57 protein-coding genes, 1 tRNA gene and 5 pseudogenes (1 of these 63 running past the window's edge) are annotated in these 54,374 nt (G+C 69.4%); 38 read left to right on the forward strand and 25 right to left on the reverse strand.

Going from position 1 to position 54,374, the window contains the following annotated elements:
• Nucleotides 1-135: 135 nt before the first annotated feature.
• From RB628_RS21395 to RB628_RS21425, 8 genes and pseudogenes are all read left to right on the forward strand, one after another.
• Nucleotides 136-879: a DUF2993 domain-containing protein gene (locus RB628_RS21395; RefSeq protein ID WP_318322117.1), complete on the forward strand. Its 744-nt coding sequence runs from the start codon at nt 136-138 to the stop codon at nt 877-879.
• Between the two features lie 230 nt (nt 880-1,109).
• A complete protein-coding gene (locus RB628_RS42670) occupies nt 1,110-1,190 on the forward strand; it encodes an Ms5788A family Cys-rich leader peptide (RefSeq protein ID WP_351335063.1) in 81 nt (26 codons plus the stop codon).
• A 190-nt stretch (nt 1,191-1,380) separates the two neighbouring features.
• The gene (locus RB628_RS21400; RefSeq protein ID WP_055524958.1) at nt 1,381-2,220 is read left to right on the forward strand and encodes a sulfurtransferase; all 840 of its coding nucleotides are present in this window, start codon (nt 1,381-1,383) and stop codon (nt 2,218-2,220) included.
• Nucleotides 2,221-2,315: 95 nt separating this feature from the next.
• The gene (locus tag RB628_RS21405) at nt 2,316-2,603 is read left to right on the forward strand and encodes a DUF1416 domain-containing protein (protein ID WP_055524959.1); all 288 of its coding nucleotides are present in this window, start codon (nt 2,316-2,318) and stop codon (nt 2,601-2,603) included.
• A gap of 120 nt (nt 2,604-2,723) precedes the next feature.
• Nucleotides 2,724-2,984, forward strand: coding sequence for a DUF3099 domain-containing protein (locus RB628_RS21410; RefSeq protein WP_318322118.1), 261 nt, complete (start codon nt 2,724-2,726; stop codon nt 2,982-2,984).
• A 49-nt stretch (nt 2,985-3,033) separates the two neighbouring features.
• Nucleotides 3,034-3,360, forward strand: a pseudogene (locus RB628_RS21415) (VOC family protein); the annotation flags it as partial.
• A 16-nt stretch (nt 3,361-3,376) separates the two neighbouring features.
• A pseudogene (locus RB628_RS21420) lies at nt 3,377-4,057 on the forward strand (DUF5753 domain-containing protein); the annotation flags it as partial.
• Nucleotides 4,039-4,398, forward strand: coding sequence for a DUF397 domain-containing protein (locus RB628_RS21425; protein WP_412180700.1), 360 nt, complete (start codon nt 4,039-4,041; stop codon nt 4,396-4,398). The pseudogene RB628_RS21420 and the gene RB628_RS21425, both read left to right, overlap by 19 nt.
• Here the strand turns inward: RB628_RS21425 and RB628_RS21430 are convergent.
• Complete coding sequence (locus RB628_RS21430; protein WP_235477124.1) at nt 4,395-4,757, reverse strand: DsrE family protein; 363 nt, start codon at nt 4,755-4,757, stop codon at nt 4,395-4,397. The genes RB628_RS21425 and RB628_RS21430 overlap by 4 nt on opposite strands.
• A 390-nt stretch (nt 4,758-5,147) precedes the next feature.
• Between RB628_RS21430 and RB628_RS21435 the strand changes: the two genes are divergently transcribed.
• The 3 genes from RB628_RS21435 to RB628_RS21445 are packed head-to-tail and all read left to right on the forward strand — an operon-like array spanning nt 5,148 to nt 7,192.
• Nucleotides 5,148-5,723 (forward strand): FABP family protein, encoded by a 576-nt coding sequence (locus tag RB628_RS21435; protein ID WP_318322119.1) that lies wholly within the window; start codon nt 5,148-5,150, stop codon nt 5,721-5,723.
• A 41-nt stretch (nt 5,724-5,764) separates the two neighbouring features.
• Nucleotides 5,765-6,217: a Fur family transcriptional regulator gene (locus RB628_RS21440; protein ID WP_318322120.1), complete on the forward strand. Its 453-nt coding sequence runs from the start codon at nt 5,765-5,767 to the stop codon at nt 6,215-6,217.
• Nucleotides 6,218-6,226: 9 nt separating this feature from the next.
• Nucleotides 6,227-7,192 (forward strand): folate-binding protein, encoded by a 966-nt coding sequence (locus RB628_RS21445; protein WP_318322121.1) that lies wholly within the window; start codon nt 6,227-6,229, stop codon nt 7,190-7,192.
• A gap of 27 nt (nt 7,193-7,219) precedes the next feature.
• Here the strand turns inward: RB628_RS21445 and dtd are convergent, their stop codons facing one another.
• The gene (dtd, locus tag RB628_RS21450) at nt 7,220-7,645 is read right to left on the reverse strand and encodes a D-aminoacyl-tRNA deacylase (protein WP_318322122.1); all 426 of its coding nucleotides are present in this window, start codon (nt 7,643-7,645) and stop codon (nt 7,220-7,222) included.
• A 202-nt stretch (nt 7,646-7,847) separates the two neighbouring features.
• Here dtd and RB628_RS21455 point away from each other — a divergent pair, with 202 nt between their 5' ends.
• From RB628_RS21455 to RB628_RS21465, 3 genes and pseudogenes are all read left to right on the forward strand, one after another.
• Complete coding sequence (locus tag RB628_RS21455; protein ID WP_318322123.1) at nt 7,848-8,480, forward strand: aerial mycelium formation protein; 633 nt, start codon at nt 7,848-7,850, stop codon at nt 8,478-8,480.
• Nucleotides 8,481-8,688: 208 nt separating this feature from the next.
• Nucleotides 8,689-8,937, forward strand: a pseudogene (locus RB628_RS21460) (sterol carrier protein domain-containing protein); the annotation flags it as partial.
• 228 nt (nt 8,938-9,165) lie between these two features.
• Nucleotides 9,166-10,023: a winged helix-turn-helix domain-containing protein gene (locus RB628_RS21465; RefSeq protein WP_318322172.1), complete on the forward strand. Its 858-nt coding sequence runs from the start codon at nt 9,166-9,168 to the stop codon at nt 10,021-10,023.
• 24 nt (nt 10,024-10,047) lie between these two features.
• Here the strand turns inward: RB628_RS21465 and RB628_RS21470 are convergent, their stop codons facing one another.
• Entirely contained in the window at nt 10,048-10,236 is a 189-nt protein-coding gene (locus RB628_RS21470; protein WP_318322124.1) for a hypothetical protein, read from the reverse strand.
• 212 nt (nt 10,237-10,448) lie between these two features.
• On the opposite strand from RB628_RS21470, the gene RB628_RS21475 reads away from it, so the two are divergent.
• Together RB628_RS21475 and RB628_RS21480 are read left to right on the forward strand one after the other, a co-directional pair.
• On the forward strand, nt 10,449-11,339 hold the full coding sequence (locus RB628_RS21475; protein WP_318322125.1) for a FadR/GntR family transcriptional regulator: 891 nt from the start codon (nt 10,449-10,451) through the stop codon (nt 11,337-11,339).
• A 74-nt stretch (nt 11,340-11,413) separates the two neighbouring features.
• Complete coding sequence (locus tag RB628_RS21480) at nt 11,414-12,100, forward strand: HAD family hydrolase (protein WP_412180703.1); 687 nt, start codon at nt 11,414-11,416, stop codon at nt 12,098-12,100.
• An 8-nt stretch (nt 12,101-12,108) separates the two neighbouring features.
• Here RB628_RS21480 and RB628_RS21485 read toward each other — a convergent pair whose 3' ends face one another.
• Nucleotides 12,109-12,291: a hypothetical protein gene (locus RB628_RS21485; protein WP_318322127.1), complete on the reverse strand. Its 183-nt coding sequence runs from the start codon at nt 12,289-12,291 to the stop codon at nt 12,109-12,111.
• Between the two features lie 173 nt (nt 12,292-12,464).
• Between RB628_RS21485 and RB628_RS21490 the strand changes: the two genes are divergently transcribed.
• Nucleotides 12,465-13,439, forward strand: a complete 975-nt coding sequence (locus RB628_RS21490; protein ID WP_318322128.1) for a winged helix-turn-helix domain-containing protein — start codon at nt 12,465-12,467, stop codon at nt 13,437-13,439.
• 80 nt (nt 13,440-13,519) lie between these two features.
• Here RB628_RS21490 and RB628_RS21495 read toward each other — a convergent pair.
• Nucleotides 13,520-14,191 (reverse strand): annotated as a pseudogene (locus RB628_RS21495) (HAD family hydrolase); the annotation flags it as partial.
• 292 nt (nt 14,192-14,483) lie between these two features.
• On the opposite strand from RB628_RS21495, the gene RB628_RS21500 reads away from it, so the two are divergent.
• Together RB628_RS21500 and RB628_RS21505 are read left to right on the forward strand one after the other, a co-directional pair.
• Entirely contained in the window at nt 14,484-15,617 is a 1,134-nt protein-coding gene (locus RB628_RS21500) for an aminoglycoside phosphotransferase family protein (protein WP_318322129.1), read from the forward strand.
• An 89-nt stretch (nt 15,618-15,706) separates the two neighbouring features.
• A complete protein-coding gene (locus RB628_RS21505) occupies nt 15,707-17,884 on the forward strand; it encodes an aminoglycoside phosphotransferase family protein (protein WP_318322130.1) in 2,178 nt (725 codons plus the stop codon).
• Between the two features lie 360 nt (nt 17,885-18,244).
• Here the strand turns inward: RB628_RS21505 and RB628_RS21510 are convergent.
• The 6 genes and pseudogenes from RB628_RS21510 to RB628_RS21535 form a co-directional block, all read right to left on the reverse strand.
• Nucleotides 18,245-18,580: pseudogene (locus RB628_RS21510) on the reverse strand (hemerythrin domain-containing protein); the annotation flags it as partial.
• A gap of 139 nt (nt 18,581-18,719) precedes the next feature.
• Nucleotides 18,720-21,119, reverse strand: a complete 2,400-nt coding sequence (locus RB628_RS21515; protein WP_318322131.1) for an excinuclease ABC subunit UvrA — start codon at nt 21,117-21,119, stop codon at nt 18,720-18,722.
• A 61-nt stretch (nt 21,120-21,180) separates the two neighbouring features.
• Nucleotides 21,181-21,591: a VOC family protein gene (locus tag RB628_RS21520; protein ID WP_318322132.1), complete on the reverse strand. Its 411-nt coding sequence runs from the start codon at nt 21,589-21,591 to the stop codon at nt 21,181-21,183.
• Nucleotides 21,592-21,601: 10 nt separating this feature from the next.
• A complete protein-coding gene (locus tag RB628_RS21525) occupies nt 21,602-22,132 on the reverse strand; it encodes a helix-turn-helix transcriptional regulator (protein WP_318322133.1) in 531 nt (176 codons plus the stop codon).
• A 273-nt stretch (nt 22,133-22,405) separates the two neighbouring features.
• Nucleotides 22,406-22,873, reverse strand: coding sequence for a GNAT family N-acetyltransferase (locus RB628_RS21530; protein ID WP_318322134.1), 468 nt, complete (start codon nt 22,871-22,873; stop codon nt 22,406-22,408).
• The gene (locus RB628_RS21535) at nt 22,870-23,388 is read right to left on the reverse strand and encodes a hypothetical protein (protein ID WP_318322135.1); all 519 of its coding nucleotides are present in this window, start codon (nt 23,386-23,388) and stop codon (nt 22,870-22,872) included. The genes RB628_RS21530 and RB628_RS21535 overlap by 4 nt, the downstream gene beginning before the upstream one ends.
• A 218-nt stretch (nt 23,389-23,606) precedes the next feature.
• On the opposite strand from RB628_RS21535, the gene RB628_RS21540 reads away from it, so the two are divergent.
• The 3 genes from RB628_RS21540 to RB628_RS21550 all read left to right on the forward strand — a co-directional run bounded on the left by RB628_RS21540 (nt 23,607) and on the right by RB628_RS21550 (nt 25,385).
• Entirely contained in the window at nt 23,607-24,098 is a 492-nt protein-coding gene (locus tag RB628_RS21540; RefSeq protein ID WP_318322136.1) for a helix-turn-helix transcriptional regulator, read from the forward strand.
• 86 nt (nt 24,099-24,184) lie between these two features.
• Nucleotides 24,185-24,883: a hypothetical protein gene (locus tag RB628_RS21545; RefSeq protein ID WP_318322137.1), complete on the forward strand. Its 699-nt coding sequence runs from the start codon at nt 24,185-24,187 to the stop codon at nt 24,881-24,883.
• Between the two features lie 163 nt (nt 24,884-25,046).
• Nucleotides 25,047-25,385, forward strand: a complete 339-nt coding sequence (locus RB628_RS21550) for a DUF2516 family protein (protein WP_318322138.1) — start codon at nt 25,047-25,049, stop codon at nt 25,383-25,385.
• 23 nt (nt 25,386-25,408) lie between these two features.
• On the opposite strand, the gene RB628_RS21555 is transcribed toward RB628_RS21550, so the two are convergent.
• The 3 genes from RB628_RS21555 to RB628_RS21565 all read right to left on the reverse strand — a co-directional run bounded on the left by RB628_RS21555 (nt 25,409) and on the right by RB628_RS21565 (nt 29,571).
• Nucleotides 25,409-26,779, reverse strand: a complete 1,371-nt coding sequence (locus RB628_RS21555; protein ID WP_318322139.1) for a fused response regulator/phosphatase — start codon at nt 26,777-26,779, stop codon at nt 25,409-25,411.
• A 311-nt stretch (nt 26,780-27,090) separates the two neighbouring features.
• Complete coding sequence (locus tag RB628_RS21560; protein WP_318322140.1) at nt 27,091-28,170, reverse strand: NlpC/P60 family protein; 1,080 nt, start codon at nt 28,168-28,170, stop codon at nt 27,091-27,093.
• Nucleotides 28,171-28,722: 552 nt separating this feature from the next.
• Nucleotides 28,723-29,571, reverse strand: a complete 849-nt coding sequence (locus RB628_RS21565; protein WP_412180701.1) for a class I SAM-dependent methyltransferase — start codon at nt 29,569-29,571, stop codon at nt 28,723-28,725.
• 222 nt (nt 29,572-29,793) lie between these two features.
• Between RB628_RS21565 and mshA the strand changes: the two genes are divergently transcribed.
• Complete coding sequence (mshA, locus tag RB628_RS21570) at nt 29,794-31,098, forward strand: D-inositol-3-phosphate glycosyltransferase (RefSeq protein ID WP_412180702.1); 1,305 nt, start codon at nt 29,794-29,796, stop codon at nt 31,096-31,098.
• Entirely contained in the window at nt 31,091-31,588 is a 498-nt protein-coding gene (locus RB628_RS21575) for a YbjN domain-containing protein (protein ID WP_318322141.1), read from the forward strand. The genes mshA and RB628_RS21575 overlap by 8 nt, the downstream gene beginning before the upstream one ends.
• A 37-nt stretch (nt 31,589-31,625) precedes the next feature.
• On the opposite strand, the gene RB628_RS21580 is transcribed toward RB628_RS21575, so the two are convergent.
• Nucleotides 31,626-32,495, reverse strand: a complete 870-nt coding sequence (locus RB628_RS21580; RefSeq protein ID WP_318322142.1) for an AraC family transcriptional regulator — start codon at nt 32,493-32,495, stop codon at nt 31,626-31,628.
• On the opposite strand from RB628_RS21580, the gene RB628_RS21585 reads away from it, so the two are divergent.
• Nucleotides 32,494-32,940 carry a DUF2000 domain-containing protein gene (locus RB628_RS21585; RefSeq protein WP_318322143.1) on the forward strand — a complete coding sequence of 149 codons (447 nt, stop codon included), beginning with the start codon at nt 32,494-32,496 and terminating at the stop codon, nt 32,938-32,940. The two genes, RB628_RS21580 and RB628_RS21585, sit on opposite strands and share 2 nt — an antisense overlap.
• On the opposite strand, the gene RB628_RS21590 is transcribed toward RB628_RS21585, so the two are convergent.
• Nucleotides 32,915-34,219 (reverse strand): MFS transporter, encoded by a 1,305-nt coding sequence (locus tag RB628_RS21590; protein WP_318322144.1) that lies wholly within the window; start codon nt 34,217-34,219, stop codon nt 32,915-32,917. The two genes, RB628_RS21585 and RB628_RS21590, sit on opposite strands and share 26 nt — an antisense overlap.
• Nucleotides 34,220-34,370: 151 nt before the next feature.
• Between RB628_RS21590 and RB628_RS21595 the strand changes: the two genes are divergently transcribed.
• Nucleotides 34,371-35,132: a phosphoglyceromutase gene (locus RB628_RS21595; RefSeq protein WP_318322145.1), complete on the forward strand. Its 762-nt coding sequence runs from the start codon at nt 34,371-34,373 to the stop codon at nt 35,130-35,132.
• Nucleotides 35,133-35,298: 166 nt separating this feature from the next.
• Nucleotides 35,299-36,096, forward strand: a complete 798-nt coding sequence (locus RB628_RS21600) for a hypothetical protein (protein ID WP_318322146.1) — start codon at nt 35,299-35,301, stop codon at nt 36,094-36,096.
• A gap of 81 nt (nt 36,097-36,177) precedes the next feature.
• On the opposite strand, the gene RB628_RS21605 is transcribed toward RB628_RS21600, so the two are convergent.
• From RB628_RS21605 to phoU, 4 genes are all read right to left on the reverse strand, one after another.
• Nucleotides 36,178-36,426, reverse strand: a complete 249-nt coding sequence (locus RB628_RS21605) for an SCO4226 family nickel-binding protein (RefSeq protein ID WP_318322147.1) — start codon at nt 36,424-36,426, stop codon at nt 36,178-36,180.
• 250 nt (nt 36,427-36,676) lie between these two features.
• Nucleotides 36,677-37,813: a sugar ABC transporter substrate-binding protein gene (locus tag RB628_RS21610; RefSeq protein ID WP_318322148.1), complete on the reverse strand. Its 1,137-nt coding sequence runs from the start codon at nt 37,811-37,813 to the stop codon at nt 36,677-36,679.
• A 297-nt stretch (nt 37,814-38,110) separates the two neighbouring features.
• A complete protein-coding gene (locus RB628_RS21615) occupies nt 38,111-38,263 on the reverse strand; it encodes a hypothetical protein (RefSeq protein ID WP_318322149.1) in 153 nt (50 codons plus the stop codon).
• 98 nt (nt 38,264-38,361) lie between these two features.
• The gene (gene phoU / locus RB628_RS21620; RefSeq protein ID WP_318322150.1) at nt 38,362-39,051 is read right to left on the reverse strand and encodes a phosphate signaling complex protein PhoU; all 690 of its coding nucleotides are present in this window, start codon (nt 39,049-39,051) and stop codon (nt 38,362-38,364) included.
• 202 nt (nt 39,052-39,253) lie between these two features.
• Here phoU and RB628_RS21625 point away from each other — a divergent pair, with 202 nt between their 5' ends.
• Together RB628_RS21625 and RB628_RS21630 are read left to right on the forward strand one after the other, a co-directional pair.
• On the forward strand, nt 39,254-40,567 hold the full coding sequence (locus tag RB628_RS21625; RefSeq protein WP_318322151.1) for a sensor histidine kinase: 1,314 nt from the start codon (nt 39,254-39,256) through the stop codon (nt 40,565-40,567).
• Nucleotides 40,564-41,244 carry a response regulator transcription factor gene (locus RB628_RS21630; RefSeq protein WP_105974768.1) on the forward strand — a complete coding sequence of 227 codons (681 nt, stop codon included), beginning with the start codon at nt 40,564-40,566 and terminating at the stop codon, nt 41,242-41,244. The genes RB628_RS21625 and RB628_RS21630 overlap by 4 nt, the downstream gene beginning before the upstream one ends.
• Nucleotides 41,245-41,319: 75 nt before the next feature.
• On the opposite strand, the gene RB628_RS21635 is transcribed toward RB628_RS21630, so the two are convergent.
• A complete protein-coding gene (locus RB628_RS21635) occupies nt 41,320-42,006 on the reverse strand; it encodes a DUF461 domain-containing protein (RefSeq protein WP_318322152.1) in 687 nt (228 codons plus the stop codon).
• A 652-nt stretch (nt 42,007-42,658) separates the two neighbouring features.
• Here RB628_RS21635 and RB628_RS21640 point away from each other — a divergent pair.
• From RB628_RS21640 to RB628_RS21665, 6 genes are all read left to right on the forward strand, one after another.
• Nucleotides 42,659-43,141 carry a CarD family transcriptional regulator gene (locus RB628_RS21640; protein WP_003953493.1) on the forward strand — a complete coding sequence of 161 codons (483 nt, stop codon included), beginning with the start codon at nt 42,659-42,661 and terminating at the stop codon, nt 43,139-43,141.
• Nucleotides 43,142-43,515: 374 nt separating this feature from the next.
• Nucleotides 43,516-44,268, forward strand: coding sequence for a 2-C-methyl-D-erythritol 4-phosphate cytidylyltransferase (ispD, locus tag RB628_RS21645; RefSeq protein ID WP_318322153.1), 753 nt, complete (start codon nt 43,516-43,518; stop codon nt 44,266-44,268).
• Nucleotides 44,258-44,773 (forward strand): 2-C-methyl-D-erythritol 2,4-cyclodiphosphate synthase, encoded by a 516-nt coding sequence (gene ispF / locus RB628_RS21650; RefSeq protein WP_318322154.1) that lies wholly within the window; start codon nt 44,258-44,260, stop codon nt 44,771-44,773. The genes ispD and ispF overlap by 11 nt, the downstream gene beginning before the upstream one ends.
• Nucleotides 44,774-44,950: 177 nt before the next feature.
• Entirely contained in the window at nt 44,951-46,354 is a 1,404-nt protein-coding gene (gene cysS, locus RB628_RS21655; RefSeq protein WP_318322155.1) for a cysteine--tRNA ligase, read from the forward strand.
• A 109-nt stretch (nt 46,355-46,463) separates the two neighbouring features.
• The gene (gene rlmB / locus RB628_RS21660; protein WP_318322156.1) at nt 46,464-47,405 is read left to right on the forward strand and encodes a 23S rRNA (guanosine(2251)-2'-O)-methyltransferase RlmB; all 942 of its coding nucleotides are present in this window, start codon (nt 46,464-46,466) and stop codon (nt 47,403-47,405) included.
• A gap of 117 nt (nt 47,406-47,522) precedes the next feature.
• Nucleotides 47,523-49,241: a DoxX family membrane protein gene (locus tag RB628_RS21665; protein WP_318322157.1), complete on the forward strand. Its 1,719-nt coding sequence runs from the start codon at nt 47,523-47,525 to the stop codon at nt 49,239-49,241.
• A gap of 103 nt (nt 49,242-49,344) precedes the next feature.
• Here the strand turns inward: RB628_RS21665 and RB628_RS21670 are convergent, their stop codons facing one another.
• The 3 genes from RB628_RS21670 to RB628_RS21680 all read right to left on the reverse strand — a co-directional run bounded on the left by RB628_RS21670 (nt 49,345) and on the right by RB628_RS21680 (nt 52,019).
• The gene (locus tag RB628_RS21670) at nt 49,345-50,076 is read right to left on the reverse strand and encodes a nucleotidyltransferase family protein (protein ID WP_318322158.1); all 732 of its coding nucleotides are present in this window, start codon (nt 50,074-50,076) and stop codon (nt 49,345-49,347) included.
• A gap of 156 nt (nt 50,077-50,232) precedes the next feature.
• Nucleotides 50,233-50,682 carry a hypothetical protein gene (locus tag RB628_RS21675; RefSeq protein ID WP_318322159.1) on the reverse strand — a complete coding sequence of 150 codons (450 nt, stop codon included), beginning with the start codon at nt 50,680-50,682 and terminating at the stop codon, nt 50,233-50,235.
• 200 nt (nt 50,683-50,882) lie between these two features.
• Nucleotides 50,883-52,019, reverse strand: a complete 1,137-nt coding sequence (locus RB628_RS21680; protein ID WP_318322160.1) for a sn-glycerol-3-phosphate ABC transporter ATP-binding protein UgpC — start codon at nt 52,017-52,019, stop codon at nt 50,883-50,885.
• Nucleotides 52,020-52,329: 310 nt separating this feature from the next.
• Between RB628_RS21680 and RB628_RS21685 the strand changes: the two genes are divergently transcribed.
• Both RB628_RS21685 and RB628_RS21690 read left to right on the forward strand, forming a co-directional pair.
• Nucleotides 52,330-52,403, forward strand: a tRNA-Thr gene (locus RB628_RS21685).
• Nucleotides 52,404-52,471: 68 nt separating this feature from the next.
• Nucleotides 52,472-52,972 carry a GNAT family N-acetyltransferase gene (locus RB628_RS21690; RefSeq protein ID WP_318322161.1) on the forward strand — a complete coding sequence of 167 codons (501 nt, stop codon included), beginning with the start codon at nt 52,472-52,474 and terminating at the stop codon, nt 52,970-52,972.
• Between the two features lie 23 nt (nt 52,973-52,995).
• Here RB628_RS21690 and RB628_RS21695 read toward each other — a convergent pair whose 3' ends face one another.
• Nucleotides 52,996-53,883 (reverse strand): aminoglycoside phosphotransferase family protein, encoded by an 888-nt coding sequence (locus tag RB628_RS21695; RefSeq protein WP_318322162.1) that lies wholly within the window; start codon nt 53,881-53,883, stop codon nt 52,996-52,998.
• A 33-nt stretch (nt 53,884-53,916) separates the two neighbouring features.
• Between RB628_RS21695 and RB628_RS21700 the strand changes: the two genes are divergently transcribed.
• Nucleotides 53,917-54,374: the 5' portion of a rhomboid-like protein gene (locus RB628_RS21700; protein WP_318322163.1), read on the forward strand. 163 nt of this gene lie beyond the right edge of the window; only the first 458 of its 621 coding nucleotides appear in the window; it begins with the start codon at nt 53,917-53,919; the stop codon falls past the right edge of the window.

The raw sequence follows: 54,374 nt of genomic DNA on the forward strand, positions 1-54,374 counted from the left end.
TCTGGGGGCGCAGCCCCCAGGTACGGGATGGGACGGGTAGGGGCGGCGGGGGCGAGAACCGGCCCTGTCACAAGCGATCAACAACCACCCCCACCCCACCCCCGGCGGAGCCAACCCCCAGGTACCGTCGCCAGCATGCGTGCACTCCGAATACTCCTCATCGTCGCCGTGATTCTCGGCGGCCTCTTCGTGATCGCCGACCGCGTCGCCGTCGGATTCGCGGAGGACGAGGTCGCGGACCGCCTCAGGACCAGCGAGGGTCTGGCCACCACCCCGGACGTGTCGATCAAGGGCTTCCCCTTCCTCACCCAGGTCGCCGGCGGCGAACTCGACGACGTGGAGATCGGCATCGAGGACTACGAGGCCGCCACCGGGGTCTCCGGCCAGAACATCCGTATCGACGACCTGAACGCCCAGATGCGCGGCGTCGCGTTCACCGGCGACTACAGCTCCGCCACCGCGGCCACCGCCACCGGCAGCGCGACCATCACGTACGCCGAGCTGCTGAAGGCGGCCAAATCCGTCGAGTCGGGGCCCGTGGAGGTGGTCCCCGGAGTGACCGCCACGATCGTGGGCCTGTCGGACGGCGGCAACGGCAAGATCAAGGTCGAGATCGAGGCGACGGTGGCCGGCACGAAGCTGCCGCAGCCGGTGTCCGTGCTCAGCACGGTCACGGTCGAGGGCGACACGGTCAAGGTGAAGGCGGACTCCCTGCCCAACCTGGGCATCGACCTCGCCGACAACAAGATGCGCACGGTGACGGACTTCGAGCAGAAGATCGAGGGCCTGCCCGGCGGCATCAAGCTGGACGCCGTCGAGGCGGCGAAGACCGGTGTGGAAATCACGGTGAAGGGTTCGAACGTCAGCCTGGCGGGGTAGGACGCGTCAGGCCGGCCTCACACCGGGTGGGCGTTCAGGGTCCATCGTCCAACTGGCGAGACGGCACCGTCCGTACCGCAGATGTGACGACGGACGCACACCCCACCTCCTCGCCCGCACCCCCGCAATCACCGCCCGCCACTCTCGCGTATCTCACATCGCGGACGATCGCGTCTCATCATGCGACACGCCGGTGACATCCCCGGCAATCCGTCCCTACGATCGACGCTATGCAGCGACAGGCGGATCTCACGAAGCGGCGGGCAGTAGACCTGTGCCGCGTCGCCGCCATGCTCTGTCGCCCTTTCTGAGCGGGAGCGCGCGGCAATAGCGGCGCACCCCTCCCGCATCCCCGGCGCCCTTCACCAAGGGCCCTCGTGCGCGAGTCGCGACAGGCCTGACCGCACACGAGCGGATACGACCGGATACGACCGCATCCGTACCCCCTCTGCTCACGCACCACGCACCACCCCGCCGCAACTGCCCCGGAGGAGAAACAGCATGAGCCGCAGCGACGTCCTGGTCGATGCAGACTGGGTCGAGGCCAACCTCGACAACGCCGACATCGCCATCGTCGAGGTGGACGAGGACACGTCCGCCTACGAGAAGAACCACATCCGCAACGCCATCCGGATCGACTGGACCAAGGACCTCCAGGACCCGGTCCGCCGCGACTTCATCGACCAGGAGGGCTTCGAGAAGCTCCTCTCGGCCAAGGGCATCGGCAACGACACCCTCGTGGTGCTCTACGGCGGCAACAACAACTGGTTCGCCTCGTACGCCTACTGGTACTTCAAGCTGTACGGCCACGACAGCGTCAAGCTGCTCGACGGCGGCCGCAAGAAGTGGGAGCTGGACGCCCGCGAGCTGGTGGAAGAGGTCCCCTCGCGCCCCGCCACCGACTACAAGGCCAAGCCCCAGAACAAGTCGATCCGCGCCTTCCGCGACGACGTCGTGGCGGCCATCGGCTCGCAGAACCTGGTCGACGTGCGCTCGCCCGACGAGTTCAGCGGCAAGCTGCTCGCCCCCGCGCACCTCCCGCAGGAGCAGTCGCAGCGCCCGGGCCACGTCCCGTCCGCCCGCAACATCCCGTGGTCGAAGAACGCCAACGACGACGGCACCTTCAAGTCGGACGACGAGCTCAAGGAGCTCTACGCCGACGAGCAGGTCGACCTCGCCAAGGACACCATCGCGTACTGCCGTATCGGTGAGCGTTCCGCGCTCACCTGGTTCGTCCTGCACGAGCTGCTGGGCGTGGAGAACGTCAAGAACTACGACGGCTCCTGGACCGAGTACGGCTCCCTGGTCGGCGTTCCGATCGAGCTCGGCGCCAACAAGTAGGACCGGTGGCAGGTCGGTAGCAGACCCGTAGTCAGCGAGTACCCCGTACACCCCGACCGGCCTACCCTCCGGTCAGACCCCTGATGGAGAAAGACATGTGTGGAGCGAAGGCCGGCGGCCCGGACGCCTCGACGATCAAGCCCGGTGAGACCACGATCCAGGGTCAGGTGACCCGCGACGGCGAGCCGGTGGTCGGATACGTCCGCCTCCTGGACTCGACCGGCGAGTTCACCGCCGAGGTCCCCACCTCGGCGACCGGACAGTTCCGCTTCTACGCGGCCGAGGGCACGTGGACCGTTCGCGCCCTCGTCCCGGGCGGCACGGCGGACCGTACGGTCGTCGCCCAGACGGGCGGCCTCTCGGAGGTCGCGATCGCCGTCTGACGGCACGGCACGGCACGGCACGGCACGGCACGGCACGGCGCCGCACCGCAGCGTGAAGGGCCGCTCTCCTGGTGCACCAGGGGGCGGCCCTTCCGCCATGTACGGAACTACCCTGGATGTATGTACGCGCGGCGCCGCCACACCTACTTCGCCATGATGGGGACGTGCATCGGACTCTTCGTCCTGGCCTGGGCGGTCGTGCGCCTGTGGTCGATGCCGGTGGCCGTCGGTATGTGTCTGGTGGCGATGGTGATCCCGCCCCTGGCGGCGGTCGTCGCCAACCGCCGCGGCCCGGACGACCGCTGGTGGGACGACCCGTCCGGCGACACCAGGTCCGACGAGTGGTGGGACGAGCTGGACGGCAAGAAGCGCCGCCAGTAGCCGGCAGGGCCAAGGGGGACCCGTGGGACGTACGAGAGTGTCCACCGTGGTGCTGGACGCGCCTGACGCGCACGAACTGGCCGGCTTCTACCGCCGCCTCCTCGGCTACGAGATCCGCAGCGAGGAGCCCGACTGGGTCCTCATCGGCCCCCCGCCCGGCACCGAGGGCGTCTCCCTCGCCTTCGAGACGGAACGCGCGTACATCCCGCCCGTCTGGCCCGCCCGCGCCCCCGGCGACCAGCAGATGATGCTCCACCTGGACATCGAGGTCGACGACCTGGAGGGGGAGACCTCACGGGCCGTGGCCGAGGGCGCCATACTCCACGAGCATCAGCCGCAGGACGACGTACGAGTCCTGCTGGACCCGGCGGGCCACCCCTTCTGCCTGCGCGACGCTGGGGAGCCCGGAGGTGGCCCAGGCGCTGGATCAGCATTACGGGACGGGTGGGCTCGTACTCACCTTGTGGGAACTGGCGGTGGGGGATCCGACTCAGTTCAAGGAGCAGTATCGGCGGTACATGATGCTGGAAGCCGAGGCCATCAGTCTCTGGCATTACGGGGGCAGCACCATCCATGGGCTGCTTCAAACCTCGCACTACGCACGCGAGTTGCTCGCAGAGGGCAGCCTCAAGAGCGAGGAGGTGGAGCAGCAGGTTGAAGCGCGCATCGGGAGGCGGAAGCTGCTGGAGGGGGAGGATGCACCGCCGTTCCGCGTCATTCTGTCCGAGGCGGTGCTGCGGAATTCGCTGCGCGCCCTTCAGAGCTGGCGAGAGCAGCTCCAGTACTTGCTGGAAGTGGCGGAGCGGCCGAACATCACTCTCTATGTGCTGCCGCACGGCACCGGACTGCACGGGCTGATGGACACCCCCGTGACGTTCCTGCGGTTGCCGGACGGTCGCACGGTGGCTTACACGGAGAACATTGTGCGGGGCGAACTCGTTGAAGAAACAAGCGGGGTTGAGGGATTGCAGCGCAGATATGATGCGGTTCGTGACCTGGCCTTGAGCCCTGCCGAGTCGCGGATGTTCATCTTGCGTACCCTGGAGGACGTGCCGTGCGAGCCATCGATCTGACCGGCGTGACGTGGCGCAAGAGCAGCTACAGCAACACGGGCGGCGGCGACTGCGTAGAGGTCTCCGCCGACCTCCTCAGCTCCGCCTCCTGGCGCACGAGTAGCTACAGCAACTCGGATGGCGGCAACTGCATCGAGGTCTCCGACGACTTCCTGTGCTCCGCCGCTTGGCGTAAGAGCAGCTACAGCAACTCAGAAGGCGGGGCCTGCGTCGAAGTCGCCCCCAACCTCCCCGCCGTCGTCCCCGTCCGGGACAGCAAGGACCCCGGTCGAGGCGCCCTCGTCCTCGCGGCCGGTGCCTGGGCTGTCTTTGTCGGTGCTGTCAGGGACGCCTCGCTCTAGTAGACGAGCGCCTGCGTCCCGTCCGCCATCGCCTCCTGGACGAAGACCTGCGCGCCCGCGATCCGTACGCCCTCGATGACGTCCTTCTCGGTGATGTCACGCCGGGCCGCGCACTGGGTGCAGAGGGTGAGCCGCCCGGCCGCGAGGACCGAGTCGATCAGGTCAGGCAGCGGCGCGGCGTGCGGCAGCTCGAACTCGGCGGCCCGTCCCGGCAGAGCGAACCAGGCCGACTCCCCGGTCAGCCACAGGGACACCTCGACCCCGCTGGCCACGGCCACCGCCGCCACCGTGAACGCCTGCGAGCAGCGCTCGGGGGCATCGGCCCCTGCCGTCACCTTGATCACGAGCTTCTTTGCCATGTCCGAATCGTAGTCATCTTCCAGGCGACCCAGGCCGTGGGCCGTGAGTCTCCTGTGCGCGCGGTGACGCGATCCGCGCTTCAGACGCTGTGGGGGAAGGGCGAGGCACCGGCCGTGCCCTTCCAGCAGACGGTTACCCTGCAGAGCCAGCTGCTGGGCTGGTTCTGAACCACCTGGCCGAGAGAGCCTGGCCCCGGCCGCGTAAGCTTGGGCCCGGCTCTTGTGCACACAACCGATCGTCCGAGGAGCACCCCGTGCTTGAGGCATTCTTCGAAGCCCTGCTGGTTCTGGTCGCCGTCGGCGTTCTCGCCTTCGCCGGTCTCACGGTCAAGAAGCTGTACCAGGGTCAGCGCTGACCCCCGCCACCAGGAATCGCAGGAAACGCAGCTCATGATCGAGATCCCGTCCGACCTCCACAAGGACCTTCTGCCTCTCGTCTTCCTGGTCGGCGAGTGGGCCGGCGCGGGGGTCTACGACTTCCCCGGCGACGAGAAGTGCAACTTCGGGCAGGAGGTCACCTTCACGCACGACGGACGTGACTTCCTGGAGTACCACTCCCGCTCGTGGGTGCTGGACGCCGACGGGAACAAGGTCAGGCCCCTGGAGTCCGAGTCCGGCTACTGGCGGGTCGACGCCGACCGCAAGGTCGAGGTCGTCATGGTCCGCCAGGACGGTGTCGTCGAGGTCTGGTACGGCGAGCTGGCCGCGAAGAAGCCGCAGATCGACATCGTGACCGACGCCGTGGCGCGGACGGCGGCCTCGGGCCCGTACAGCGGCGGCAAGCGGCTCTACGGGTACGTGAACAGCGACCTCATGTGGGTCGGCGAGAAGCAGACCCCGGAGGTCGAGCTGCGCCCGTACATGTCGGCGCACCTGAAGAAGGTCGTCACTCCGGAGGACGTCGAACGCTGGGCGAAGGCCCTGCCGGACGACATGCCGGACGACGGGATCGCGTTCTTCAAGTAGGGCCAGCGAGTAGACCCGGCAAGTAGTCCTAGACTCGTGGTGTGGTGAGCACCGACTGGAAAAGTGATCTGCGGCAGCGCGGTTACCGGCTGACCCCGCAACGCCAGCTTGTCCTCGAAGCCGTGGACACCCTTGAGCACGCGACCCCCGACGACATCCTCGTGGAAGTGCGGAAGACGGCGTCGGGGGTCAACATTTCCACCGTCTACCGGACCCTGGAGCTGCTGGAGGAGCTGGATCTGGTCAGCCATGCCCATCTGGGGCACGGGGCGCCGACATACCACCTCGCGGACCGGCACCACCACATCCACCTGGTCTGCCGCGACTGCGAGAACGTGATCGAGACGGATGTCGCCGTCGCCGGGGACTTCACCGCCAAGCTGCGCGAGGACTTCGGGTTCGAGACCGACATGAAGCACTTCGCGATCTTCGGCCGTTGCGAGGACTGTGCCCTCAAGGCTTCGGCTGCCAAGGTTTCAACTACCGAGTCGTAGGCTTGTCCCATGAAGAGCCCTCTGCTGTCCCTGCCCGGCGCCGTCCCCGCCGAGGGCGTGGACGAAGGCGTCGCCGCCCACTACGGTGAGCTGTTCCGCGAACAGCGTGCCCTCGCCGAGGGCATCGGATTCGTCGACCTCTCCCACCGCGGCGTCGTCACCGTCACCGGCGACGACCGGCTGAGCTGGCTGCACCTGCTGCTCACCCAGCACGTCAGCGACCTGCCCGTGGGCGAGGCCACCGAGGCGCTGGTGCTGTCCGCGAACGGTCACATCGAGCACGCGCTGTATCTGGTCGACGACGGCACGACCACCTGGGCGCATGTGGAGCCGGGGACCCAGGAGGCGCTGATCGCCTACCTGGAGTCGATGAGGTTCTTCTACCGCGTCGAAGTCGCCGACCGGACGGGCGAGTTCGCGGTCGTTCACCTCCCGGCGGGGGCCATCGCCGAGGTCCCTGACGGTGTCGTCGTACGCGAGACCGCGTACGGGCGTGACCTCTTCCTTCCTCGGGCCGAGCTGGAGTCGTACGCGGAGAAGGCCGGGCCGGCGGCGGGGCTGCTGGCGTACGAGGCGCTGCGGGTCGAGCAGCACCGGCCGCGGCTCGGGTTCGAGACCGACCACCGGACCATCCCGCACGAGCTGGGCTGGATCGGCACGGCGGTGCATCTGCAGAAGGGCTGCTACCGGGGGCAGGAGACGGTCGCCCGGGTCCATAACCTGGGGAAGCCGCCGCGCCGGCTCGTGTTCCTGCACCTGGACGGCAGCGAGGTCCACCTGCCACCGGCCGGCACGGAACTCCGGCTGGCGGACGACGGACCCGAGGGACGGAAGGTCGGGTTCATCACGACGTCCGTACGGCATCACGAGCTGGGACCGGTCGCGCTCGCGCTGGTGAAGCGGAACGTGGCGGTGGACGCGCGGTTGGTCGCGGACACGACGGCGGCCGCGCAGGAGGTCGTGGTCGAGCCGTAGTTCCTCTCGGCCTCCGTTTCTCGGCACCTACATCTCCACGAGGACCGTGAACGGGCCGTCGTTCGTCAGGGTCACCCGCATCCTGGCGCCGAAGCGGCCCGTCGCCACCGTCGCGCCCAGGGAACGGAGTTGGGCGACCACCTCGTCGACAAGCGGTTCGGCGACGTCGCCGGGGGCCGCCGCGTTCCAGGTCGGGCGGCGGCCCTTGCGGGCGTCGCCGTACAGGGTGAACTGGCTGATGACGAGCAGCGGGGCGTCGATGTCGGAACACGACCTCTCGTCCGCCAGCATGCGGATCGACCAGAGTTTGCGGGCCAGTTGGGCCGCCTTCTCCTTCGTGTCCTCGTGGGTGACCCCGACAAGGACGCACAGACCCTCGCCCGTGATCTCTCCGGTCACTTCGCCGTCCACGACGACACTCGCGCCGTCCACTCTCTGCACCACCGCTCGCATACGCCCATCATGCCGTGCCGTTTACACCGTGCTGCCGAGCCTTGCTGTCGCGCCGTCCGGGAGCGGCCCTGTGAGGCCCATTAAGGGATTCTTTTTGATCCTTAAGCCCGCATCTGGGGCCGTTCGGGGGCACTCGGTCACATAGCGGCCACTTGGGGTGGCACGATGCTCCCATTCGCCTGTCGAGGGGACGTAGAGGCACATGAGCACACCGAGTACCGGGCGGCCTCACATGGCCGCCGCCTGGCCGCCCGAGCAGCGAAGGACCGGTCCGGCCGCAGCGGTCGCCCCGGTCACCCCGGCTGCTTCGGTCGGTGCGTTGCTGGCCGCCGATCCGCCGGAGTACGACCTTGGCGTGCTGCGGCTGTCCGAGCTGCGCGTCCTGCGCAAGGACGCCCAGCGGGACGAGGCCGACCTCAGTTACGTACGGCGGCTGCTGCAGGGACGCATCGACATCCTGCGGGCGGAACTGGCGCGGCGCGGGCCCACGTCCGTGGTCGCGGTGGGGGAGGGGTCGGTCGTCGAGCGGCTGTCGGAGATCCTGACGGACGCGCCGGCCCGGCACCGGTCGTCGGCGCGGCACGTGACGCTGGGGATGCCGCACAGCGAGGAGTACGGGCGGCTCGCGGCGGAGATGCTCGCCGAGGTCGAGCTGTCGGACCTGGACGCGCGTACGGACCCGGAGCTGACGGCTGCGATGGGCAGGCTTGTCGGGTACGAGCAGCAGATTTCCCGGCGGCGGCAGGGTCTGCAGCGGACGGCGGACGACTGCAGCGGGGAGATCGCGCGGCGGTACCGGGAGGGCGAGGCTCAGGTGGAGGACCTGCTGATCTGAGAGAGCGGCGGCGCCTCAGCCCGACCGGGGTCCCCCTCTGGGGGAGTTCGAGGACGAGGCCCGGTGAGCCCGAGCTTCTGGTCCCGGTGTCCCAGCCTGTCCGGGGGTCCCCCTTGCGGGAGTTCGAGGATGAGGCCCGTTCAGGGCCGTGGCGGCGGGGTCTGGGGGCACAGCCTCCAGGTACGGGACGAGACGGTAGGGGACGGCCGGGTTCGCCGGCGGACGGTACCGGCTGGAGGTGTCCGCGGAAGGTGTCGGCTCCTGCACGCCCGGTACCTGTGACGTCGCTGAACTTACCCTGAATGTACGGGAGTTGGCGGCACTGTGGCTCGGTGACGAGTCGGCGGTGCGGCTGGCGGCGCTGGGACGGGTGCGGGAGGAACGAGCGGGCGCCGCCCGGGTGGCCGACGCCCTGCTGCGTACGTCCAGGCGGCCTTGGTGCCCGGACATCTTCTGATCCGACCTCCTTTCCGGTCGTGGTGGCTGCCGAACTCCAGGCTCCCCTCCGGAGAAGAGTTCGGCGGCCAACCCGTGGAAAGCTTGACCATGTTGGAGAAGTTGGTAGCCAACTTCACCATGTTTATCTCCACTTGTGGGCGCCTCATAACCACCTTCACTTGAACTGCCAAAAGATGGCGAGAAGTTGTAGGGTTTGGTTGTGGAGCCCCAGAGGTCACACCGCGAGGTGGCCGACGCCCTGCGCACCCGGATCAGGTCCGGTGAGCTGCGGCCCGGCCAGCGAATGCCCACCCAGGCCAGGCTGGCCGAGGAGTTCGGCGTCGAGCGAGGTGCCGTCCGGGAGGCGCTGCGCATCCTGCACGCCGAGCGTCTGCTGACCAACGTCAGCAAGGGCAGCCCGGCGACGGTCGCCTCCGCTCCCGGACCCGCGCTGACCGGCCCCGCCGCCCTGCCGCAGCCCACCACCGTCGCGCTCGCGCCCCGCATCGCGGCGGCCTTCGCCTCCCCGCACGTCGGGATCGACGCCCTGTGTCTGACGTCCGTCTCGCTCACCCTCGCCATCGGCGAGCCGCTGCGCCAGATCCACGCCGGACAGCTGAATCCGGCCAGAATCGACGTCCGGGTGCTGTTGCCGAGCCGGGACATCGACCTCGCGTTCCCGGCGCCGGTGGCACTGGCGGACGGCTCCCCGGCGGGGGCTTCGGCCACCGGCCGGCTGCAGCGCCGCTGGCTGGCACAGCGCAACGCCCAGGGGCAGGTGCTCCGGCACAACCTGCTGGCCCTGCGGTCCACGCACGGTATCGACGTGCGCGTCACCTTCCGGGCCCTTCCGTTCACGCCGCCGGTGAAGCTGTACCTGCTCAACGAGACGGAGGCGCTCTTCGCGTACTACACGCTGAAGAGACGCGAGGCGGAGATCGACCACGAACAGGTCGAGATGTACGACGCCGAGGGCGTCCGGTCGATGCTGTTCGCGTTCGAGCAGGGCGCCGGGATGCGTGACACGACGTTCGTGGAGCAGTCGCATCTGTGGTTCAACGCACTGTGGGAGACAATCAGTTCGGAGCTGGTGCTCACGAGCTGAGGTCTCCCACGGGGGTTGCGACAGTCACAGGGCGGGCCCGGTGACCAGCAGGGCGAGTACGACCGCCCCGATGGAGCTGATGGTCGCGCTCTTGGCCTTGATGCCGATGGTGAGCAGCAGCAGGCCGACGACGCCTGAGGTGCCGTACTTCCAGCTGACGAGCTGCTGGAAGCCGCTGATGAAGACGGCGGCGAGGAGGGCGATGGCGGGCATGGTGGTTCCTCCTTCAAGCTTCAGGGCTCAGGGCTGTTCGGTGCTTCGTTGCTTGGCTGCCTCGGGGGTGGTGCCAAGGCGGTGAAGTGGTGGTGAAACTTATGCCAACTTCACTAAGTTGGCAACCAACTCTGTATGTGTTGTCCCCACTTGGCCACTACTCATAAACAACTTCCAGGCAACTCCCCAAAGATGGATCGGAGTTGTAGCGTTTGGTCGTGACCCAGGAGAACGTGGCAGTGAACGGCAACAGACGACAGACGCCCCAGGACATCGCCGACGCCCTGCGTGACCGCATCCGCACCGGCGACCTCAGGGCGGGCGACCGCCTGCCGACCCAGGCCGAGTTGGCCGAGGAGTTCGGCGTCGAGCGAGGTGCCGTCCGGGAGGCACTGCGCATCCTGCACGGCGAGCAACTGCTCACCAACGTCAGCAAGGGCAGCCCCCCGCGTGTCGCCGAAGTGCCCCCGCCCCGGGAGGGTCCCCAGCCGACGATGGTGGGACTGGCGCCGCGCCTGACCGAGGCGTTCCAGCGCCGGCACGTGCGCATCGACGTCGTATGCCACACGGCGGAGACCCTGACGGTGGCCATCGGCCAGCAGATCCGGCTGATCCACGACGGCCGGATGCGCCCGGAGACGATCGACGTCCGCATCCTGATGCCCTCGCGGGAGATCAGTCTGGCCTTTCCGATCTCCGTGGACGGTGGCGGCGAGGACGATCCGGTCCACAAGCGCTGGCTGGAGATGCGCAACGCCCAGGGGCATGTGCTGCGCCACAACCTCCAGGCGCTCCGCAAGTCGCACGGCGTCGACGTCCGCGTCGCCTTCCGGGCGCTGCCGTTCACGCCGCCGGTGAAGCTGTACCTGCTGAACGGCGAGGAGGCGCTGATCGGGTACTACCTGCTCACGCGCCGCGAGGAGGAGTACGAGAGCCAGACGCTGGAGATGTTCGACGTCCTGGGCGCCGAATCACTCCTCTTCTCCTTCGAGAACCAGGAGGGCCGGCAGGGCAGCGAACGTGACTCCGCGTTCGTCGAGCAGTCCCAGAAGTGGTTCAACGCCCTCTGGGAAACCATCACGTCGGACCTGACACTCTCCTAGTGACCTCTCAAGTGACCTCTCATGCGACACAGACCGAACAGGCGACCGTCGAGGGCGATTCCGCGGCCGAGAATCTGAGGGAAGCGATCGCCCGCGCACGCGTCGTGCTCTGGGACTTCGACGGGCCCGTCTGCCGGCTGTTCGCCGGCCATTCGGCGGAGCGGGTGGCGATCGACCTCGTGGAGTGGCTCGAAGGGCGTGGCCTGCACGGGCTGCTGACGGAGGAAGAGCGCCAGTCCCTGGATCCGCACGTCGTGCTGCGTGCCGTCGACCGCCGGCACTCCGGGAGCGACCTGGTCGACGAGCTGGAGAAACGTCTCACCCAGGAAGAACTCCGGGCCACGGCCCTGGCGATGCCCACCCCGTACGCCGACCCGCTGATCCGCACCTGGACAGCGGTGGGCGCCCGGCTCGCGGTCGCGACGAACAACTCCCCGCTCGTGGTCCGCGAGTATCTGACCAGCCGCGGTCTGACGTCGTGCTTCGTCCCGCACATCTACGGACGCACGCAGGAACTCCACCACCTCAAGCCCCACCCGCACTGTCTCAACCGTGCGCTGAACGCGATGGGGGCGGCGCCGTCGTCCGCGCTGATGATCGGCGACACGCCCTCGGACTTCCTCGCCGCCCGCGAGGCCGGTGTTCCGTTCCTCGGCTACGCGCGTGACGAACACAAGGAGAAGCTGCTGCGGGACGCGGGCGCCGAGACGGTCGTCGGCTCACTGGAGCCCGTACTGAAAGTGCTCCGCGGCCAGGCCTGAGCCGGCGGTCAGGCCTGCGTCATCAGCAGGGCGAACACCACGGCCGCTCCGACGGCCAGCCCGTTGTGACGTGACCTGATTCCGACGAAGATCGCGCTCAACAGGATCAGCCCGAAGAACCCGAGCCGAAGCTGAGCCAGCATGCTCAGCGCCAACTGACATAACGCCCACAGCACTTGAAGAAGAAGCATGTCCCCCACCCGCACCTTCCACGGCGGCCAATCACTCAACTTGCCGTCCAATTGGACTGGTTGTCCTGAGATTGGTCTTCCCTGGGTGGAGATCCCTTAACTGCGCTGGTCAACAGGTTGGCTGGTTGACGCAAATTGGTGTGGCGGCGGTCCGGAAGAGGTACGGTCGGCTTGTGGGTGAGCAACAGGACGGCCAGCGTGGCACCGAGGGCGGCGGCAGGGAGTTCGAGCGGATCCTCGCCGAACTGATCCACCGCATGTCCGGTGACGAGGGGGCGGCCCCGGCCTATGCGCTGGGGTCCCTGTTGCCTCCCCAGCGGGAACTGGCCCAGGAGTTCATGGTGTCCCGGGACACCATCCAGCGAGTGCTGCGGGTACTCACCGAGCGGGGGCTGGTCGACACCCGGCAGGGCAGCGGCTCGCGGGTGATCGCCGTACCGGAGTCCGGCCGTCCGGGCGCCACGCAGCCGGGAGGCGCACAGCCGGGAGGCGCGGTGCGGCTCGCGCGTCCCGGTCGTACGACCCTCGCCCCGCACATCCGTGAGGCGTTCACGAAGCCCGAAGTCACCCTGGACGTCTTCACGTTGACGTCCGAGTCCCTCCAGGGGCACATCTGGCTCCAGGCCGAGCGGATCAGGACCAGGGAGATCGCCGCCCCGCACAGCATCACCCTGCGCATGCTGCTGCCCACCGACGATCTGCCGCTGCCCTATCCGCGGGCCATGGGCGACGCGGCCGACACCCGCCCCGTGGACCGACTGCGGGCCATCACCAACCGGCACGCGACCTCGCTGCGGCACGTGCTGGGCATGCTGCAGGCGGAAGGGCTGGTGGCGAACGTCGAGGTGGAGATCCGGCGGGTGCCGGTCGCCCCGGTGTTCAAGCTCTATCTGCTCAACGGCACGGACGCGCTGCACGGAATGTACGAGGTGACCGAACGCCCCATCGTGCTGGAGGACGAGACGAAACCCCTTGCCGCGATCGACGTCATAGGGATCGGTGCCACCCTCATGCACTATGTGCGGGGCGCGGAGGGCCCGGAGCCGGGCGGCCCGGATTCCGGTGGTCCGGAATCCCAGGGGTCGGTGTTCGTGGAAAGCATGCAGGCGTGGTTCGACTCGGTCTGGAAGTATCTCGCGGTGGACTGATCGACCGAAAGTGATTCCGCCGCCTCGACGGCCGGAGTGTGTGAGGAGACCACGAATTCCGCTCCCTGGCGCAACATTTCGCGGGCCCGTTCTCCGTACGGAGTGAAACCGAGGAAACGCACTCCCGCCGTGTCGGCGGCCGTCAGATCGGTCAACTGGTCGCCGATCAGAAGGCTTTGTTCCGGTGCCGGATCACCAAGCAGTCGTAACGCCCGCCGAATCGAATCCGGATGGGGTTTCATCAATCGCGGATTGTGCGGATCGCGCCCGCAGACCGCCTCGAAATGCCGCAGCAGGCCGACCCGTTCAAGGTATTCGCGTACAGGGCCCTCCGCATTGTTGCTCACGATCGCCAGCGGCTTCCCGAGGGCGTGCAGCGCTCTGACGAGAAGGCTCGCGTCGGCTGTTTCCCGGGCCGAACGCACGGCGGCGTACTCGTGCTTCTCGACGATCTCGTCCGCCCAGTCGAGCGGTCCGTCGAGAGCGGGCGCGTGCCGGTCCGCCATGGCGGCGAGCCGGCGGAGGATGCCGTGCGAGTCGGCGCAGTCACGGACGTCCTCGTCCAGCCCGGTCCCGGGCCACGCCCGGGCCGCCCGGGCCTTGACCTCGGAGGCGATGGGCGCGGTGGAGGTGCCGCCGAACAGGTCGCAGACGGGGCCGTCGAAGTCGATCAGCACCGCGTGCGTGCCGCGCAACAGGGCGCGCAGCCGGTCCGGGTCCTGGGCGCGGGGGTCACTCGGGGCGCCGCTCATGAGTCTCCTTGTTCGTCGGAATGTACGTCGGGCGCGCCCCGGGTGCTCAATCGTCCGGGGCGGGGGCCGGGGGCGGGGACCGTGCGGTCGGGAGGATCGCTTCTGGCAACATGCTCATTCACGGAGGAGTACCGTGCATCACTCCTCCACCACGGATGTGGGACCGGTGGGTTCACCGGTGCGCGATCGTCGGTGCGGGTCACGAGGGGTGCCACGAAAGGGCCCCGCGGGTTCCGGTGGGGGAGGAGGGTCCTCACGGATTCCCACGCGTCCTCAGGCAAGAGAGCGGGCGATGTCAGCCGAACGAGTGTCTCCGGCTCCGGAGCGAGCAGCCGATGCGGCCCCCGCGAGTGCCGCCGAGGTGATCGGTCCCGATGTGAGCGCGGCCGAGGAGACGCTCCAGGGCTACCACCATGTGACCCACGTGATCCCGCTTCCCGGAGTGGGCGCGGACGGCCGTCGGCTGCGCGGCAAGGTGCGTGAGCCGCGCGACAACCCGCTCTGGTTCGACCGGCGTTGCTTCGTCTCGGAGGAGCAGCTGCTGGCAGATCTCCAGGGGCGCGTCGACGGCATTTCCGAGCTCGTCGAGGCCGGGGACATGAGGTTGCAGCGGTTCATCGAGGGCTCGACACTGGGCGCGCGCCACCGCTCGGGCCAGAAGGTCCCCGACGAGGTGGTCGACCAGCTCCTTGAGCTCTTCGGGCAGATGCTCGCCATCACTGCGGACACCCTCGGCACGAAACGCGGGTGCAAGCCGGAGGACCGGGCCACGGACCCCGACAGTTCGGAATTCCTGGAACGGCTCATCGCCTTCGCCGAGAACCGTGTGTACCGGCAGAATCTGGCGGACTTCAAGTCGCTCTTCGATGCGCTCGGCGTGGACGAGGACTCCTTCAAGAGGCTCAGGAAGAACGTTTCTGACCTGACCGAACGACCGTTCTGCCTGCTCCACGCCGATCTCCACAGAGAAAACCTCATCCTGGACCGTACGGGCCGGCTCTGGACCATCGACTGGGAGCTGGCGATGTTCGGCGACCCGCTCTACGACCTGGCCACGCACCTCTATCTGATGCGATATCCGGAACCGCAGCAGAACTCTCTCGCCGAGCGGTGGAGTTCCCTCGCCGAGGACATCAGGCCGGGCAGCGCGAAGAACTGGGAACAGGACCTCCCGAAACTCATGGACTTCAAGCGCGCGCAGTCCGTGTTCACCGATTCCATCCGGGCCACACAGATCCTGGTGTCCGGTACGAGGTTCAACTGGGCGTTGCTGTATCGCGAGGCCTCGAAGGTGCACAAGGCTCTGCTGGGTGCGGCGGAGCCCTTGGGGCTCACCGGCGTACCGACTATTCGGCATGTGGGGAAAGCGCTTGTGCGCTGGCAGCGGGAACGGGACGGGCGGAAAAGGAAAATCTCCTTCTCGTGAGCTCGGTCGAGTGACTTCGGCACCATGGGCCACAGCCGTGGTCTATCGTCAGTGGCCCCTCGTTCGGAGCGCTGAGCACAGGAACTCCATTGGGCGCACATTCTGCCCGGCAGCCCACCGTGTACCGCCAGTTCGTGGAACTGGCCCGCAACAACGGGACGCCGTACAACGGGCAACACAATCTGAACTTCGTTCTCCCTCTCACCCCGGAGATGGCCCGGCTCGTACCCCTCGCGGAGGGGACGGAGGTCATGGTCCGGATACCCAGGCGCGGCGTGCCGAGCGTGACGGTCAAGACCTGGCCGTGCGAGGAAGCCGCGATCCTCGTCGCCATCAAGGACGTTGTGCGTGGCGCGCCGACGTGTCTGATGGAGGACTGGGGCGAGTCCGAGCTGTACACCTTCGCGCCGGGCGCGTCGCTGGCCGCGTTCCACCGCGACGGCACCTCCGTCGACGGCGAGTTGATCGCGGCGATGACCGGAGTACTGGCGCGGCTGGCGCTGGTGCGTCGCGACGCACTGCCCCGGCTGCCCGCCAACTGGCCGAAGGAGGGCGACAGCCGGGCCTTCCTGCGGCACCTCGCCGGACTCGCCGACCGGGACATCCGGCAGGCCAATGTGCCTGCCTACGGCCCGCTGTTCCGGGCGTTGGGCATCCCCGACGACGGTCTGACGGCGCTGGCCGCACGGCTGCCCGCCATGACCTCCCGGCCGTACAGCCTCCTGCACGCCGATCTGCACCGCGGCAACGTGATCATTCCGTTCGTCCCCGACCCGCCGGTGCGCGTCGTGGACTGGGAACTCGCCACGTACGGCGACCCGTTGCACGATCTCGCCGTCCACCTGGTCCGCACGCGCTACCCCGAGCACCAGGAGAAGGAGGTGATCGCCACGTGGGAGGAGATGATGCTGCGGACGAGCCCGACGTCCGTGCGCGGGCTGCACGAGGACCTGTCCCACTACCTCGACTTCGAACGGGCCCAGTCCGTGTACCCCGACGTGATCCGCGCGGCGCACGAACTGGAGAAGTCCTTCGACCGGCCGCACCTGGCGGACGCCGTGCACCAGGTGCACCGGGCCCTGACCGCCGCCGCCGGCCCGCTCGCCCTGCGGAACGTTCCGGACCCGGCGGAGATCGCGGACGTACTGGACCGGTGGACGCGCTTCAGGCGCGGCAGGCCGATCGGCAGCGGTCGCGCGACGGAGTCCGCAGACTGGCGGCCCGGCCGCGGCCACCCCTACCGGGACGACTTCACCCACGCCCATGTCACCGACGCGCTCCTCGCCGAACACTCGGTGCCCGCCCGCGCCGTGCGCAGGGGCACGGCATACGTGAACTCGGTGGTGCGGGTGGCCGGCCGATGCGCCCCGGTCGTCGTCCGCCGTCGTACCGAGGGCCGCTGCCCCCGGCGTGAACAGGGAGTGCTGCCCGAGCACCTGGTGCTCCGGCACATCGAGCGCGCCGGCGTCGGTGTGGCGGCTCCGCGGCTGCTGGCCCTGGGGGAGGACGGCGACGGCCTGGCGGGTTCCTTCGCCCTGCACACGTACGTCGGTCGGGGCGACGGCGGCGCACCGCCGGAGCATCCGGTGGACGGCCTCAGGCCGCACGAGGCCGACGACCTGGTCGACCAGCTCTGCGAACTCACCCAGGTCGACTACCTCGGCCTCGACCCGACGGCCACCCCCTACGGCTTCTACGAGCGGCTGACGGATCGGCTCGTAGGCATGGTCGAGTCCCTGCCGGACAGGTCGCGCCGCCTCGCCGAGGAGTACGGCCTGCCCGACCCCGAGCGCCTCCGCCGGATCCTGTCCCGCTACCAGACCGCCGCGCGCACCCCGACCCTTCTGCACGGCGACCTGCACCCCTGGAACCTCGTACGCCTGAACGACGAAAGGTTCGCTCTGGCTGTCATCGACTGGGAGCTGGCGATGGTGGGCGACCCGTTGTACGACCTGATCCGCCACCAGCACCTCACCCGCTCCCGTCCCGTCATGTGGCACCGCATGCTGCGCCGCTGGGAACGCACCCTGCCGGCGCACTACACCCGCGACTGGCGCCGCGACCGGCCCACGTACGAACGCCTGGAGACCGTCCGTTCCGCATATGTCGACCTGGACCGCCTGGTCACCCGCACCGACCTGGAGGCACCCAACGTCGACCGGGCGGTGGCGTCGGTCAAACGGACCCTGGACACCGCGCTGACCAGGCTGAACCTGGTGCCGGGGCCCACGGCCAACCCGTATCTGCGGCGGGCGTTGCCCAACTAGTCCGTGCCCGCGCCTCCGGCACGTTTTCCGGTGCCGGTGCGGTGGTGCGCAGGCTCGCGCCCATGGCTGAGATCGGGCTGCGCGAGCGCAAGGAGCAACGGACGGACCAGAACGCGTCCGACATCGCGATCCGGCTCTTCCTTGCGAACGGCTTCGACGCGGTGTCCGTCGCGGAGATCGCCGCCGCGGGAACGACGGGTGTGGGCAACGCGATAGGGGCGGGGACCACACCGGCTGTACGTGGTGCTGACGCGGGCGGTGTCACGGCTGGTGGTCGTGCACGGGCGGCCGTTGCCGTTCTGAGCGCGGCACGTGGTGACCGTGGGGGGCGCCTTCGCCGAAGGCGCCCCCCACGGTTGCTCAGCCGGTGGTTTCGGCGAGGTCGAGCAACGGGAGCAACTGCTCCTCCTCATAGGTGAGATGGGCTTCGAGTTCGACGCTGAGGCGCTCGACCTCCGCCCGTACGAGCGCCGGGCCGGCGTTTCCGTTCCCGTCCGCGCCGGCGAGAGCCCGGCGCAGCTGCTCGACGAGGTCGGCGATCCGCTGGTGCTCGGTGCGCAGGCGCTCCAGGGCGGGGGCCGACTGCGGGTGGCGGTCGGCGAGGAAGGGGAACAGCCCGATGTCCTCGCCGGAGTGGTGATTGTGCAGCCCCGCGCAGAAGGTGAGGCAGTTGGCCCGCAACTGCGCCCCGAGGGGTGCGGGGTCGATCCTTGTCATGGGCTGCGCGACGCTGACTTCGCGCTCCTTGAGGGGTGGCTGTGGGCGTAGGACAGCCACAGCCACAGCACCGCCTCGGTAGGGGTGCTGTGGCTGCTGTGCGTGCCGAACCCCGGAGTCAGGCGCCCACGTACCCCGCCAGGTGTTCCCCCGTGAGCGTCGAGCGGGCCGCCACCAGGTCCGCCGGGGTGCCCTCGAAGACGATCCGGCCGCCGTCGTGGCCCGCGCCGGGGCCGAGGTCGATGATCCAGTCCGCGTGGGCCATGACCGCCTGGTGGTGCTCGACGACGATGACCGACCTGCCCGAGTCGACGAGCCGGTCGAGCAGGCCGAGCAGGTGCTCGACGTCGGCGAGGTGGAGGCCGGTCGTCGGCTCGTCGAGGACGTACACGCCGCCCTTGTCGCCCATGTGCGTGGCCAGCTTGAGGCGTTGGCGTTCGCCGCCGGACAGGGTGGTGAGCGGCTGGCCGAGGCTGAGGTAGCCGAGGCCGACGTCGGCGAGCCGGTCGAGGACGCGGTGCGCGGCCGGTGTACGCGCGTCGCCCGCGCCGAAGAACTCCTCCGCCTCCGTCACCGACATGGCCAGCACCTCGCTGATGTCCCGGCCGCCGAGGCGGTACTCCAGCACCGCCGCCTGGAACCGCTTCCCCTCGCAGTCCTCGCAGGTCGTGGCCACGCCGGCCATCATCGCCAGGTCGGTGTAGATGACGCCGGCGCCGTTGCAGGTGGGGCAGGCGCCCTCGGAGTTGGCGCTGAACAGCGCCGGCTTCACACCGTTGGCCTTGGCGAACGCCGTACGGATCGGGTCGAGCAGTCCGGTGTACGTCGCCGGATTGCTCCGCCGGGAGCCACGGATCGGCGTCTGGTCGACCGACACCACACCCTCGCCGACGGCACCCCGCGTCTCGACCAGCGACCCGTGGATGAGGGAGCTCTTGCCGGACCCGGCGACGCCGGTCACGACGCACAGCACCCCGAGCGGGATGTCGACGTCGACGCCCTGGAGGTTGTGCTTCGTCGCGCCGCGGATCGGAAGCTTGCCGGTGGGCTTGCGCACCGTCTCCTTGAGGGCGGCCCGGTCGTCGAAGTGGCGGCCGGTGACGGTACCGCCGGTCCGCAGCCCCTCGACGGTGCCCTCGAAGCAGACGGTGCCGCCCGCCGTACCGGCGCCGGGACCGAGGTCGACGACGTGGTCGGCGATCGCGATCACCTCGGGCTTGTGCTCCACGACGAGCACGGTGTTGCCCTTGTCGCGCAGCCGCAGCAGCAGGTCGTTCATGCGCTGGATGTCGTGCGGATGCAGGCCGATCGTCGGCTCGTCGAAGACGTACGTGATGTCGGTGAGGGCGGAGCCGAGGTGGCGGATCATCTTGACGCGCTGTGCCTCGCCGCCCGACAGGGTGCCCGAGGCGCGGTCCAGCGCGAGATAGCCGAGGCCGATCTCCACGAACGAGTCCAGGGTGTGCTGGAGCGCGGTGAGCAGCGGCGCCACCGACGGCTCGTCGAGGCCGCGGACCCACTCGGCCAGGTCCCGGATCTCCATCGCGCAGGCGTCACCGATGCCGATCTTGCCGATCTTCGACGACCGGGCCCCCTCACTGAGCCGGGTGCCCTCGCACTCGGGGCAGGTGGTGAAGGTGACCGCCCGCTCCACGAACGCCCGGATGTGCGGCTGCATCGCCTCCTTGTCCTTGGACAGGAACGACTTCTGGATCTTGGGGATCAGCCCCTCGTAGGTGAGGTTGACGCCGTTGACCTTGACCTTGGTGGGCTCGCGGTAGAGGAAGTCCTGCATCTCCTTCTTGGTGTACCGGCGGATCGGCTTGTTCGGGTCGAGGAAGCCCGACTCGGCGTAGATGCCCACGGTCCACACGTTGTCCGACTTCCAGCCGGGGATGGTGAACGCGCCCTCGGCGATCGACTTGGAGTCGTCGTAGAGCTGGGTGAGGTCGATGTCGGAGACCGCGCCCCGGCCCTCGCAGCGCGTGCACATACCGCCGGTGCGGTTGTAGGTCGCCTTCACCGCCTTCTTGTTGCCGACGGCGATCGCACCGCTGCTGCGGACGGACGCGGTGTTGAAGGAGTACGCGCTGGGCGGCCCGATGTGTGGATCCCCCAGCCGGCTGAAGAGGATGCGCAGCATCGCGTTGGCGTCGGTGGCGGTGCCGACCGTGGAGCGCGGGTCGGCGCCCAGCCGCTGCTGGTCGACGATGATCGCGGTCGTCAGCCCTTCGAGCACGTCGACCTCGGGCCGCGCCAGCGTCGGCATGAACCCCTGTACGAACGCGCTGTACGTCTCGTTGATCAGCCGCTGCGACTCCGCGGCGATCGTGTCGAACACCAGCGAGCTCTTGCCCGAACCGGAGACACCGGTGAACACCGTCAGCCGCCGCTTCGGCAGTTCGATGCTGACGTCCTTGAGGTTGTTCTCGCGCGCGCCGTACACACGGATCAGATCGTGGCTGTCGGCACCGTGCGGCGTGTCCGGCTGCGAGCTCTTCCTCGGGGTCCTGCTCATGGTGTCTCCGTCTCCGTCTGGGTGTCTTCAGGCTGACGCCGGTGGCAGGGCCGGCCGTTCCCTAGCCCTTCGGCGCCTGCGAGATGCGCACGAGGTTGCCCGAGGGGTCGCGGAAGGCGCAGTCGCGCGGGCCCCACGGCTGGTCCATGGGCTCCTGGAGCACCTCGGCACCGGATGCCCGTACCTTCTCGAACATGGCGTCGAGATCGTCGGTGCGGAAGACGAACATCGGCATGACGCCCTTGGTGAGCAGCTCCTGCAGGGTGTCGCCGTCGGCCGGGGAGCGGCCCGCGTGCGGCTCGGAGAGAACCAGTTCGAGGTCGGGCTGCGCGGCGCTGCCGAGGGTGACCCAGCGGAATCCGCCGGACGCGACGTCGTTGCGTACCTCCAGGCCGAGCGCGTCGCGGTAGAAGGCGAGCGACTCGTCGGGGTCGTTGACGGTGATGTGGCAGTACTGGAGTGAGATGTTCATGCCGTCAACGCTAGGCGGCGGCCGTACCGCTCGCTTCTCCGATCCTGCTCGGCATGTCACCGGCCGGTACGGATGCGCTCGGAACGTCCGTGTCCAGGGCGTCCGGGCCGGGGCCGCCCGCGCCAGGGGCGTCCGTACCCTGCGCGTTTCTGCTGGGCCGCGTGTACACCTTCGCCACGCAGGCGGGCATCGCTGTCACCGCGTCGTGCTCCCGGCTGCGGTACGTGCTCGGCGTCGCTCCCACGATCTCGGTGAACCGCGAGCTGAACGAGCCCAGCGAGGTACAGCCGACGGTCATGCACGCGTCGGTCACACTCATGCCGCCGCGCAGCAGCGTCATCGCCCGCTCGATCCGGCGGGTCATGAGATAGCTGTACGGCGTCTCGCCGTAGGCCGCCCGGAATCGCCGCGAGAAGTGCGCCGGGGACATCAGCGCGTGCCTGGCCATCGTCGGCACGTCGAGCGGACGCGCGTACTCCCGGTCGATCAGATCCCGTGCCCGGCGCAGATGCGCGAGGTCGGCGAGCTCCTGCGGGTCCATTCCGCGACGGTACCACCGGGCTGCGGGGCCGGTCCGGGTCTTTTTCCGGGGGCCGTTCCGGGGGCCGTTCCGGCGGTCGGCCCGCCGTGGACGGGACGGGACGTGACTGTCCTGTCCCAGACAACTGTGGGCAGGGCGAGGTTCTGACCTGCGGTGCCTACGGTTGAGTGGGACAGGTTGGTGGTTCACGTCCCGCTCAACCGTAGGCGGCTTCCTCTGGGGTGGGCTTTGAAGATCGCTTCCCGGTGCGCCGGTGCCAGGAGTCCGGCCAGGTCAGTTTGGAACTGTGAGGCGATAGCGGAGTTTCGCCTTGGCGTCCGCGCCGAGGCGGTCGTAGAAACGGACGGCTTTTTCGTTCCAGACGGGGGTCTGCCACTGGATCTCGGTGAGGCCGAGGTTGTGCGCCTCTGCCGTCACGGCGTCCATGAGCAGTGCACCGAGGCCTGAGCCTCGGTTGCCGGAGTTCAGGAAGAGGCAGTCCATGTGGAGGTATTCGCGGCCCTCCCAGGTGGAGAGTTCGGGCGCGCAGGTGGCGTAGCCGACGACCTCGCCGCCAGGCAGCTCTGCCACCAGGCAGCGCAGCCGTGGTGTCGGGGTGGCGAAGAGCAGGGCTTTGAGTCGCTGCGCGAGGTCGGGTGAGGGCGGTGCGGCTTGTTCGTACGCGGCGTGCTCGGCAGCCAGTTCGGCGATCCGCGGCAGATCGTCGGGGCGTGCATGCCGCACGTTCGGGGCACTTTTCACCGGACGCTTCCCGTCAGGGTGTCCGCGCCCCAGGCGGTCAGGCGGTTTGTGATCGGGCCGCTGCCGTCGAGGACATGCCGTGAGAATGCGTCGCGTTCATGGGCCAGGATGGCGGCTTCCCAGACACAGGGGGCAAGGCCGGTGCGGCCTGGGCGGAGCTGGTCGGGGTGCCCGGCTGGTCCGGTGAAGATGGCCAGGTCGGACATGTGCCCCTCGATCCAGCTGTGGACCAGGACGTAGTCGCCGTCGCCGCCGGCGTGCATGATCAGGACAGCGAGCCCGAGTGACCCGCGAGTGCGGCCGAGTTCCAGGTGTGCCGCGGTGATCCGCAGGGCGGCGGCGATGTCCTGCTCCGTCACGGTGCGGCCTGGTGCCTGAAGAAAGTAGGTCTTGACCAAGTGGCCGCTGGCCTCTCGGGTGCCTGCAGTCCGTGTGGTGCGTTCGTGGTGCCCCTGGGCCAGGGTGAGCAGTGCTTCCGTGTCCACTGCCGCTGGCAGTTCGTCGCGATCACTCATTCGTCCATCATGCAGTGCGCGTTCTCGACCGGACCCCTCTCCGGAACTTGCCGACACATGACCGAGACGGAGCTGCACATGCCTACAGAAAGGCGGGACTGCCTGCACATCGCAGAGACAGGACAGCGCTTAAGCGCGGACGCTCCCCGAACGTGGCGTAGCGCACTTTTGCAAGCAGGCGCTTGCAATAGTTAGCAAGGGTGCGGCAAGGTAGAGGCATGGCATCGCTCAACGTCGGCAATCTTGGTGAGTACCTGCGCGAACAGCGGCGCACCGCGCAGCTGTCCCTCAGGCAGCTCGCCGATGCCGCCGGGGTGTCCAATCCGTATCTGAGCCAGATCGAGCGCGGGCTGCGCAAGCCGAGCGCGGAGGTACTGCAGCAGGTCGCCAAGGCGCTGCGGATCTCCGCCGAGACGCTGTACGTGCGGGCCGGGATTCTGGACGCCGAGCGTGACAGGGACGACGTGGAGACGCGTGCGGTCATCCTCGCCGATCCCACGCTCAACGAACGGCAGAAGCAGGTGCTGCTGCAGATCTACGAGTCCTTCCGCAAGGAGAACGGGTTCGAGATCGCCGATCCGGACAGCCCCCCGACCTCAACGGACGTCCCTGTGCCGGACGTTCCGGGCAGTAGGACAGATGCGGATACGGATACGGATACAGACATAGGCGCCGGCAGCGACGCCGACCCGCAACAGACGGCCAGTTGACGCACCGGATCCACCAGTCGAGACCGGCCCGACGCACGCGGCAACCCCAAACCCTCAGTCCGAAGCAACCCGGGAGGACCATCACCATGGCCATCACCGACGACCTGCGCAAGACCTTCAGCGACCCCACGCCGCTCTACTTCGCCGCCGGTACCGCCGACCTCGCCCTTCAGCAGGCCAGGAAGGTGCCCGGCCTGGTCGAGCAGCTGCGTGCCGAGGCGCCGGCCCGGATCGACGCCGTACGCGGCACCGACCCGAAGGTGGTTCAGGAGAAGGCTGCCGCCCGCGCCAAGGAGGCGCAGGAGAAGGCCGCCAGCCGCGCCAAGGAGGCGCAGGAGACCATCCAGACCAAGGTCGGCGAGTTCATCAGCACGCTGGACGGCGACCTGAAGAAGCTCGGCTCCACGATCGACACCGACCTGAAGAAGCTCGGTGAGAGCGCCCAGGACCTCGCCCTGCGCAGTGTCGGCGTCGCCGCCGAGTACGCCGTGAAGGCGCGCGAGACCTACGAGAAGGTCGCCGAGCACGGCGAGCAGACCGTGCGGACCTGGCGCGGCGAGGCCGCCGAGGAGATCGAGGAACTGGCCATCGCCGTCGAGCCGAAGGGCGAGCCGAAGGCTGAGTCGGTCGAGGTCAGGACGGCGACCGAGGAGACGACGCCGGCCCCGGTCCCGGTCCCGGTTGAGGCCAAGGTCGCGCCCGCCCCGGCGAAGAAGGCCGCCGTCAAGAAGGCCCCGGCCGCCCGTAAGCCGGCCGCCAAGAAGACGACTCCGCCCGCCAAGTAGGCCGAGGCGGGACAGGCAGAGCCGAACAGGTGAAACACCGTGTACAGGGACGGGCCGGGCACTCCATGCGTGCCCGGCCCGTTGTGCGGGTAGCGGGTTTGCGGTTGCGGGTACGGTGACCGCACATACGAACTGACCGAGCTTGGTGGTGGACGTTGTGCTGATGCAGGGGTTCGCAGGGTTTTTGTGGCTGTTGAGTGTTGCCCTGATCCTTTTCAGTGGCTTCGCGCTGATCGACGCCGCGACGCGCCGCGAGGACGCCTACCGGGCGGCGGACAAGAAGACCAAGCCGTTCTGGCTGATCGTCCTCGCGCTCGCCTTCGTGGTGAACCTGATCTTCAACATCCTGTCGTTCCTGCCGATCATCGGCCTGATCGCGACGATCGTGTACATGGTCGACGTACGGCCGGCACTGCGCGGCCTTCCGGGCGACGGACGCAGCCGCAGAAGCGGCGGCTCCAGCAGCGACGGTCCGTACGGTCCGTACAACGGCGGTCGCTGACTCCTGACTGCTCTCCGCGAGGTCTACGCCACGCGGTCCAGCAGCAGTACCGCCAGGTCGTCCGTCAGCTCCCCGCCGTTCAGCTCGCGCACCTCGCTCACGGCCGCCCGCAGCAGCTTCTCGCCGCGCAGGCCCTGCGCCAGCTGGCGGCGGATCATCGCCACCATGCCGTCCTGGCCGAGCCGTTCCCGGCCGGCACCGATATGTCCCTCGATCAGACCGTCCGTGTAGAGCATCAGCGTCCACTCGGCCCCGAGCTGCACCTGTGTACGGGGCCAGCGGGCCCCCGGCAGCAGCCCCAGCGCCGGGCCGTTGTTGTCGTACGGCAGCAGGTCCGCCACGACGGCGGACTCGCCGGGCACGTGTGCCGGGCGTACCAGCAGCGGAGACGGGTGGCCGGCCAGGCACAGGCCCGCGCTGCGGCCGTCCGGCGCGATGTCGACCGTACAGACCGTCGCGAAGATCTCGTCGCTCTCGCGTTCGTGCTCAAGGACCTGCTGGAGCGTGCCCAGCAGCGCGTCGCCGCACAGGCCCGCCAGGGTCAGCGCGCGCCACGCGATGCGCAGCTCCACGCCGAGCGCCGCCTCGTCGGGGCCGTGCCCGCACACGTCGCCGATCATCGCGTGGACCGTGCCGTCGGGCGTGCGGACCGTGTCGTAGAAGTCGCCGCCGAGCAGGGCTCGGGAGCGGCCGGGGCGGTAGCGGGCGGCGAAGCGCAGCGAGGAGCCGTCGAGGAGCGGGGTGGGCAACAGGCCGCGTTCCAGACGGGCGTTCTCCTGGGCCCGCAGCCGGGACTCGGTGAGCCGGCGTTCAGCTTTGTCGGAACGCTTCCTCTCCACGGCGTAGCGGATCGCGCGGCTCAGCAGCCGGCCGTCCAGCTCATCGCGGAAGAGGTAGTCCTGGGCGCCGACGCGCACGGCCTCCGCACCGCGCTCGGCGTCGCCGGAGGCGGTGAGCGCGAGGACGGCGTGCCGGGGCGCGAGCCGCAGTACGTGCTTGAGTACCGCCAGCTCGTCGTCGTTGCCGTCCTCGGCGTGGTGGGGCGCGGGCAGCGCGAGGTCCAGCAGGATGCAGTGGACGTCGTCGGTGAGCAGCCGCTCGGCCTCGGTGAGGTTGCGGGCCGTGCGGACACGGATCGGTTTGCCCGTGGAGTCGAGCAGCTCGGGCACGACGGGCGAGCCGCCCGGGTCGTCCTGGATCAGCAGCAGGGTCAGAGGCGTGGCGGCGTCGGTGCCGGTGGCCGTCTGCCTGCGCGGAGCCGCTTCGCCGGAGGGGGTGCCTGTGGGGCCGGGGCCGGGGGTGCCTGCGGGGCCTGCTCCGGGCATGGCCGGGGCCTGCGCCTGACCGTTTTCCACGGCCGGGATCGGTCTCTGCCGCGGTACGGGTACGGGCATCGTCGTGGGTTCCTTCCCTCCCCCCGAGGGCACGATGGGCGAGGGGTCTCGATCCATCGACCGGGACCATAGCGGTTGACGGGGCCGCAGCGGAATGGTTGGCGGCGCGTCGACGCGCTGGCGCCGGTGTCATATGCCTTGCTCCGCAACGCACTTGGGCACGGGGTTGCCCGCCCGCGAATGACGAATGTCACGTCCCCACGAGGTGCGCGGGAGCCGGCGCGTGCGGTGAGTCACGTGGGGCGTGTCACGCGTTGTGCGGAATGTGCCGTACGGCGTGGAAAGTGCCGTACGCGATGAGTCGCCCGGGCTCAGACGGTGGGCCGGACCACCCCGAGTATCGGCATCGACCCCGCCCCCGCGATCGTCACCGTCCGCCCCGGCCGCGGAGCGTGCACCATCGCGCCGTCGCCCACGTACATCGCGATGTGGCTCGCGTCGTCGAAGTAGACGATCAGGTCGCCGGGGCGCATGTCCTGGATGTCGACGCGGGGCAGCTGGGCCCACTGCTGCTGCGAGGTGCGCGGAATGGGGACGCCGGCCGCCGCCCAGGCCGCCGAGGTCATCCCCGAGCAGTCGAACGAGTCCGGACCCTCGGCGCCCCACACGTACGGCTTGCCTATCTGGTCCGTCGCGAACTCCACGGCCTTCTTGCCCTGCGCCGTCGCCTTGCCGTTGAGCTCGTCGAGGATGCCGGAACCGAGCCAGGACGTCTGCGCCTTGTAGGCCGCCGCGCGCTCCAGCTCCGCGAGGCGTTCCTTCTCCTTCTTCTCCAGCTGGGACTCCAGCTGTTCGGCTGCCGCAACCTGTTCCTTGATCTTCTTCTGGGCGGCGGCCTTGGCCTTCCGGCTCGTGTCCAGCTTCTTCCACTGGGCCGAGGCGTCCTGCGCGTACTGCTCCAAGTCCTGCTGGGTGCGCGTCATTTCGGCGAGCAGGCCCTTGGTCGCCTTCTGGCCCTGCCGGACCCGGCCGACACCCTCCAGCCACGCCTGCGGGTCGTCGCTGAGCCACAGCCGCGCCTCCGGCGGCAGGCCCCCGGAGCGGTACTGGGCGCGGGCCGCGGCGCCCGCGCGGTCCTTCAACTCGGCGAGCCGCTCCTGCCCCCTGACGATCTCCCGGGCCAGCTCGACGATCTCGGTGGACTGCCGCTCGGTCTGCTCCTCCGCCGCGTTGTACGCGTCCGTGGCGACCGCCGCGTCGTGGTAGAGCCGCTCCAGCCTCTTGCGTACGGCTTCCAGGTCCCTGTTCGGCGGCAGCGTCACGCTCGGGGTCGGTGTGGGCGTCGGGGTCGGTGCCGGGCTCGCGAAGGCGGTGCCGGCACCGCCCAGGACGGTGACCGCGCAGACCAGCCCCACGGCTGTCGCGACCAGACTGCGCTTGCCGGTTCCCATTCCCCGTACCCCCGAACCTTTTGCCTGCCTGATTAACCGTCAGTAACTTACGGGCGCTCGGGGGATCGTGCCATGTCACCGCAGAAAGAAACAGACCTCCCGCCCCGGACGCCCGAGTTGCCTGCCCTTCCCGCTTCCCCCGCATGTGTGACGAACGGCGCAGGGAGATCGTTGCCCGCGATCCGCGACCAGTTCGAGGCACCCGAAAGGCCTGAAAAGCCGGTGAGCCAGCGCCAATCACGCAGGCCGCCGGGCCGGCGAACCGGCGAACCGGCGAACTTCCGGGGCTGCCGGGCTGCCGGGCTGTCGGGCTGCCGAGCCGTCGGGCCCCGGGTTGGCGAACCGACTGGTTCGCGGCTCAGTGTCGGGGCGTCAACGCTGCCCACGCCACGGTCCGCCGGGCCGTCGAGCCCCGAACCGCCGAACCGCCGAACCGTCGAGCCCCGAACCGCCGGGCCGGCGAACCGGCGAGCCTCCGGGGCTGTCGGGCTGCCGAGCCGTCGAGCTGTCGAGCTGTCGAGCCCCGGGCCGGCGAACCGACCGGCCCGCGGCTCAGCGTCGGGGCGCCAACGCCCCCCACGCCACGGTCACTTCCCCCTGGCGCCACCGCGCCGCCCCGTCCGTCACCGGCCAGTCCGCCGTCAGGTCCCGCACCGCCCGGATCCAGCGCTGGCGAGCCCCGTACGAGGCGTAGGGCGCCGCGGCCGCCCAGGCGCGGTCGAAGTCGCGCAGGAAGGCGTGCACCGGTTCGCCGGGGACGTTCCGGTGGATGAGGGCCTTCGGGAGGCGCTCGGCGAGGTCGGAGGGGCGCTCCAGGGAGCCGAGCCGGGCGGCGAAGGTGACCGTGCGCGGCCCCTCGGGCCCAAGGGCGACCCACACATGCCGCCGCCCGATCTCGTCGCACGTCCCCTCGACGAGCAGCCCGCCCCCGGGGACGTCGGTCGCCGGTGCGAGCCGGGCACACAGTCGCGCCCAGACCTCGGCGACAGCGGCCTCCTCGTACTGCCGCAGCACGTTCGCCGCGCGGATCAGCGCCGGCCGCTCCTGGACCGGGATCTCGAAGCCGCCGTGCCGGAAGGCCAGCCCCTCGCGTTCGTACGGCTTCGCCGCCGCGACCCGGGCCGGCTCGATCTCGACGCCGACCACGCGCGCGTGTGGCGCCACGGTACGCAGCCGTGCGAGCAGTTCGACGGCCGTCCAGGGCGCGGCGCCGTACCCGAGGTCGACCGCGACGGGGGAGGGGGCGCGGCGCAGGGCGGCGCCGTGCGTGGCCGCGATCCAGCGGTCCATACGGCGCAGGCGATTGGGGTTGGTGGTGCCGCGCGTCACCGTTCCCACGACGGAGGTCCCCCCACTCGGGCGAAGCCGGGAGCGGGGGAGGGCCGATGCGCGGGGAGCCATGGGTACGAGGGTAAGGGGCGGTGACGTATCGAACGGTTGAGCGGTAAATGGTAATGATTCGGCAAAGGGGAAATGAGTCGCCCGCTCCTGGCGTTGACCCTTCGGAGCTCTGTGAAGGGTGATCCGCGGTGAGTGGTCCGCGGTGAGCCGGAGCAGAGCAGAACACAGTGGGCAGAGAAGGACAGAGTGGGCAGATTCGGGGCCGAGGAGGAGGAACGCCACGTGAGCCAGTACATCGGCCTGCTGGGCCGCCGCCGCAGGCCCCGCCGCGTGGCCATGCTCTCCGTGCACACCTCCCCGCTCCACCAGCCGGGCACGGGCGACGCCGGCGGTATGAACGTCTACATCGTCGAGCTCGCGCAGCGCCTCGCCGCGATCAACATCGAGGTCGAGATCTTCACCCGGGCCACCACGGCCGCCCTCCCCCCGGCCGTCGAGCTGGCCCCCGGCGTCCTCGTGCGCCACATCGACGCGGGCCCCTACGAGGGCCTGCCCAAGGAGGACCTGCCCGCCCAGCTGTGCGCCTTCACCCACGGCGTCATGCAGGCCTGGGCCGGCCACCGCCCCGGCCACTACGACCTCGTCCACTCGCACTACTGGCTCTCCGGCCACGTCGGCTGGCTCGCCGCCGAGCGCTGGGGCGCCCCCCTGGTGCACGCCATGCACACCATGGCCAAGGTCAAGAACGCCGCCCTGGCCACGGGCGACGACCCCGAGCCCGCCGCCCGCGTGATCGGCGAGATGCAGGTCGTGGCCGCGTCCGACCGCCTCATCGCCAACACCGCCGAAGAGGCCGACGAACTCGTACGGCACTACGACGCCGACCCCCGCAAGGTCGCCGTCGTCCACCCGGGCGTCAACCTCGACCGCTTCTCCCCGGCCGACGGCCGCGCCGCCGCCCGCGCCCGTCTGGGCCTCCCGCAGGACGCCCTGATCCCCCTCTTCGCGGGCCGCATCCAGCCCCTGAAGGCCCCCGACGTGCTGCTTCGCGCGGTCGCCGTCCTCCTGGACGAGCGCCCCGAGCTGCGCTCCCGAATCGTCGTCCCCGTGGTCGGCGGCCCGAGCGGCAGCGGCCTGGCCAAACCGGAGGGCCTCCAGAAGCTCGCCGCCCGCCTGGGCATCGCGGACGTCGTACGCTTCCGTCCGCCGGTCGGCCAGGAGCAGCTCGCGGACTGGTTCCGGGCGGCCTCCGTCCTGGTCATGCCGTCCTACAGCGAATCGTTCGGCCTGGTCGCCATAGAGGCGCAGGCCGCGGGCACACCGGTGCTGGCGGCAGCGGTGGGCGGTCTCCCGGTGGCGGTCGACGAAGGTCGTACGGGATTCCTCGTACAGGGCCACGATCCGGCCGCCTACGCGCGGGTGCTGCGTGATTTCGCCGACGACGAGACCCTGTCCGCCCGGATGGGCGCGGCGGCGGCCCGGCACGCGCAGAGCTTCGGCTGGGACGCCTCGGCCGCCGCCACGGGGGACGTCTACACGGCCGCGATGCAGGCCCACAGGCGTCGCGTACGCTCGCTGTATGGCTGATGCGGCGTCGATCATCGAGCAGGTTCTCACCGAGGCCGAACTGGACTGGGAGAGCCCGAAGCCCGGCAACTACGTCGTGAAACTCCCGGGAACCCGCAAACTCTCGACGACGGTCTCGTTCCTGGTGGGCAAGCACTCCCTGTCACTCAACGCCTTCGTGATCCGCCACCCCGACGAGAACGAGGCGGGCGTCCACCGCTGGCTGTTGGAACGCAACCTCAAGCTGTACGGCGTGAGTTACGCGGTGGACCGTCTGGGCGACGTCTACGTGACGTCCAGACTCCCCCTGTCCGCGATCACCCCGGAGGAGATCGACCGTCTGCTCGGCTCGGTCCTGGAGGCGGCCGACGGCGGCTTCAACACCCTTCTGGAGCTGGGCTTCGCGTCGGCGATCCGCAAGGAGTACGCCTGGCGGGTGTCCCGGGGCGAGCCGACCCGCAACCTGGACGCGTTCGCCCACCTCACCCGGCGCCCCGGTCCTGCGGACTGAACCCGCTACGGACTGAACCCGCTACGGACTGAACCCGCTACGGACCGGATCCGCCGCTGAGCCGGTACCGCCCCGGCGGCACGCCCACCAACTTCTTGAAGTGGCGGGTGAGATGGGCCTGGTCGTAGAACCCGGTGGCCGTCGCGACCTCGCCGGGAGGCAGCCCGTCGAGGAGAAGCCGCCGGGCGCGTTCGACGCGACGGGCCGTCAGATACCGATGCGGCGGCATCCCGAACGCCGCGCTGAACGCCCGTACGAGATGCGCGGGATGGGCGTGCACGAGCCGCGCGGCCTCGTCGAGCGCGATCCCGTCGACGAGCCGCTCGTCGAGCAGCTCGCGCAACTGCCGGGCGAGCGGCGGATCGGCACGCGGCGGACGGGGTACGTCCGTCGCCCGCAACCGCGTACGCAGCCGCTCGGCGACGAGCGCCAGCCGACTGGCGGCCTCGAACTCCTCCCCGTCCCCCACGAGCGCGCCGTGCAACTGCCCGACGCGCAGCCGCAGCAGGGGATCGCGCAGATCGGGCTGGTCGACTGCGGCCCCGATGAACTCGTCGCCGAGATGGGTGGAGTCGAGATACAGCACCCGTTTGCGGAACCCGCCCGGAGTCGCGGGCGACCCGTTGTGCGGCACGTGCGGCGGCAGCAGGGTCACGGTGTCGTGCGGGGTGCCCCGCTCATGCCGGTCGAGGTCGTACCGTACGGCGCCGTCGTCGACGATGAGCAGCGTCCAGGAGTCGTGTACGTGCATCGGGTAGGCGTACTCGACGAAGTGGGCGTGGAACACCTCAAGGACACCCGGGACGCGCGGGCGCCAGGCGGAGACGTTTCGCTGCTGCGAGGGTGAGGCGGCCACGCAAGGAACGTACAAGACGCGGGGGTGCGCCGGTCGGCAGTCTCGACCCATGAACGCAACGGACACGACGCCTGCCCCCGCCCCCGTCCGCTTCGACACGAAGATCGCCGTGGTCCTGCGCGAGGACCTGGAACACTGGCAGCGCCTGAACGTGACGGCGTTCCTGGTCAGCGGCCTGGGGACGACGGTCCCCGAGGTGATCGGCGAGCCGTACGAGGACGCGGACGGCACCCCGTACCTCCCGATGTTCCGTCAGCCGGTCCTGGTCTTCGAGGCGACGAAGGAGACGCTGACGGCGGCACACGGACGGGCGGTGTCCCGCTCCCTGCCGTGCTCGGTCTTCACGTCCGACCTGTTCGGCACGGGCAACGACCGGGACAACCGCGCGGCGGTACGGGCCGTGGGGGCGGGGGAGCTGGATGTGGTGGGGGTGGCGGTGTACGGGCCGAGGAACGCGGTGGACAAGGTGGTCAAGGGGTCGCGGATGCACCCGTGACGGGCGGGGCGGCGGGAACGGCGTCGGCGGGGGAGGGCTCCTCGGCAAGCCCCTCCGCCGGCTTGTCCACGGGCGCCTCCGCCGCAACCCGCCCCATCAGCACCCAGTACCCCACGCCCGCCACGGTCCCGATCACCGCGCACAGCCCCCACAGCCAATCCGCGCCCAACCGGTCGATGACCAAGCCGGACATCAGCGGGGCGACGAGCCCGGCGACCGACCAGGACATCGTGTACATGCCCTGGTAGCGACCGCGCCCGTGCAGAGGGGACAGCCGCACGACCAGCCCGGTCTGGGTGGGCGCGTTGACGATCTCGGCCAGGGTCCACACGCACACCGTGAGGATGAAGACGCCGACCGACCCGGCGAAGGCGGTGAGCCCGAACCCGTACCCGGCGAGGAGGGACGAGGCCACGAGGAGCCCGCGGGCGTCCCGGTGCTCGATGAACCGGGTGACCGGGATCTGCAACGCGACGACGAGCACGCCGTTGACGGCGACGACCATCCCGAAGTCCGCCGGGGTGAACCCGGCCTCGCCCATGGCGATCGGCAGCCCGACCAGGCCCTGCTGGAAGACGAGGGCGACGAGGAAGCACAGCCCGACGACGCTCATGAAGCGTCCGTCGCGCAGCACGGTACCGAGCCCGACGGACGCCTCCGCCTGCTTCGTTCTCGTGGTCTGCGTCGGCCGTGACTCGGGCACCTTGAGGAAGATGACGACCGCGCAGGCCAGCGTCATACCGGCCTCGACGAGGAACCCGGCGACATAGCTGACCTCGACGATGAAGCCGGCGCCGGCGGAGGAGACGGCGAAGCCGAGGTTGATGGCCCAGTAGTTCAGGGAGAAGGCGCGGACGCGGTCCTCGGGCCGCACGATGTCGGCCATCATCGCCTGCACGGCCGGCCGTGAGGCGTTGCTCGCCATACCGACGAGAAAGGCGACGCCCGCGATGGCGACGGGGTGGTGCACGAAACCGAGCAGCGCGACGGAGAAGGCCGTGGACGACTGCGCGATGAGAAGAGTGGGGCGCCGGCCCAGCCGGTCGGTCATCACCCCGCCGCCGATCGACGAGACGACCCCGCCCAGCCCGAGCAGGGCGACGACGAGACCGGCGTACGAGGCGGAGTAGCCGCCGTCGAGGGTCAGGTAGATCGCCATGAACGTGGCGACGAAGGCCCCGAGCCGGTTGACGAGGGTGCTGGTCCACAGCCACCAGAACTCGCGGGGCAACCCGGAGACGGATTCTCGGGCAGCGCGTTTCAGGGCGGCGAGTGACACAGGTATCCCCCACGGACGTAAGCAGCTCGGACGGTGATGACAACTTACGAGCGGGTCGCGCGAGGGGACCACTCAATTAACAGATCCCGTCAACCGTCCGGTTGCCGGGCGGCCGAGCAGCGGATCAGGACGTTCTACTACGCTCGGGGGCATGGCCGACGCACCGTACAAGCTGATCCTCCTCCGCCACGGCGAGAGCGAATGGAACGCGAAGAACCTGTTCACCGGCTGGGTGGACGTCAACCTCACCGACAAGGGCGAGAAGGAGGCGGTCCGCGGCGGTGAGCTGCTCAAGGACGCCGGCCTGCTCCCCGACGTGCTCCACACGTCCCTCCAGAGGCGCGCGATCCGCACGGCCCAGCTTGCCCTGGAGTCCGCGGACCGCCACTGGATCCCGGTCCACCGCAGCTGGCGCCTGAACGAGCGCCACTACGGCGCCCTCCAGGGCAAGGACAAGGCCCAGACGCTCGCCGAGTTCGGCGAGGAGCAGTTCATGCTCTGGCGGCGCTCGTACGACACCCCGCCGCCGCCCCTTGAGGACGGCACGGAGTTCTCCCAGTCGGGCGACCCCCGCTACGCGACGATCCCCCCGGAGTTGCGCCCCCGCACGGAGTGCCTGAAGGACGTCGTCGTCCGCATGCTCCCGTACTGGTACGACGGCATCGTCCCCGACCTCCTGGCGGGCCGCACGGTCCTGGTCGCGGCCCACGGCAACAGCCTCCGCGGCCTGGTCAAGCACCTGGACGGTGTCTCCGACGAGGCGATCTCGGGTCTGAACATCCCGACGGGCATCCCCCTCGCCTACGAACTGGACGCCGACTTCAAGCCGGTGAAGCCGGGCGGCACCTACCTCGACCCGGACGCGGCTGCGGCGGCGATCGAGGCGGTCAAGAACCAGGGCAAGAAGAAGTAGCTTTCGTGATCATGCCCCCGACCTGCGCTCATGGCGTGGATCGGGGGCATTTTCACGGTCTCGTGCGCAAGGAGGTCGGCGAAAGCGCACAACCTCCCAGGCGCCCCCTCTGTCTGACGCAGGTGAAGTCACCACTCGATTCATCGAACGTGGGGGAAACCACACCATGCGCATACGCGCCACTGTCGCCACCGTCACCGCGGCCGCCCTCAGCGCCGCTCTGGCCGTCACCGCTCTCGCCGCCCCGGCCGCCGGGGCCGAGCAGGACGACACACCCACACAGATCAAGAACATCGAGGTCAACCAGAACCGCGACTACACCGTTGTCGTCGAGGCCGCGCGGAAGGTCAAGTTCCCGATCTCCGCGCTGGTCCACGACCCGTCGGGCATCAAGAGCGTGTCGTTCTCGCTGCAGCACGGAGCGACCGAGGCGGAAGTCGACGGGCGCATCGCGCAGGTCGGGCCCAGCCGCTGCGTGAAGGTCGACGAGTCCTGGTCCAAGTGCGAGGCCGTCATGATCGCCGACCCGTACACGAACGTCCGCAGCAACGCCCTCGCCGGTGCCTGGGGCATAAACATCGTGGCCGTCGACGGCGAGGGCAACGTCACCCGCGAGGATTACATGCCCCTGGCACGCATCAAGCGTAAGACCCACCTGTCCCTGGCCGACGCCACCCCGGAGCCGGTGAAGAAGGGCAAGAACCTCACGGTCAAGGCCCGGATGATCGTCGCCAGCTGGGAGAAGCACAAGGACGTGCCCCTCATCGGGCACCAGGTGCTGCTCCAGTTCCGCCAGGGCGCGAGCGGCCCCTTCAAGACGCTGAAGAAGGTCAGGACCGACCGCAACGGCTGGGCCACGGCCACCGTGCAGGCGACGGTCGACGGCCAGTACCGCTACGACTTCGCGGGCACGTCCCTCACGCAGGCCAGGTCCGGCCTGGCCGACTTCGTCGACGTGAAGTGAGCCCGGACGGTTTGAAGTGACCGTCCCCTGCCCGCCGCAATCGGCGGGCAGGGGACCTCCTCGTACCTGCCTACCGCGCCCTCACGCCGTCAGCGGCACCGGATGGACCTCGTCGGCGAGGTGCCCGGCGCGTTCGTGGATGCGCTGCACCGCTTCCGCCGAGGGGGCCTCGGAGAGGCAGTAGACCGTGCCGGAATCGGGGTCCGCCCACGCCTTCTCGAAGTGGACCCCCTCGTCCTTCTCTATGGCCAGGTCGGCTTGGTGGGCCGCGTGCAGCTGGTCGGCCGTGATGCCCTTCATACCGTGGTGGACGTCCATGAACTGGGGCATGGCGCCGCACCTCCTATCCCTGTGATTCCTCTGGGGTACCGCTTGACTGCCTTCCATCCTCTGCCCGTACGGCCGCCCCGGCGACCGCGACCCCGTACGCCGGACAGTCACCGCGGCCGGGCCCATGGCCACGAGGACGTCGGTCGCCCTGCGCACGAAAGTCGAAGAGGATGTAAGGGGGCACAAGAGGACGTAAGAGTCCACCTCCGTCACCCCGGTGCCCGGAGGAGCAACTCCCCGGTCTTTCCCGCTACGTCAGGCCGATCTCGTCGCAGTCCGCCGCGTACTCCGGGGTGCAGATGTCCTCGATGGTGTAGACGCCGTCCTCGATCACCGTGTCCTTGATGTTCTCCTGTGTGAGGGCCACCACGGGCACCAGCATCGCCGGGATCTTCTTCTTCGTCGGGCTGTCGACGCTGTCCCGGGTCAGCGCGTCGAACTCGATCGAGCGGCCCTGCACCTTGGCCACCGCCATGGACGCGGCGTTGTTGGCCTCCAGGATGAACGACTTGTAGACGCTCATGTACTGCTCACCCGAGACGATCCGCTGCACCGCCGCCAGGTCCGCGTCCTGCCCGGTCACCGGCGGGATCCTGGCGGCGCCCGCCTCCTTCAGCGCGTCGATGACCGCGCCGGCCATGCCGTCGTTCGCCGAGTACACGGCGGCGATGTTGCCCAGCCCGACGGACTTGATCGCCGTCTCCATGTGGACCTTGGCGACCTCGGGCAGCCAGTCCTTGGTGTCGTACGACCCCGCGATCTGCACCTTGCCCTGGAGCTCGACCATCGCGCCCTCCTTGAAGAGGGCCGAGTTCGGGTCCGCGAGCGAGCCGTTGATCATGACGATCTTGCTGGTCGCGGCCTTGTCGCCGAGGGACTCCACGATCGAGCGGCCCTGCACCTCGCCGACGAGCTCGTTGTCGTGCGAGACGTACGCGTCGATCGGGCCCTCCGCGAGCCGGTCGTACGCGATGACGGGAATGTTCGCGTCGGCGGCCTTCTCGATGGCCGGGGCTATCGCCTTGGCGTCCACCGCGTCCACCAGGAGCACGTCCACCTGCTTGGCGATCATCTCCTCGAGCTGCTGGCTCTGCTTGGCCTTGTCCGCCTCGGCGTTGGCGTAGAGGACCTTGCCCTTGCCGTTGGTGAGGGCGGTGACCTGCTTCTCGATGAGCGGGTAGTCGAACTTCTCGAAGCGCTTCGTCTTCGTGTCGGGCAGGAGGAGCCCCACAGTGATGTCGTCGCCCTTCTTGGGCGCCGCGGAGCCGCTGCTTCCGCTGGAGCCGTCGAGGACGCCGCACGCGGCGAGCGAGAGGGCCGAGGCGGCGGCCGTCACCGCAATGGCGGTACGGCGCACGGCGGTCCGACGGGGGGTACGAGCGTTCACGGCAGGTGCCTTCCAGGCGGGGAACAGCATGACGGACCCGACTACAGATACGGAAGCCAACGCGGCGGCAGCACGTGACGTCAAGAAGTACTGGTTAACGAGATGGCAACAGGGTGCCTGATGTGCATGGACAGAGCCTGAGCGTCAACTGCTCTGAAGTGTATGCCTGTTCAACGAGCAATCGAGATCGCCGCCCACCTGTCCGAACAGGGGCGAACCGCCCCACGTACGCAAAAGGACCCCGCCTCCCGTGAGGGAGACAGGGCCCCGTGCCGTACTCGTGCCGTGTCTACGCCGTCAGCCGCACTGACACGGGTTGCCCGACTGACAACCGCACCCGCAGCCGGAACCGCAGCCACAGGCGCCGAACAGGGGCAGGTTCTTGATCTCGGCGGGATGCTGCGTGTCGCGTTCCTGCGTCGGGTCGGGCGTGCTGGGGGTCTCGGCCATGGGGCCCTCCTGGAGAGCTGGTCCTGGAGACTGGTGCCTTCTCCCCATTGCATGCCCGTCCTGTCCGGCGCGTCAACGGCGCACAGAGGCTCGCGGGGTTACGCGCCCTCGACACCAGTGGGCGGCTGCACGTCCTGCTGCAGCTCGTCCGCGTGCTCACCCGTCACCAGGAACACCACACGCTTGGCGACCGACACCGCGTGGTCCGCGAAGCGCTCGTAGTAGCGGCCCAGCAGCGTCACGTCGACCGCCGTCTCGATGCCGTGCTTCCAGCGGTCGTCGATCAGGTGACGGAAGAGCGTGCGGTGCAGGAGGTCCATCTCGTCGTCGTCCGTCTCCAGCTGCATCGCCAGATCGACGTCCTTGGTGATGATGACCTCGGCCGCCTTCGCCATCAGGCGCTGCGCGAGCTGGCCCATCTCCAGGATCGTGGCGTGCAGGTCGTGCGGGACCGCGCGCTCCGGGAAACGCAGCCGGGCCAGCTTGGCGACGTGCTGGGCGAGGTCGCCCGAGCGCTCCAGGTCGGCGCTCATCCGCAGCGACGTGACGACGATCCGCAGGTCGGTCGCCACCGGCTGCTGGCGGGCCAGCAGCGCTATCGCGCGGGCCTCCAGGTCGTGCTGGAGCTCGTCGATCCTGGCGTCGGCCTCGATGACACTTTCGGCCAGTTTCAGGTCGGCGTCCAGGATCGCCGTCGTGGCACGCCCGATCGCCGACCCGACGAGTCGGGCCATCTCGACCAGACCTTCGCCGATCGAGTCAAGTTCCTCGTGGTACGCGTCACGCATCAGGTGTCCCTCTCTTGGCGTCCGTTCGGGGCGAACAGCGGGCCCCGTAACCCCCACGCTCCCACGTTGGGTCCCGCACGCGTCGTTTTCCGCCCCGACAAATGAACCAATACTGGCTCCAAGGTGAACTCTGGGCGACGAGTGTTCGAGGTCGCACACGGATGGCTGTGGCCATGTCGTACCCCATGCCTAACCTGGACGCATGGACGTGAACGCGGCAGTCGCCGCAGCGGCAGCGATCGCCGGGGTGCTCACCGGTGTCATCGCCGTGCTGGCGTTCCGCTGGAGCGAGCGCGACCAGAAACGCCCCACCAGAACCTCCCTGCACACGGACCCCGTGCTGCCGCCCGGTGTCGACACGGTGCTGTCCGTCCTGCGGTCCTCGGCCGTCGTACTCGACGAGGCGGACGCCGTCGTCAAGGCCAGCTCGGCGGCGTACGCCCTCGGTCTGGTCCGTGGCGGAAAGCTTTCGGTGGAGCCGATGCTCCAGATGGCCCGCGACACCCGGCGCGACGGCGAGATACGCCAGGTCGAGCTGGACCTCCCCAGACGCGGCACAGGCCGCGGCGAGGCGCTCGCGGTCTCCGCGCGCGTCGCCCCGCTGGGCTCGCGCCTCGTGCTCCTCCTCGTCGAGGACCTCACCGAGGCCCGGCGCATCGAGGCCGTACGGCGCGACTTCGTCGCCAACGTCAGCCACGAGCTCAAGACCCCCACCGGAGCCCTCTCCCTCCTCTCCGAGGCCGTCATGGGCGCCTCGGACGACCCGGAGGCCGTCGAGCGCTTCGCCGGCCGTATGCAGATCGAGGCGACCCGGCTGACCAGCCTCGTCCAGGAACTCATCGACCTCTCCCGGGTGCAGAACGACGACCCGCTGGAGGACGCCGAACCGGTCCGCGTCGACGAACTCGTCGCCGAGGCCGTCGACCGTTGCCGCCACCAGGCCGGCACCAAACACATCACCATGGCCGCCGGAGGCACCGCCGACCTGCGCGTCTGGGGCAACCGCGGCCAGCTGGCCGCGGCCCTCGGCAACCTCGTCGAGAACGCCGTCAACTACTCGCCCTCCGCCACCCGTGTCGGCATAGCGGCCCGCCGGGTGAACGCGCCGGGCGGAGACCTGATCGAGGTCGCCGTGACCGACCAGGGCATAGGCATCTCCGACAAGGACAAGGAGCGCATCTTCGAGCGCTTCTACCGCGTCGACCCGGCCCGCTCCCGCGCCACCGGCGGTACGGGTCTCGGGCTGGCGATCGTCAAGCACGTGGCCGCCTCGCACGGCGGGGAGGTCACGGTGTGGAGCTCCGAGGGACAGGGCTCCACGTTCACCCTGCGGCTGCCGGAGGCGGCCGCAGGCCGCCGCGCCCGCGCGAACCGGCACAACGCGTACGCACCCCAGTCCCTCCCCGACTCCGACCCCGAAGCCGGGGACGGACCGTCCGACCCCGGCGAAGAGGCCGACCGGACCACCGGCACATCCCCTTACGATCCGCTCCACGCCCCGGAGGTCCTTCCGTGACCCGTGTGCTCGTCGTCGAGGACGAGGAGTCCTTCTCCGACGCCCTTTCGTACATGCTCCGCAAGGAGGGTTTCGAGGTCGCCATCGCGGCCACCGGGCCCGACGGACTCGACGAGTTCGAGCGCAACGGCGCCGACCTCGTCCTCCTCGACCTGATGCTGCCGGGCCTGCCCGGCACTGAGGTCTGCCGTCAGCTGCGCGTCAAGTCCAACGTCCCGGTGATCATGGTCACCGCCAAGGACAGTGAGATCGACAAGGTCGTCGGCCTGGAGATAGGAGCCGACGACTACGTCACCAAGCCCTTCTCCTCCCGCGAACTGGTCGCCCGCATCCGGGCCGTCCTGCGCCGCCGCGGTGAGCCCGAGGAGGTCACCCCGGCCGCGCTGGAGGCCGGCCCGGTCCGCATGGACGTCGACCGCCACGTGGTCACCGTCTCCGGCGCCAAGGTCGACCTCCCGCTCAAGGAGTTCGACCTGCTGGAGATGCTGCTGCGCAACGCCGGCCGCGTGCTGACCCGTATGCAGCTCATCGACCGGGTCTGGGGCGCCGACTACGTGGGCGACACCAAGACCCTCGACGTCCACGTCAAGCGCCTGCGCGCCAAGATCGAGCCGGACCCGGGCGCGCCGCGGTACCTGGTGACGGTGCGGGGCCTCGGTTACAAGTTCGAGCCGTAAACCGGCCCGTACACACCGTCGTACGCCGAAGGGCGGGACCTCCTCAGGAGGTCCCGCCCTTCGGCGTACGACGGTTCAGTGACCGGCTGCGGCCGCCTCCGCCTCCGCGTCCGTGGCCGAGGTGCTCGGGTCGGCCCCGGTGGCGGGTGACTCGGCGTCTCCGCTCGGGCTGGGTGACCCGGACGCCGACGGCTCCGACGGCTCGCCGGAGGCCGAGGGCGAGGCGCTGGGGTCGCCCGGTACCTCCGGGACGTCGGTCGGGCCCCACGAGGTGTAGTAGCCCTCCGCGGGGACGACGAACGCGCGCAGGCTCACGTCACCGGTCTTGCTGAAGGTGAAGGTGATCTCCTGCGCGTTGCCGTCCTTGACCGTCTCACGGGTGTCGGCCAGCACGGCGGAGGCGTTGTTCTCGCCTCCGATGATCAGCGAGCCGCCGGCCGGGATGCTCAGGCTCTTGCCCTCGGCAGACGTCAGCTCGGCGGTCTTGCCGGCGCCCGGGACGGTGATCGACTCCAGCGTCTGAGCGGTGGTCCCGCTGTTGAAGACGGTCGCGGAGACCGCGGCCGGGCCGGTCGACTCCAGGTCCGGCTGGGTGATGATCACGACGTTCTGCAACTTGATGTCGCCGACGGTCGTGGCCGCGTTGTCCGGCCTGACCCCCAGCGTCTGGGCGTTGTTCCCGGCTGCGCACCCGGCGAGCGTGGCGACCGAGAACGCGAGGGCGGATGCGGCGAGGGCGCCGCGTCGAAGGCTGCTGCTCACGGCGGCGGCAACTCCTTGGAACGCACGGGCAGCTCCTTATAAAGCCGCCCTAAGTGACTGTCAGCGGCCTTAGGTTACCGAGCCGTTCCCGCGCCACTGCACCCGACCCGCCTCTGGAGGGGAGCAGGGGGTCCTGACCCGGCCGTGCGCGGCTGCCTCATGAGCCACTTTGGCATTCACATAAGTGCCGTCGACCGGGCTTGCGGATTCCGGTGAAGGAAAGAGCGCATCCGGAAATTGATCAGCCGCAGATCGCTGTGAGATCACGCGTGAGATCACCCGGAGATCATCTGCTTGGTCATCCACCGGACATCGGCGGGACATCGCCTGTCGTGATCAATTCCGGATTCGTCTCGCAGCCGACTCCGCTCATCGAACGGAGTAGCGGAAGCCGAACACTTGGAAGCGGACATAAGCGGATGTTTGGTCGCCCGTCGGGGCCTCTGGGTATGTGTAACGTCCGGGTTTCGCTTCGTTCGGAGAGCCGCTCCGACCTGCGAATACCGCTCCCTTCTCCTCCCCAGGGGCCCTCTCGAAGCACGTTCCTGTTACTGTTGTCAAGCCCCGAGATGTGCCCTGACCTGCGAAAACGTCATTCAGAAGCGGCAGTTTCCGTGTTACCCTGGATAGCCACGGAAGGGGTACCTGTCACATGACGTTCAAGGTTGGCGACACCGTGGTCTATCCCCATCACGGGGCCGCGCTGATCGAGGCTATCGAAACTCGCCAGATCAAAGGCGTGGACAAGACCTACTTGGTGCTGAAGGTCGCCCAGGGCGACCTGACGGTACGTGTGCCAGCGGACAATGCGGAGTTCGTCGGCGTGCGTGATGTGGTCGGTCAGGACGGGCTGGACCGGGTCTTCGAGGTGCTGCGTGCTCCGTATGCCGAGGAGCCCACGAACTGGTCGCGTCGTTACAAGGCAAATCTGGAGAAGCTCGCCTCCGGCGATGTCATCAAGGTCGCGGAAGTCGTGCGTGACCTGTGGCGTCGTGAGCGTGAGCGCGGACTGTCCGCCGGTGAGAAGCGCATGCTCGCCAAGGCTCGCCAGATCCTGGTGAGCGAGCTCGCGCTCGCGGAGAACACGAACGAGGACAAGGCCGAGGCCCTGCTCGACGAGGTGCTCGCGTCCTGAACCCCGACTGAACGCAGGTCGACCGAGCGCAGGCTTTTGAAAGCCCGCTCAAGCAGCATTCGGTTCGAGCAGCATTCAGCTCAGGCAACACAGTGAAATGCCGCGGTGCCCGATGACGTATCCAATGTCGCCGGGCGCTGCGGCATGTTCATGCCCGGATGCGTTTCTCCACCGGCAGCGGTTTCCCGCAGTCTCCGTCTCGGCAGTCGCGGATTCCCTGCCGTCTGCCAGTAGCACCGAACCACTGATACTCGGTGCGCCGGGCCCGGAGCAGACTCGACCGGAAGTCACGGAAGGGTCCCATCGAGGCTCGCGCCCGGCACTCCCCCAGGCCATACCCACGAGGGCTCGGCACACAAACCTGACAGGAACCGATGTCTGACGAATCGCGCTCCACACCGCCCGGGACACGTACGGCCGCCGTGATTCCGGCCGCCGGCCGGGGCGTACGCCTCGGCCCGGGCGCCCCCAAAGCGCTGCGCGCGCTGAACGGCACGCCCATGCTCGTTCACGCGGTGAGAGCGATGGCCGCGTCCCGCGCCGTCTCGCTGGTCGTCGTCGTGGCCCCGCCCGACGGCGCCGCCGAGGTGAAGACCCTCCTCGACGCGCACGCGCTGCCCGAACGCACGGACTTCCTGGTCGTATCCGGAGGCGCGTCCAGGCAGGAGTCGGTGAAGCTCGGCCTGGACGCGCTGCCGCCCGGCATCGACATCGTGCTCGTGCACGACGCCGCCCGCCCGCTCGTACCGGTGGACACCGTGGACGCGGTGATCGAGGCGGTACGGGACGGGGCGCAGGCCGTGGTCCCCGCGCTGCCGCTCGCGGACACCGTCAAGGAGGTCGAGCCGGCCGCGACGGCCGGGGAGCCGGAACCGGTGCTGGCGACACCGGAGCGGGCGCGGCTGCGAGCGGTCCAGACACCGCAGGGTTTCACCGTCGACACGCTCGTACGGGCCCATGAGGCGGTGACCGAGAACGTCACCGACGACGCGAGCATGGTGGAACAGCTGGGCGTGCGGGTCGTGGTCGTGCCCGGCCACGAGGAGGCGTTCAAGGTGACCAGGCCGCTGGATCTGGTGCTGGCGGAAGCGGTACTGGCCCGGAGGAGGCTGAACGGTGGCTTCTGAGTCTTCGGCAGGGGGAACAGGGGGACCGGTGCTGCCCCAGGTCGGTATCGGTACCGACATTCACGCTTTCGAGGAGGGCCGGGAGCTGTGGTGCGCCGGGCTGAAGTGGGAGGGCGAGGGGGCCGGCCTCGCCGGGCACTCCGACGCGGACGTCGTCGCCCACGCGGCGTGCAACGCGCTGTTCTCGGCGGCGGGGCTGGGCGACCTGGGGCAGCACTTCGGCACCGGGCGCCCGGAGTGGTCCGGGGCGTCCGGGGTCACGCTGCTGACGGAGGCGGCACGGATCGTGCGGGCGGCCGGGTTCACGATCGGCAATGTCGCGGTGCAGGTCGTGGGGCCGAGGCCGAAGATCGGGAAGCGGCGCGAAGAAGCGCAGAAGGTGCTGTCGGAGGCGGTGGGGGCGCCGGTGTCGGTGTCCGGCGCGACGACCGACGGGCTCGGGTTCCCGGGGCGCGGGGAGGGGCTGATGGCGGTGGCCACGGCACTGGTGGCCCGCCCGGGCTGACCTGCTCAGCCCGTCCGGGGTACCCCCTCTGCGGGGAGAGTCTGAGGACAGAACCCGTTCAGTGTCGTAGAGGGGTCTGAGGGCGCGGCCCCCAGCGCCGGCGGCGAATGTCACGAATACGTGGCCCTTGTGCACAAGCGTCGCAGGGCACTGCGTGTGGGCCACTACCCTGGAGCGGTGACTATTCGCCTGTACGACACCAGCGCCCGGCAGATCCGTGACTTCGCCCCGCTCGCGCCGGGTTGTGTCTCGATCTACCTCTGTGGCGCCACCGTGCAGGCCGCCCCGCACATCGGACATATCCGGTCGGGACTCAACTTCGACATCCTGCGCCGCTGGTTCACGTACCGCGGATACGACGTCACCTTCGTCCGCAATGTCACCGACATCGACGACAAGATCATCAGGAAGGCCGCCGAGCAGGGGCGCCCCTGGTGGTCCATCGGTTTCGAGAACGAGCGGGCCTTCAGCGACGGGTACGGCGCGCTCGGATGCCTGCCCCCGACCTACGAGCCGCGTGCCACCGGGCATGTGACCGAGATGGTCGAGATGATGCGCGGGCTCATCGAGCGCGGGCACGCGTACGAGGCCGAGGGAAACGTCTACTTCGACGTGCGCTCCTTCCCCGGGTACCTGGAGCTGTCCAACCAGGAACTCGACAACCTGCTCCAGCCCTCCGGGGACGGTGAGACCGGCAAGCGGGACCCCCGTGACTTCGCCATGTGGAAGGCCGTGAAGCCGGGTGAGCCGAGCTGGGAGACACCCTGGGGCCGGGGGCGGCCCGGCTGGCACCTCGAATGCTCCGCCATGGCCCACAAGTACCTGGGGTCCGCGTTCGACATCCACGGCGGCGGACTCGACCTGATCTTCCCCCACCACGAGAACGAGATCGCCCAGGCCAAGGCCTTCGGCGACGACTTCGCCGGCTACTGGGTCCACAACGCCTGGGTCACCATGAGCGGCGAGAAGATGTCGAAGTCCCTCGGCAACTCCGTCCTCGTCAGCGAGATGGTCAAGGCATGGCGGCCCATCGTCCTGCGCTACTACCTCGGCACCCCGCACTACCGCTCGATGATCGAGTACAGCGAAGAGGCCCTGCGCGAGGCCGAGTCGGCGTTCGCCCGGATCGAAGGGTTCGTGCAGCGCGTCGTCGAGAAGGCCGGAGGCGTCGTCGAGCCCTCCGCCGAAGTGCCGCCCGCCTTCGCCGACGCCATGGACGACGACCTGGGCGTCCCGCAGGCCCTCGCCATCGTCCACACCACCGTCCGGCAGGGCAACTCCGCCCTCGCCGCCGACGACAAGGAAGCCGCCGTCGCCCGGCTCGCCGAAGTGCGCGCCATGCTCGGCGTCCTCGGCCTCGACCCCCTCGACCCGCACTGGGCCGGGGACGGCGCCGACCGCGGCGAAGATCTGCACGGCGTCGTCGACAGCCTCGTACGACTCGTCCTCGACCAGCGGGAAGCCGCCCGCGGACGCAAGGACTGGACCACCGCCGACGCCATCCGCGACCAGCTCAACCAGTCAGGCCTCGTCATCGAGGACGGACCGCAGGGGCCGCGCTGGACCCTCGGTCCGCGCTGACCATTTCCCCGCAAACACGTGCATCTCCTTGATCGATTGTGCCGCCCGGGTCTCCGGGCGGCACACTCATAGACGTACACACGCACGCCTTCACAAAGACAGGTAGGTCATGGCCGCTAACAACCGCCGCATGTCCGGCAAGAAGGGCGCGCAGGTCGGCAGTGGCGGCCAGCGGCGCCGGGGGCTCGAAGGCAAGGGCCCGACGCCGCCCGCCGAGGCGCGCAAGGGGCACAAGAAGAACCGTATTGCCGGTGCCAAGGCCAAGCAGATCCAGCGGCGCCCCGCACCCAAGGGGCGCGGCGGGAAGGCGACCTCCGAACTCGTCGTCGGGCGCAACTCGGTCGTCGAGGCACTCCGCGAGGGCGTCCCGGCCTCCATGCTCTACGTCCAGCAGTTCATCGACAACGACGAGCGCGTGCGCGAGGCGCTCCAACTGGTCGCCGACCGCGGCGGCATCCACCTGATGGAAGCCCCCCGGCCCGAGCTCGACCGGATGACCAACGGGCTCAACCACCAGGGGCTCGTACTCCAGGTCCCGCCGTACGTGTACGCCCACCCGGAGGACCTGGCCAACGCCGCCTACGACAACGGTGTGGACCCCCTCATCGTCGTCCTCGACGGTGTCACCGACCCGCGCAACCTCGGCGCCGTCGTCCGCTCCGTCTCCGCCTTCGGCGGGCACGGGGTCGTCGTGCCCGAGCGGCGCGCCGCCGGTATGACCGCCGGCGCCTGGAAGACCTCCGCCGGCGCCGCCGCCCGCACGCCCGTCGCCCGCGCCACCAATCTGACGCGCGCCCTGGAGGCGTACCAGAAGGCCGGGATCACCGTGGTCGGCCTCGCCGCCGACGGGGACGCAGAGGTCGGCGACCTGGCCGCGCTCGGCGGGCCCGTCGTCATCGTCGTCGGCAGCGAGGGCAAGGGGCTGTCCCGGCTGGTCGGGGAGACCTGCGACCACCTCGTACGGATCCCGATGCCCGGCGGCACCGAGTCCCTCAACGCCGGTGTCGCGGCCGGGATCGTGCTGTACGAAGCGGCCCGCCGACGCGCCTGAACACCCGTGCGCGATGTCACCCGTACGGGCGAATCCGGGCGGGTGACGTGACCTTGACGCGGTCCGGACACATCCGCCAAGTCAAAGCAGTGTCCTAACCTCACGTCACTCGGTTAGATGAGTGTGGACACCAGAACACCCCGCACACCCACGGGGGACCGCTCGTCGGGATACGACGACGCTCCCGCGCTGAGCATGGTGAAGGTGCCGAGCGATCCGGCGCAGGTCATCGTCAACCATGCGAGCTTCCGCGTGCAGTTGGGGGCCTCGACGCGGCGGGCGGCACCGTCGTCCCGCGTCGCCCGGCACCTCGGCGCTTCCGAGGACACGGCGCGCATCCCCGTCGTCGGCGCCGGCGGCGCCACGGCCGGCGGCCGACGCCGCGCGCCCGTCGTCTGGAGCGGGAAGTCCGCCCCCGACGACACCGGCGCGCACCGGCTGCTCCAGGCCGTACGCGGCTCCAGCGTGCGCCACGGCGAACAGCCGCCGGCCGCCGACGCCGGAGCGACGCAGGTCATCCCCCGTATCGGCGACGACCTCGACTACGCCGGCAGCACCCTCGACCAGACCGTCGAGACGCCGATCGTCGGCAGCCAGCGCACGCATGGCTCCGGCCCCGACTCCGGCCGCCTGCTTCCCAACATGCGCACCGTCGGCAGCGCGTACGAGGAAGCCGGTTACGGCGAATCCGGTTACGGAGACGGCGAGTTCGGCCACGAGGGCGACGAAGCCTACGAGCGGGACACCGACGGACGCCGCACCGGCGCCAAACGCCACGCCAACGACCCCGTACGGCACGCTTATTACCCCGGCCGCCGACTGAACCTCGGCGTCGTCCTGCTCCCGCTCCGTATCTTCCTCGGCTTCATCTCCATCTACGCCGGCATGGGCAAGCTCTGCGACCCCGTCTACTTCGACGGCGGCAAACGCGGCTCCATGATGAAGTGGCTCAACACCCTGCACCCCTGGGAAGTCGCCGAGCCACTACGGCAGTTCGCGCTCCAGCACCCTGTCGGCTCCGGGCTCGTCATCGCCTTCCTCCAGGTCATCGTGGGCGTCCTCACGGTCCTGGGCCTCTGGCAGCGGGTCGCCGCCGTCGGCGGCGCCCTGCTCTCCGCCGCGCTGCTCGTCACCGTCAGCTGGAAGAGCGTTCCCGTCTACGACGCCCCCGACATCATCTACCTGGCCGCCTGGTCGCCGCTGATCATCGCCGGCGCCCCCGTCTACTCCGTCGACGGCCGCCTCGCCGGCAGCGCCTGGCGCCGACTCGGACCCCGTACGGACATCTGGGAGCTGCGGAGTTACGTCCTGCGCCGCGGCGCCCTCGTCACGGCCGTCGTCATCGGACTCACGCTCCTCATCGGCTCGCTGCTCGGCGGCGCCGTCCGCGACGCCGACCGTGTGGTCGTCCCCGGCCCCGGCGAGGCCCCGCGCAACGAACTCCCCGGCTCCCCGCTCCCGGAGGAGTCCGGCGAACGCCGCCCCTCCAAGAGCCCCTCGGCAGCCACCAAGTCGCCGACCCAGAAGGCCACTTCGGCCAACCCCACGACCGGCGACGCCGCGACCACCCCCGAGGAGGCCCGCGAGAGCGGCAGCGTCACCGGAACCCGGCCCAGCCAGACGCAGGGCAGCGCCGGCCAGGCCCCGCCGCCGCAGACCACCCCGGTCGAGCAGGCGCCCAGCACCAGCGCCGGACCGTCCTCGTCGGGCGGCGCCACGGGCACCCCGGGCGGCACCGACGGCGGCACCACGGGCGGCGGCACCGGCGGCAGCGACGGCAGCACCGGAGGCTCCTCCACGGGGCAGCCAGGACTGGTGGGCGGCCTCCTGGGCTAGCAGCACCGGTTGCGTCAATGGGGTCCCGCACTGTGAAGTGCGGGACCCCATTGACGTACGTACAAAGGCTCTTGGTGAACCGTCGGCTTAACGGCTCAACGGCTCAACGGCTCAGCGTCGCCAGCTCCTTCGCGGCCTCCGTGAGGTCCTTCGCGGTGTCGATGGCGCGCCAGTAGGCGCCGTGCGGGATCGGGAAGCCTGCCAGGCGGAGTTCGCGGGCCAGATGGGGGAACGTGGTCCGTTCGTGGTCGCCGCGCTCCGGGAGCAGGGCGGCGAACGCGGGGGAGAAGACGTACACGCCCGCGTTGATCTCGAAGGTCGACGGAGGGGACTCTATGAAGTCCGTGATGTGGCCGAAGCCATCCGTCTGGACGGCGCCCCACGGCAGGCGCGGGCGGGCCAGCGCGAGGGTCGCGACGGCGTCCCGCTCGGCGTGGAAGTCGGCCATGTCGCGCAGCGAGAAACGGGTCCAGATGTCCCCGTTGGTGGCGTACCAGGGCCGGTCCGGGGCGGGGAGGTGCGCGGCGGCGTACTTGAGGCCGCCGCCACGGCCGAGGGGCTCGGTCTCGACGACCGTCGTGACGTTCAGCGGCAGGTCGGCGGCCTCCAGCCACTTCTGGAGGACCTCGGCGAGATGCCCACAGCTGACCACGACGTCCGTCACGCCCTCCTCGGCGAGCCAGACGAGCTGATGGCCGATGATCGGCGTCCCCGTGCCGGGGATCTCGACCATCGGCTTGGGCCGGTCGTCGGTGTACGGGCGCAGCCGGGAACCCTGGCCGCCGGCGAGGACCACGGCCTGAGTGGGGCGCGTCGTGGCGTTCGGATCGGTCATGTTCGAACTGTACGGGGCGCCCCGCGGGTTTCGCGGGGGAGGTTGGGGCGGGGCTGTGGTGTGGGTATCCGCGGCTCGGTGGGGGCTGGCCGCGCAGTTCCCCGCGCCTCTGCCAGGCGTGCCCCTAACGGGGCACCTGACAGAGGCGCCTGACGCTCAGCTGTGGGCCGCGGCCACCCCCGTGGCAAAGGACGTGTCGCAGACCGGACGGGCGTACGACTGGGCGCGTGACGGGCCGTACACGCGGACCGCGGCCCGGCCGAGGGCGCGGGCGATCGAGGTGCAGTGCTTCGCCAGCGACGGGCGGCCGTTCACCGCCTGCTGGAGGTGGGTGAGGGCGGTACCGGGGTCCTCTTCCTGGAGTTCCAGGAGCAGTTGGTCGCGCAGGACGTCCTGTGGGGTTGGGGCGGCTGCGGCCCGGGCGGCCAAGTCCTCGGAGGAGGCGGTGAGCACCGAGTCCGAGGGGTTCCCCGACCAGTTGACTCGGGTGACCGCGAGGGTCCCGGACAGGACCAGGACGACGGGCAGGACAAGGGCGAGGCTACGGCCGATCCGGCGGGCGGGGCCACGGCCACTTCGCGTCAGTTGGTTAGTGGAGTGCTTCACGCGAGTGAGGGTAGCGCTCGGTACTGATTTGGCGACATTTAGTAACCCCAACGGGGGATGGATCGGTGCCGTTTTCTGGGTAGGGCGTTGACGTACACGATTCGAAATGACCGGTCTGCCGGGTTCTCGGGCTTCCGGTGAGCGGGCATGCGAAGGGCCCCGCGGCAAGCCGCGGGGCCCTTCGGTGCTCAGGTCGCGTCTCAGTCGGTGAGGCGCTCGCCCGTGGAGGTCGAGAACACGTGGGTCTCGCCCGGACGCGGCACGACGTGCAGCGTGGCGCCCTTGTCCGGCACGGCACGGCCGCTGACGCGGACGACCAGGTCCTTGAGCTCGCCGTCGACCTTGGCACTGCCGTAGACGTAGCCGTCGGCGCCGAGCTCCTCGACGACGTTCACGGTGACCGCGAGGCCGGCCGGTGCGTCCGCGGAGTCCTTGGCCAGAGCGTCGGCGGCAGCACCGTTGTGCTCGACGATGTCGAAGTGCTCAGGACGGACGCCGACCGTGACGGTGGTGTCACCCTTGTCGGAGGCGGCCTTGAGGGCCTCGCGGTTGACGGGGACGACCGAGTTGCCGAACTTCACTCCGCCGTCGGTGATCGGGACCTCGATCAGGTTCATGGCCGGCGAGCCGATGAAGCCGGCCACGAAGAGGTTCTTGGGGCGGTCGTACATGTTGCGCGGCGAGTCGACCTGCTGGAGCAGACCGTCCTTCAGCACGGCCACCCGGTCGCCCATGGTCATGGCCTCGACCTGGTCGTGGGTGACGTACACGGTCGTGATGCCGAGACGGCGCTGCAGCGACGCGATCTGCGTACGGGTGGACACACGGAGCTTGGCGTCGAGGTTCGACAGCGGCTCGTCCATGAGGAACACCTGCGGCTCACGCACGATGGCACGACCCATGGCGACACGCTGACGCTGACCACCGGAGAGCGCCTTCGGCTTACGCGCCAGGTAGTCCGTGAGGTCCAGGATCTTCGCCGCGTCCTCGACCTTCTGGCGGATCTCGGCCTTGTTGACGCCGGCGATCTTGAGCGCGAAGCCCATGTTGTCGGCGACCGTCATGTGCGGGTACAGCGCGTAGTTCTGGAACACCATCGCGATGTCCCGGTCCTTGGGCGGCAGATGCGTGACGTCACGGTCACCGATGTGGATCGACCCGCCGTTGACGTCCTCAAGACCCGCGAGCATCCGCAGGGAGGTGGACTTTCCGCAGCCGGAGGGACCGACGAGGACGAGGAACTCGCCATCCGCGACATCGAGCTCGAGCTGGTCGACGGCGGGCTTGTCGCCACCCGGGTAGATGCGGGTCGCCTTGTTGAACGAAACAGTGGCCATGGGTACTAGGCCCCCTTCACCGGCAGGAACGTGCCGGACGATCCGTAGTGGAAGGTGGTGTAGTCCACGTACGCGGACTGAACCTGGACGGTACCTGGGGTTTCGTCGTCTGTCAGTACCTGGGGGAGTGTGAACTTCGCGGAAATTTTCGAGGCGGAAATCTATGAAATGGCCGAGCGACTCACTTTTGACCTTTGGTTACGTTACGTTTGGTTTTCGCGACTGAGGTCAGCGATGAACTCCGTGGCTTGGGGGATCGCGCTCTGTGTACAGTGGAGCCGCCTTCGCGTACGGCGTTGTGGTGCGCGGTGCCTCCTTAGCTCAGCTGGAACGAGCAGATCACTTGTAATGATCAGGTCGTCGGTTCGAATCCGACAGGGGGCTCAACTGCCCAGGTCAGCCCCAAGCTGGCCTGGGCTTCTTCGTGTTCGTGCCCGTGTGATGCTGGCGTCATGACTGATCAGCGTGAGGCTGTGATCGTCCGCTGGCCTGGGCAGGCCCCTTCCTCCGAGGACGGGCTCGCCGGGTTGTTGGCGGCCTACCACCTGCGGACCGAGGCCGAGAAGGGCGCGGCCGTTGTCGATGTGGACGGGCTGCCGGAGCGCTATCGGGCGGAGATCTCGGACCCGCGGGCCGCGTTCGTCGGCGATGTCGTGCTGGTGGCCCTGAGCGGGGGTGCGGCCGTGGGGTGTGTGGTGGTGACTGCCCCTGTCGGTCGGCGGTCGGAGATCAAGAGGCTCTGGACGGATCCAAATTTCCGGGGGCGGGGGATTGCGTCCGGTCTGCTCCGCGCCGCGCTTGCGCATGCTGCGGAAAGTGGTGTCAGCAGCGTGCGGCTGTCCGTGTGGGAGTGGCGGGCCGGGGCCATCGCTCTGTACGAGCGGTTCGGGTTCGTCGTCACCGAGTCGTGGGACGGGCGGGATCAGCTGGTGTGCATGGAGTGCGTTGGGTGAGTGGTCCCGGCCGCGGCTGTGGGTCAGCCGTGGCGCAGGCGGCGCGCGATCTCGAGTTCCGTGTCCTGCGGTGGGTCCCCGTCCTTGATGTGCCACAGGGCGTTCTGGAGTACCCGGGCGAGGGTCCACGCGCGTGCCCGTTTCCGGTCCAGGGCCAGGGCGTCTGTCAGGGCGTCGAAGCGCCAGATGACGTCGTCGGCGTCGAAGCGGTTGTTGATGGCCGGCCAGAGGTCGAAGCCTGGGTCCCCCGCCAGGGGTTTCGGGTCGATCGCGAGCCAGGGGGCGCGGTGGGCGGCGAGGACGTTTTCGTGGTGGAGGTCCCAGTGGAGGAGGCGGTCGCCAGGGTCTGGGGCCACTTCTCGTAGGGCTGCGGCGCAGTCCGTGAGGAGGGTGCGGGGTTCGGGGTCCGGGAGGTGCCGTAGGGCCCTTGGTGCCTGGTCCAGCATGTCTGCCGCGATGTCGCCGAGGTGGCGGATGCCTGGTGGGGCTGGTGCGGCGGTGAGGTGGGTCAGGAGGTCGGCGATGATCAGGGTGGCTTCGTGGGCGTCGGGGAGGTGGGACAGCATCCGGGTGTGGTCGAGGCGTTCGAGGAGCATCGTGCCCGTGGTGGGGTCGTGGTCGAGGAGGCGTACGGCGTGGTCGCCGTTCCAGTGGCGGAGGGCTGTTGGTTCGCCTTCGCTCTCGTGGTCGAGGAGTTGCAGTTTCAGGACTGCCGGGGTGTCGTCGGCGCGGAGGACAGGGAGGACCAGGGCCGCTACGCCGTGCATTGGCCGGCCGTCGACGCGTAGGTTCCAGCGGTCGAGGAAGTCGGTGGTGCGGGCGGGGAGTGCGGTGATGAAGGCGCGGCCCGCCTCGCCGTTGTACTTGAGCTGTGTGGCGGCCAGTTCGTCAGGGACGCGGATGCGGATCACTGGCCGACTGTATGTGCGTGCGTGAATTGGGGCATGCGATTTCCGGTGGGCCCGCGTGGGGTGTGGGCGTACGTCCGTAGTGCTCCGGGCACGTATGTGTGGCTGCTTGTTCTGTTCTTCACGACGGTGGCGGTGCATCACATGTCGGCGGGGTTCCAGGAGGAGTTTCTGCGGCGGCGGTCGACGAACATCAACGAGTTGTCGGACCATCCGGTGCGTGTGCTGATCTCCAGTGCGATGTGGGTCGGCGGGTGGTGGACCCCGTATGTGGTGCTGTATTCGGTCTTCCATGCGTGGTCGGGGGTGCTGGGGGTGCCGAGGGACTGGTGTGCCACGGTGACGCTGGACCGGTCGACGGGGCTTGGCTGGGCGGGCGGTTACGTGGGTTCCGGTGTGGCCACGGCCAATCTCGCGGCGCGGACGCTGCGGGATCTGGTGCGGTTGGACTCGGGACAGGCGGGCCGTACCGAGTTGACCGAGCTGCCGTGGGT

Source organism: Streptomyces sp. ADMS, from assembly GCF_033441795.1.
In the GTDB taxonomy this organism is placed as follows: Bacteria; Actinomycetota; Actinomycetes; order Streptomycetales; family Streptomycetaceae; genus Streptomyces.

Excerpts from the sequence above, each read along its gene's own strand:
- RB628_RS21395 (WP_318322117.1), top strand. The coding sequence starts at position 136 with ATGCGTGCACTCCGAATACTCCTCATCGTCGCCGTGATTCTCGGCGGC.
- RB628_RS42670 (WP_351335063.1), top strand. The coding sequence starts at position 1,110 with ATGCAGCGACAGGCGGATCTCACGAAGCGGCGGGCAGTAGACCTGTGC.
- RB628_RS21400 (WP_055524958.1), top strand. The coding sequence starts at position 1,381 with ATGAGCCGCAGCGACGTCCTGGTCGATGCAGACTGGGTCGAGGCCAAC.
- RB628_RS21405 (WP_055524959.1), top strand. The coding sequence starts at position 2,316 with ATGTGTGGAGCGAAGGCCGGCGGCCCGGACGCCTCGACGATCAAGCCC.
- RB628_RS21410 (WP_318322118.1), top strand. The coding sequence starts at position 2,724 with ATGTACGCGCGGCGCCGCCACACCTACTTCGCCATGATGGGGACGTGC.
- RB628_RS21430 (WP_235477124.1), bottom strand. The coding sequence starts at position 4,757 with ATGGCAAAGAAGCTCGTGATCAAGGTGACGGCAGGGGCCGATGCCCCC.
- RB628_RS21435 (WP_318322119.1), top strand. The coding sequence starts at position 5,148 with ATGATCGAGATCCCGTCCGACCTCCACAAGGACCTTCTGCCTCTCGTC.
- RB628_RS21445 (WP_318322121.1), top strand. The coding sequence starts at position 6,227 with ATGAAGAGCCCTCTGCTGTCCCTGCCCGGCGCCGTCCCCGCCGAGGGC.
- dtd (WP_318322122.1), bottom strand. The coding sequence starts at position 7,645 with ATGCGAGCGGTGGTGCAGAGAGTGGACGGCGCGAGTGTCGTCGTGGAC.
- RB628_RS21455 (WP_318322123.1), top strand. The coding sequence starts at position 7,848 with ATGAGCACACCGAGTACCGGGCGGCCTCACATGGCCGCCGCCTGGCCG.
- RB628_RS21470 (WP_318322124.1), bottom strand. The coding sequence starts at position 10,236 with ATGCCCGCCATCGCCCTCCTCGCCGCCGTCTTCATCAGCGGCTTCCAG.
- RB628_RS21485 (WP_318322127.1), bottom strand. The coding sequence starts at position 12,291 with ATGCTTCTTCTTCAAGTGCTGTGGGCGTTATGTCAGTTGGCGCTGAGC.
- RB628_RS21500 (WP_318322129.1), top strand. The coding sequence starts at position 14,484 with ATGTCAGCCGAACGAGTGTCTCCGGCTCCGGAGCGAGCAGCCGATGCG.
- RB628_RS21515 (WP_318322131.1), bottom strand. The coding sequence starts at position 21,119 with ATGAGCAGGACCCCGAGGAAGAGCTCGCAGCCGGACACGCCGCACGGT.
- RB628_RS21520 (WP_318322132.1), bottom strand. The coding sequence starts at position 21,591 with ATGAACATCTCACTCCAGTACTGCCACATCACCGTCAACGACCCCGAC.
- RB628_RS21525 (WP_318322133.1), bottom strand. The coding sequence starts at position 22,132 with ATGGACCCGCAGGAGCTCGCCGACCTCGCGCATCTGCGCCGGGCACGG.
- RB628_RS21535 (WP_318322135.1), bottom strand. The coding sequence starts at position 23,388 with ATGAGTGATCGCGACGAACTGCCAGCGGCAGTGGACACGGAAGCACTG.
- RB628_RS21540 (WP_318322136.1), top strand. The coding sequence starts at position 23,607 with ATGGCATCGCTCAACGTCGGCAATCTTGGTGAGTACCTGCGCGAACAG.
- RB628_RS21545 (WP_318322137.1), top strand. The coding sequence starts at position 24,185 with ATGGCCATCACCGACGACCTGCGCAAGACCTTCAGCGACCCCACGCCG.
- RB628_RS21550 (WP_318322138.1), top strand. The coding sequence starts at position 25,047 with ATGCAGGGGTTCGCAGGGTTTTTGTGGCTGTTGAGTGTTGCCCTGATC.
- RB628_RS21555 (WP_318322139.1), bottom strand. The coding sequence starts at position 26,779 with ATGCCCGTACCCGTACCGCGGCAGAGACCGATCCCGGCCGTGGAAAAC.
- RB628_RS21560 (WP_318322140.1), bottom strand. The coding sequence starts at position 28,170 with ATGGGAACCGGCAAGCGCAGTCTGGTCGCGACAGCCGTGGGGCTGGTC.
- RB628_RS21565 (WP_412180701.1), bottom strand. The coding sequence starts at position 29,571 with ATGGCTCCCCGCGCATCGGCCCTCCCCCGCTCCCGGCTTCGCCCGAGT.
- RB628_RS21575 (WP_318322141.1), top strand. The coding sequence starts at position 31,091 with ATGGCTGATGCGGCGTCGATCATCGAGCAGGTTCTCACCGAGGCCGAA.
- RB628_RS21585 (WP_318322143.1), top strand. The coding sequence starts at position 32,494 with ATGAACGCAACGGACACGACGCCTGCCCCCGCCCCCGTCCGCTTCGAC.
- RB628_RS21580 (WP_318322142.1), bottom strand. The coding sequence starts at position 32,495 with ATGGGTCGAGACTGCCGACCGGCGCACCCCCGCGTCTTGTACGTTCCT.
- RB628_RS21595 (WP_318322145.1), top strand. The coding sequence starts at position 34,371 with ATGGCCGACGCACCGTACAAGCTGATCCTCCTCCGCCACGGCGAGAGC.
- RB628_RS21600 (WP_318322146.1), top strand. The coding sequence starts at position 35,299 with ATGCGCATACGCGCCACTGTCGCCACCGTCACCGCGGCCGCCCTCAGC.
- RB628_RS21605 (WP_318322147.1), bottom strand. The coding sequence starts at position 36,426 with ATGCCCCAGTTCATGGACGTCCACCACGGTATGAAGGGCATCACGGCC.
- RB628_RS21615 (WP_318322149.1), bottom strand. The coding sequence starts at position 38,263 with ATGGCCGAGACCCCCAGCACGCCCGACCCGACGCAGGAACGCGACACG.
- phoU (WP_318322150.1), bottom strand. The coding sequence starts at position 39,051 with ATGCGTGACGCGTACCACGAGGAACTTGACTCGATCGGCGAAGGTCTG.
- RB628_RS21625 (WP_318322151.1), top strand. The coding sequence starts at position 39,254 with ATGGACGTGAACGCGGCAGTCGCCGCAGCGGCAGCGATCGCCGGGGTG.
- RB628_RS21640 (WP_003953493.1), top strand. The coding sequence starts at position 42,659 with ATGACGTTCAAGGTTGGCGACACCGTGGTCTATCCCCATCACGGGGCC.
- ispD (WP_318322153.1), top strand. The coding sequence starts at position 43,516 with ATGTCTGACGAATCGCGCTCCACACCGCCCGGGACACGTACGGCCGCC.
- rlmB (WP_318322156.1), top strand. The coding sequence starts at position 46,464 with ATGGCCGCTAACAACCGCCGCATGTCCGGCAAGAAGGGCGCGCAGGTC.
- RB628_RS21665 (WP_318322157.1), top strand. The coding sequence starts at position 47,523 with ATGAGTGTGGACACCAGAACACCCCGCACACCCACGGGGGACCGCTCG.
- RB628_RS21670 (WP_318322158.1), bottom strand. The coding sequence starts at position 50,076 with ATGACCGATCCGAACGCCACGACGCGCCCCACTCAGGCCGTGGTCCTC.
- RB628_RS21680 (WP_318322160.1), bottom strand. The coding sequence starts at position 52,019 with ATGGCCACTGTTTCGTTCAACAAGGCGACCCGCATCTACCCGGGTGGC.
- RB628_RS21690 (WP_318322161.1), top strand. The coding sequence starts at position 52,472 with ATGACTGATCAGCGTGAGGCTGTGATCGTCCGCTGGCCTGGGCAGGCC.